The sequence below is a fragment of the Streptococcus sp. 27098_8_148 genome, assembly GCF_041432105.1.
GTDB classification, from domain to species: Bacteria; Bacillota; Bacilli; order Lactobacillales; family Streptococcaceae; genus Streptococcus; species Streptococcus parasanguinis_AE.
In genome coordinates this window covers 1-57671 of sequence record NZ_JAPVYY010000001.1, presented here as the reverse complement: position 1 = coordinate 57671, position 57671 = coordinate 1, and the positions used below count along the sequence as shown (strand labels likewise).

Below are 57671 nucleotides of genomic sequence, written 5' to 3'. Positions count from 1 at the left end.
TGTAATTTTATATGCCCGAAAACATATAAGTGTTTTGGGGCTATTGGAGTTATTTACCCAGTGATAGGAGTATTTATCACTGGGTATTTTTATGCCCTTTTTTGGGTGTTGATAGGAGGAAAATCACATGAAAATAATTAACTTAGGCATTCTGGCTCACGTTGACGCAGGAAAGACAACATTAACGGAGAGTTTATTGTATACCAGTGGTGCAATTGCAGAACCAGGGAGCGTAGATAAAGGCACAACAAGGACAGATACAATGAATTTGGAGCGTCAAAGGGGAATCACTATCCAGACAGCAGTGACATCTTTTCAGTGGGAGGATGTAAAAGTCAACATTATAGATACGCCAGGCCATATGGATTTTTTGGCGGAAGTATACCGTTCTTTATCCGTATTAGACGGAGCAGTATTATTAGTTTCTGCAAAGGATGGCATACAGGCACAGACCCGTATACTGTTTCATGCACTACAGACAATGAAGATTCCGACAATTTTTTTCATCAATAAAATTGACCAAGAGGGGATTGATTTGCCAATGGTATATCAAGAAATGAAAGCAAAGCTTTCTTCGGAAATTATAGTGAAGCAAAAGGTTGGGCAGCATCCCCATATAAATGTAACGGACAATGACGATATGGAACAGTGGGATGCGGTAATTATGGGAAACGATGAACTATTAGAGAAATATATGTCAGGGAAACCGTTTAAAATGTCAGAACTGGAACAGGAAGAAAACAGGAGATTCCAAAACGGAACGTTATTTCCCGTTTATCACGGAAGTGCTAAAAACAATCTGGGGATTCGGCAGCTTATAGAAGTGATTGCCAGTAAGTTTTATTCATCAACGCCTGAAGGTCAATCTGAACTATGCGGGCAGGTTTTTAAGATTGAATATTCAGAGAAAAGGCGGCGTTTTGTTTATGTGCGTATATATAGCGGAACATTGCATTTGAGGGATGTTATTAAAATATCTGAAAAAGAGAAAATAAAAATCACAGAGATGTGTGTTCCGACAAACGGTGAATTATATTCATCCGATACAGCCTGCTCTGGTGATATTGTAATTTTACCAAATGATGTTTTGCAGCTAAACAGTATTTTGGGGAACGAAATGCTGTTGCCGCAGAGAGCATTTATTGAAAATCCTCTCCCTATGCTCCAAACAACGATTGCAGTAAAGAAATCTGAACAGCGGGAAATATTGCTTGGGGCACTTACAGAAATTTCAGATGGCGACCCTCTTTTAAAATATTATGTGGATACTACAACGCATGAGATTATACTTTCTTTTTTGGGGAATGTGCAGATGGAAGTCATTTGTGCCATCCTTGAGGAAAAATACCATGTGGAGGCAGAAATAAAAGAGCCTACTGTTATATATATGGAAAGACCGCTTAGAAAAGCAGAATATACCATCCACATAGAAGTCCCGCCAAATCCTTTCTGGGCTTCTGTCGGGTTGTCCATAGAGCCGCTCCCTATTGGAAGCGGAGTGCAGTATGAAAGCAGAGTTTCACTTGGATATTTAAACCAATCGTTCCAAAATGCGGTTATGGAGGGGGTTCTTTATGGCTGCGAGCAGGGGCTGTATGGATGGAAAGTGACAGACTGTAAAATCTGTTTTGAATATGGATTGTATTATAGTCCTGTAAGTACCCCCGCAGACTTTCGGCTGCTTTCCCCTATCGTATTGGAGCAGGCTTTAAAAAAAGCAGGGACAGAACTATTAGAGCCATATCTCCACTTTGAAATTTATGCACCGCAGGAATATCTCTCACGGGCGTATCATGATGCCCCAAGGTATTGTGCAGATATTGTAAGTACTCAGGTAAAGAATGACGAGGTCATTCTGAAAGGAGAAATCCCTGCCAGATGTATTCAAGAATACAGGAACGATTTAACTTATTTCACAAATGGGCAGGGAGTCTGCTTGACAGAGTTAAAAGGATACCAGCCAGCTATTGGTAAATTTATTTGCCAACCCCGCCGCCCGAATAGCCGTATAGATAAGGTTCGGCATATGTTCCACAAGTTAGCTTAACAGCTTGCAAAAGTCATATAAAATGAGATTTGAAAGGATTAGAGACTAATTATGATGAAATGCGAATGGATATTGTGTCCTGTTTGTGGGAGCAAAACCCGTAATAAAATTAGGAAGGACACTGTTTTGGAGAATTATCCCCTTTATTGTCCAAAATGCAGACAAGAAAGCTTGATTAAAGTTGACAACTTGAAGATAACTGTCATCAAAGAGCCAGACGCTTAAGACGCAGAGCCGATGAAATTGTGGAACAATTCACGAATCATCGGCTCTTTTTGTTTCGTATTTGAAAGAACAAACTCACCAAATAAAAAAAACGATATTCGGGTGGGTTATTTTGTTATACCCTAAATTACCCTCTGAATTTGTTTTTAAATTTGGAGGGATTTTTTTATGTTCTTTTTTCGGGCGGTTATTCATCTGCTTATATAAAGCAAAGTTTATCTATACATAGCATATCAGGGACTGGCAGGAAGCCAGTTAAAAAAATCCCTGCCAGTGCAACGGTACTTCTCACCATGAAGGTAGAAGTACAATCTCCATACAACAGAATTAGTATTTCCCATAACCGTAGAGGTCACAGAGCCTTTGCGGTTTTTCTTTTGTCGTTTTTTATCGGAATACGCCGCAGGGCTGTTACTTGTTTTGGGTGTCGTTCCCCGCCTCTCCATCTGGATTTTTACATTTCATCGCAGGCTAAAGCCTGCTCAATTCAGATTGATTGGAGGAAAAAAGAATGGCATATAACAACGGACGTGAGGACAGGAAGTGGCGTATCTGGAAAGAAGCCGAGGAAAAAGTGTTGCGGGAACATGGAGTTGATGAAACTACCATTGAACAAATCCGTATAGACGACAGGGCAGACTTTAATTCCAACAGGCGGTTTTACCATTGGACAAGCGATTTCGGGGAATACCTTGAGGGAATGGCAGACAAAGAGCAATCATCCGAGATAAAGACCGTTACGGATTTATTAGATGAAATCGAGGATGAAAATCTGTATCAGGCATTGCTTACGGTGGACAGGCGTACTCTGCAAATCGTTCTGCTGAAAATGCAGGGCTATTCCACAAAAGAGATTGCCCCGCTTGTGCATTTAACGACGGGTGCTATCTATGCACGGTTAGACCATCTCAGAAAAAAGTTGCAGAAGATTTTATAGGCATCTAATACAGCACGCTTTCTTATGGGCTATTGGGTGGGGGATAAAATTCTCCCGCCCAATTTTAGAATAAGTGAATAAAATCCCTGTCCATAGGGAATACTAAAAAGTTTGTGCAAAATCTTGACAGCCATATTGCCGCTATGGTATTCTAAAATACTAATGGGGAAATTGGAAGATTGAAAATTAAATAAGTACATAGATATAAAATTGAAATGTTGGTCAATCGACAAGGCTGACATGGGTTTTGAATTTCAAAGCCGCTACATAACATTGCGAATCAGATTGAGAGGGAATCCTCTTGTCGTTCGTGGTGTGGTGCAGCGGCTTTTTCATTTATCCAAAAGTCAAAGGTAATCAAATCCAGAACGGAGGTGGAAGCACATAGGATTTTCTTTTCGGAGGGTAAGGGCAGGTATAAAGAATGTCGCTGCACAGAAAAGTTGCCCTGCGGAGATGTCCGCAGGGATAGCGAGCATCGGATTGTGTCAGCCACAATCCCAATCCACAGCCTAAAGGCGTGTGTACTAACTTAGGGGACAGGTCTACGCTCCGCTTCGGTCGGCGCTAAGCGGACGTCCACTGGACGTCCAGCGCCCCTAGCTACCCCGATAAAAGAAAAAATAAGACTGGAGGATTAAGAAAAATGAGTAGAGAAAAATCAGAAAAAGTATGCATTACTTTTAGATTGAGCGAAGAAGAACATGAAAAATTAAAGCAGTATTCATCCGCCTGCGGTCTGTCCGCAGCAGAATTTATGCGTCAGTTATGCAGGGGAAATGCCCCACAGCCAATGCCGCAAACCGAGTTTTGGGAACTGCTAGGCAAGCTCTATGAAGTGCATGATGCTTTCAGAAAATGCGTCCCTTTCTATCCTGCCGCCGCTGAAATCTGTAAGGAGATTGAGCAGTTAGTGATGGATTTGCAGCAGAGATTTACTATGCCACAACCGTTTGATATGGAAAAATATGCAGGGAAAGGGGTAGTCTGATATGGCGGCAACGAGCCTCTGGCACATCGAAGGACGGTTGAAAGACCTGATTTCTTATGTGGAAAATCCAGAAAAGACCGTGCCGAATAAGGAGATGCAGGACTTCTTTGACGTGTTCTCCTATGTGAAAAATCCAGAGAAAACGGACAATGGAGAGTTTGTTTCCGCCATCAACTGTTTAAAAGAAACAGCGTTACAGCAGATGATTCTGACGAAAAAGCAGTACCAGAAGACAGGCGGGTATATCGCTTGGCACGGCTACCAGAGCTTCAAGCCAGACGAGGTAACGCCCGAACAATGCCACGAAATCGGCTTGAAACTGGCAAGGGAGATGTGGGGCGACAAGTACCAGATAATCGTTGCCACCCACCTTGACAGGGGGCATCTCCACAACCACTTCTGCTTCAACTCCGTTTCCTATCTGGATGGGAGCAAATATAATTACTCAAAATCGGAGCAGAAACGGCTAAGGGAAACGTCAGACCGCTTGTGCAGAGAGTACGGATTATCGGTGATTGAGAACCCGAAGAAAGCCCCTTCAAGACCGCTGTATCTGGATGAAAAGAGCGGCAAGCCGACACGCTACAACGTCTATCTGGAAGATTTGGCGGAGGCAATCAGCGGCAGTCGGGATATTCCGCACATGATGAGATACCTTACCGACAAAGGCTACGAGGTTGATTTTTCGGGCGGGCATTGGAAGATGAAGCTGCCGCAGTATAAGCATTTTACAAGATTAGATACGCTTGATGAACGCTTAACGCCCGATTTTATCCGCTCACATTTAGGCACAAGGGCAAGGTACGGGAACTATAAAGCGAGGATTTCCTACTCTCCCCATATGCCAGAGGAATATAAAAAGGCTTGGAAACCGCACCAGAAAACCACGGGAATCTTAGCGTTGTATTATTACTGGTGCTATCAGTTGGGGATATTCCCGAAAGGCACGGACTACAAGCCGACAAGCCCGCTGATGAAAGAGGAGCTTCGGAAACTGGACGAGATTACCGCACAGGTACGCTATATGTCAGAGCATGACATCTCCACCCTCTCCGATTTGCACGCCGACAGGGAGAAAAACCAGACGGAAATGGACATGCTTACCGACTATCGGCGGCACTTGCAGAATAAGATACGGCGTGCTTCACCCGCCGAGAAAGAAACGCTCCGAGAAGAAAAAAACGGAGTGACGGAGCAGATAACAGAACTGCGAAAGCGGCTGAAATATGCGGATGGAATTGAAAAACGCTCTGCCCACATTGATGATTGTTTAAACCAAATCCACGATACGGCTGAAAAACAGCGTTCAAACCAGAACGGGAGGGCAGGCAAAACAGACCGCAGGAGGGAGGAATCATTGCGATGAGCAGAAAGTCCGAAGAAGAAATACAGGCAATCATGGAGGAATACAGGGACGCCCCTATGGTAAATCCCGATAAAGTATATCCCCCTCTGCCGCCCGTCCAAAACGTCACTCCCCTTGTCCGTGTTCCAGAGCAGATGAGCTTTACCGAGAAAATCGGCGGCACGGAATACACCGTCGACGCCCATTTCCGAAAGGACGGGCGGGATTTGCTTTCCAAGCTTACGGATATTTTTATGCGTGGCATGCAGGGATATGAATGTTATAATGACGGGGATTGGAGTGGCGATGACGGAGCATAGCAGACCGCAGAAGAATTACCGCTTTAAAGCGTTGAAGTTTGAGGACAGGTATGGTACACTGTACCTACACTTCACAATACCGTGTCTGCTGTCGGAAAGGAGAACCTTATGAAAAGACAGCAGGAAAAATTTACCGCCTTGTACTGCCGTTTAAGCCAGGACGACGGACGGGAAGGCGAGAGCAACAGCATTGTAAACCAGAAAGAATATCTGATGAAGTACGCAAAGGAACACGGTTTCCCTAACCCGAAATTCTATGTGGACGACGGCTATACGGGTACGAATTTTGACCGCCCAAGCTTTAAGGAAATGTCGGCGGATATTGAAAAAGGGCTTGTAAAGACAGTCATTGTCAAAGATTTGTCACGCTTCGGCAGGAATTATATTGAGGTCGGCTCTTACTCCGAAATCATCTATCCCGAAGCGGGCGTGAGGTTCATCGCCATCATGGACAACGTGGACACTGGCAGCCTTGAGAGCAATGAATTTGCCGCCTTTACCAACCTTTTTAACGAATGGTATCCCAAAAGCACGAGCAAAAAGGTAAAGGAAGTTAAGAAAGCGAAGGGGCTTGCAGGCGAACATCTGGGTGCGCCGCCTTATGGATATTTACGGAATCCAGATGACAAGACCCGATGGCTTGTGGACGGGGAAGCGGCGGCAGTCGTCCGCAGGATATTCTCCCTCTGCATGCAGGGAAAGGGCGTGTCTGCCATAGCCACAACCCTCTGGAAAGACAGGACGCTTACCCCGTCAGCCTACAAAGCGTCAAAGGGAATCGGCGTTGCAAAAGTGTCGGAAGACCCGTATTGCTGGGAAACATCTGCCGTAGCCGCCATTCTGGAAAACGTAGCATATATCGGCATAACGGAAAGCTTCAAATCCACAAGGCTTGGCTTTAAGAGCAAAAAACGCATCCCCACCGCAAAGGACAGGCGGGCGTATATCGAAAATGCCCATGCCCCCATCATTGACAGGGATATATGGGAAAAGGTACAGATAATACGGGAAAACAAACGCAGACCGAACAAAAGCGGGATTACGAGCATGTTTTCTGGACTGCTCTATTGTGCCGACTGCGGGGCAAAGTTAAGCCTTGCCACTGCCAACGGATACGCCCATTTCCGCTGTTCGCAGTACAAACGGACGAGCCGCACGCAGAACTGCACGCAGCATTATATCCGAGAGGACGCATTAAACCAGTTGGTTTTGAAACAGCTTCAGCATTTCCTGTCCTATTTACAGCAGTTTGAGCGGGTATTTATCCGACGGCAGATAGACACCACCCTTGCGGAACGCCGATACGAACTGTCCGCAAAGCAGAAACAGATAGAAAAAGACGAAAAGCGGATGGATGAGCTTGACCGCCTGTTCCGCAAAATCTACGAGGACAATGTCAGCGGAAAACTGAATGACGAACGCTTTTACAAGCTGTCAGACGGATATGAAGCGGAGCAGGGACAGTTAAAGCGTGAAATCGAAGCGTTGACCGCAGAGGTCAGCCAAGCCGATATGGAAGTGACCAATGTAGCAAAGCTGATAGCCGTCACGAAGAAATATACCCGCATTGACGAACTCACGCCCGAAATCCTAAACGCATTTGTGGATAAAATCGTAATCCATGAGCGTGAGAAAAAGGACGGGAAACGGACACAGCAAATCGACATTTACTATTCCTATGTCGGGATTGTGGATATTCCCACAGACGAGGAAATGCGGGAAATGGAGCGGGAATATATGCGGCGTACTACACGTCAAACCGCCTGAATAAAGGCGAAAGCAGGAGTAAATCTGTACTCCTGCCGATACATATCTATTTTTATCCCTATCTGGTTTAACTCATCACCAACAACTCGAAGAGACTCTATAAATTGTTTAATTTCCTTTTTAGAATTTTTTGACTTTAAGTAACCATTTACTAATTTTAAAAATTTTAACAACATGATTTCTAGCATATCATATGGGAAAAAAAGCTTTTCTAGCTCGAGTATAAACAATGGAACTTGAGTATCAATTTTTCTTAAAATCAATTCGCCAATTAAATTTATGTACGTTAATTTTAAAGAACTTAAATTGTGTTTAAGAAAATTATAATCTTTAGTCCTTTCCGCAAGCTGATCTCCAAAAAATAATAAATCTTCATCAGAAATTAAAGTCATGGTATTCCCAAATACATATAATTCAAACCATGTCCAAGATTCGATTGAAAATAGATAATCTACCAACACTTTTCTATCTTCTATATTTCTTTCATAGTTTTGATCTAATGAATGTATCGCATTTTCAATAATGAATGACTGAATTCTTTGATATCGATCCGTCTCTTCACTCTGTAATACTTCGGTTAATAGATACTCTAATCCTTTAATATCCTGTTTCAAAAATAAAGTGGATATCTTCTTACCTAAAATAATATCTTTAGGTAATTCATAATTATTTAATTTATGGCCAAACTCTTCAAAAGTCATGTGGATTGATTCTATCGCTATTAATAATTTATCAGCACTTAACATCGTTTGCCCATTTTCAAATTTAGACAATTGTGCTATGCTTAACCCTTTCCTAGCAACATCCTTTTGTTTTAAGCCTCTGGCAATTCTCAGTTCCTTATATAATTCACCCAATTGAATTTTTCGATCTATATGCATAACTTATAATCCATTTCAATCATTAGTAATTACGTTTATTTTACCATATTAATAAAGGAAATTATATATTTTAAATTATTTTACTAAGAAAAAATCTTAGCCAGTAAAAATGAAAAAAGAGAGTGGGACAGAAATCGGTAATTCGTTAGAATTCGATTTCGTCGTCCCACCTCCGCACAGTTGAGTAGGGCTGTAAAAGCTGATGAAATCAGCGTAGTAGAGCCCACTCAACCACTGCGTCTTGCTCGACAATCCAAAAATAATTGAGAGGCTAGGACTTTTGTCCCAGCCTCTTCGAACATATTCAAACTGTTTTTCCTATAAAATAAGATTAATAATTCTTCATAATAGAAATTATGCTATTTTTTGAATCATTTGGGAGTATATTGAAACTTTCCGCCGTGAGAAAAGTGCTTGAAACAATCTTGTTTCAAGCACTCGGGAGTTTTGAGAGTAAAACAGTTCGGGGAACTGTTTTAGCCTGAGCTCAGAAATTAAAAAGCGAAGGGGCTCAAAACGAATTGAATACGGGCCACAGATTGTGCCAAAAAGATAAGTTCTCCTAGAATCGAAAGATTCTGCGTCAAACATCCTATTTTGACTTTATCCGCAAACGCCCTTTGTATCTTAATTAGTCATGGAACTTCCTGGATTGCTGAAATCATCCACCGGATAATTTCACCTAACGCCCGTACTCACCTAAGGAAAGTTTCTAAATTTTCTTTATCATCAATCCGAAGAAAGGTTTAGCTAACTTTTCTTTTCAAACAATCTTTAGAAATCTTATCCACCAAGGTAGGCCTTGCGGACTTCTTCTGAGGCTAAGAGTTCTTTTCCTGTTCCGGAAAGAACGACTTTCCCTGTTTCCAAAACATAACCTCGGTCTGCGATAGCAAGAGCCTTGTTGGCATTTTGCTCGATCAAGAGAACCGTTGTCCCTTGTTTTTGGATATCTTGGATGATATCAAAGATTTCTTGGATAAAGATTGGAGCCAATCCCATAGAAGGTTCATCCAGAAGCAAGAGTTTTGGCGTTGACATGAGTGCACGACCCATTGCGAGCATTTGTTGTTCCCCACCAGATAGGGTTGCTGCATCTTGGTTCTTCCGTTCTTCCAAACGTGGGAAACGAGAAAAGACTTTCTTCAAGTTAGCTTGATTTTCTTCTCGATCTTTCTTCAAGAAAGCTCCCATCTCCAAGTTTTCCATAACAGTTAAGCCTGGAAAGACGTGGCGGCCTTCTGGAACTTGAGAGAGTCCTGCTGCTACAATCTTTTGAGCCGGAACCTTTTGAATCTCCTGACCTAAAAACTCGATTTTCCCAGCACTTGGACGCACCAAACCTGAAATCGTACGAAGAATAGATGTTTTCCCAGCACCGTTAGCACCGATAAGAGAAACAACTTCCCCTTCATTCACCTCGAAACTGACATCACGGACAGCCTGGATCATGCCATAGTGTACAGAAAGATTTTCAACTTTTAACATAGACATTAGGCTTCACCTCCTAGATAGGCTTCGATTACGCGTTTGTTGGTCTTGATTTCATCTGGCGTACCATGGGCAATCAAGCGACCATATTCCAATACATAAATCCGTTCCGTTACTTCCATAACCAAACTCATATCGTGCTCGATCAGCATGATCGTAATATTAAATTCTTTTTGAATGCGACGGATCAATTGGGTTAATTCTGCTGTTTCTTGAGGGTTCATCCCTGCAGCAGGTTCATCCAAGAAGAGGATTTTTGGCTCTGTCGCAAGGGCACGAACGATCTCCAAGTGACGTTGTTGTCCGTAAGCTAAATTTTTGGCCAAGGTATCTGCTTCTTTTTCCAAACCAAAAATCGCTAACAATTCAAGGGCTTTCGCTTTCAAAGCTTCTTCATTCTTGTAATAGCTTGGCAAGCGGAAAAGACTCGCAAAGACATGTGGCTTGTGGTGATTGGCAAAGGCAATCAAGACATTGTCCAAAACGCTCAAATCTTTAAAGAGACGAATATTTTGGAAAGTCCGTCCCAGACCACCAGCAGCGATTTTATAAGGTGCTTTACCATTTAGTAGCTGACCATCTAAGGTAATGGTCCCTTCACTTGGTTCATATACCCCTGTTAGGAGGTTGAAGAGGGTTGTTTTCCCGGCACCGTTGGGTCCGATCAACCCAACCAATTCCCCTTCATTGAGTTCCATGGTCACATCCCCAACGGCTGTCAAACCACCAAAGTTTTTTGTTAAATTTTTTACTTCAAGAAGTGCCATTAGTTAGCCTCCTTTTTTGAGAGTAGTTTTTTCAAGCTGAATTCCCATGTTCCAAGAAGACCACCTGGACGGAAGATCATCACGAGAATCAAAGCCAATGAGTAAATGATCATACGTACACTTGAGAAGTCTTGAAGCACCATGTTCAAGATCCCCAAGACGATGGCTGCTACAACTGTTCCTGACATGGATCCCAAACCACCAAACACGACAATGATCAAGACATTAATAGTATTGGTGAAAGAGTAATCTTTAGGAACAACAGAGCCGATAAAGCCGGCTTGGAGAGATCCAGCAATCGCCGCTGTGATCGCACCAAATACAAAGGCAATGACTTTGACTTTGGTCGTATTGATCCCAACAGATTCTGCTGCGATTTCATCTTCACGAACAGAAAGGGTAGAGCGTCCAATTGGACTGCGTAAGAAGTTAATCGTAAAGATCGTTGTAATGACAACAAAGAGGTAAACCAATTGCCAAGTTGTAAAGGCAGGCAAACCAAGGATCCCAGCAGCACCATTTGTTAGAGTACCACCATTGACGATCAAGATCCGGATGATTTCAGAAACCCCAAGTGTCGCAATCGCGAGGTAGTCCCCTTTCAACCGAAGGGTTGGAACCCCAACGATCAAGGCAACGACACCAGCAATCAACGCACCTAAAACCATCGCACCAAAGAAAGCACCATAGGTTGGTGATTTGGAACCGAGAATAGCTGCAGAGTAGGCACCAATCGCCATAAATCCGGCATGACCGAGTGAGAATTGACCTGAGAAACCAACAATGAGGTTCAAGCCAACTGCAAGGATAATATTAATTCCGATTTGTTCTAAAATTTGGATATAGAAGAGGTTGAGCACACCCGCTGCAACCAAGACTTGGATCAAGGCAAAACCTGCGACCAAAAGACCAAGCCAGACTAAATTCACTTTTAAATTTTGTTTCATGGCTTACACCTTCTCTTTCACATTTTTACCGAGGATACCTGCTGGACGGATGAGCAAGATCACAATCAAGATGGCATACACAATGGCATCACGGAAGTCTGAAAGACCGATCGCTGTAGCGAAGGTTTCCAACAAACCGATAACAAATCCACCTAGGGCAGCACCTGGAATGATTCCGATTCCTCCAAGAACGGCTGCGACAAAGGCTTTGATCCCTGGTGTCATCCCCATCAAAGGCTCGATCGAGTTGTAGTACAAACCGATCAAGACCCCACCAGCACCTGCCAAGGCTGAACCCAAAGCAAAGGTGAAGCTGATCGTACGGTTTACGTTAATCCCCATCAATTGAGCCGCATCACTATCGACAGATACAGCACGCATGGCTTTCCCCATCTTTGTCTTTTGGATAATAAATTGAAGAGCGACCATCAAGAAAACAGACACTCCCAAGATCATCAACTGAATGTTGGAGATGGAAATCGGACCGAAGTTGTAACGAACCGTGTGAATAACTTGAGGGAAGGAACGGGTATTGGCACCGACGAAGAAGACCATCCCATATTCAAGCAAGAAGGAGACACCGATGGCTGTGATCAAGGCAGCAATCCGAGTCGAATGACGAAGCGGACGATAAGCCAGGTATTCAATCACAACCCCTAAAATAGCTGTCCCAACCATGGCTAGAAGCAAGGCTACAAAGAAGTTCACTTTCCATGAATTCAATAAGAAATACCCCATAAAGGCACCTACCATGTAGATATCCCCATGGGCAAAGTTGATCAATTTGATAATTCCATACACCATGGTATAACCAAGGGCCAAGAGTGCATAGACACTTCCCAAGATTAGACCGTTCACTAATTGCTGGAGCATTTGAACCATCCTTTCTAACAATAAAGAGCGAGGCCAGGAATTTTTATTCTCCCAGCCTCTTGTACAAACAACAAATGATAATTATGGTTTAACAGACTCAACAGATTTGACTTTACCATCTTTCAAGCCAATCATAAGAGCTGATTTAACCGGGTTGTGGTTCTTGTCAATTGACATTGTACCAGTCACACCTTCCAAGTCTTTCAACTTCGCAAGGTTATCTTTCAATTCGACAGAGTTCTTAGCACCCTTAGATGCTTCGGCAACCATGTAAACTGAATCATAAGCCAAAGCAGCGAACATTGAAGGTTCTTCATTGTATTTCGCTTTGTATGCTTCTACGAATTTCTTGGCTTTATCAGTCATTTCACCTTCAGTAGAGAATCCAGCTACGTAGTAGATGTCTGTAGCTGCAGCAGGTGTTGCTTGTTCAACGAATTTAGCATCACTAAATCCATCCCCACCAATGATTGGTTGTTTGATTCCCATACCACGCGCTTGGTTTACGATCTTACCAGTTTCTGTGTAGTAACCTGGAAGAACAATCGCATCGAAGTCTTTATCTTTGATTTTTGTAAGGGCAGCTTGGAAGTCTGTATCCTTAGATTGGAAGGTTTCTGTTGCTACGATTTCACCTTTGTAAGATTTCTTGAAGGCTTCAGCAATCCCTTTCGCATAGTCAGATGAGTTATCGTAGTATAGAACGACTTTCTTCGCTTTCAAGTTATCAGTTGTGTATTTAGCAATGATTTTTCCTTGGAAGCTATCGATGAAGGTTGCACGGAAAAGGTAATCTTGACCTTTTGTCAAATCATCTTGAGTTGCTGATGGTGTAACCAATGGCACACCTGCTTTACCAGCATTGGCAACCGCTGCTGCAGTAGCACCTGAAGTTGCAGGTCCAACAAGAGCGTTCACTTTTGATTGAGTGACAAGGTTTGTAGTGACTGTAGCTGCTTCAGCTGTTTCAGACTTGTTATCTTTATCTGTGACAACGATCTTTTTGCCATCAGCTCCACCCTTAGCGTTGATTTCATCAACGGCCAATTGAGCACCTTTTTGTTCAGCGCTACCGTAGGCTGCTACTTCACCAGTTTTTTCAAAGTTAAAACCGACTTTTAGTTCCTTGCCGATTTCGTTACCAGTTGTGTTTGAACCTGAAGTAGAAACTTCACCACAAGCAGCAAGAAGAGCGACGCTTGCAATGGTTAAAAATGAAAGAGCAAATTTTTTCTTCATTTGTAATGATCTCCTTAAATGAATCTTAAATTAAATACATTAAGAATATACCGAATTATCTGACAATTGTCAATAAAAAAAGCACAATCCATCAAATGATTGCGTTTTCTAAACTTCTGTGACCACAGATGGGGTCTCCAATCGTTGCAAACTCCCCACAAAATCTGTATCTAAATCTTTGAGATGGCAAGGCAAGACCTTTTTGACATAACGTTCTTTTTTTAAGTCTTCCATGACTTGATCGGCCTTGTCACTGTCCACATACAATTGGACATAACGGCATTTCTTAGAATGGTACAAGACATCTCCGACAGATTGTAATTTTTTTCCGTCTCGATTGTAATACAATTTAACAATCAAGCCTGTTCTTTCTTGTTTCTCAAACATGGTCAATCCCTTTCTCGTTCTGTTACTAGTATATCAAATTTCAAGAAAAAGAACTACTCTTTTATGAGAGCAAAAAAGAGAGTGGGACAGAAAATGGTAATTCGTTAGAATTCGATTTCATCGTCCCACCTCCGCACAGTTGAGTAGGGCTGTAAAAGCTGATGAAATCAGCGTAGTAGAGCCCACTCAACCACTGCGTTTTGCTCGACAATCCAAAAATAATTGAGAGGCTAGGACTTTTGTCCCAGCCTCTTGACGGACCTTCCCATAGGATGGTTTAGTCCAATTTATTATTGGCCATGATTTCATCAATAAAGCCATATTCAAGTGTTTCTTGCGCGCTCATCCAATTGTCACGTTCAGCATCAGCATGCACTTTTTCAATGGATTGACCTGAATTTTCCGCAAGGATTTTTTCCAAGTTATTCCGTGTTTTGAGCAAGTGTTCTGCTGCAATCGCCATATCGGTTTGTTGGGTACCACCACCAGTACCACCCATTGGTTGGTGAATCATATACTCGGCGTTTGGCAACATGAAGCGTTTGCCCTTCGCGCCGCTTGAAGCGATAATTGTTCCCATAGAAGCTGCCATCCCCATGACAATGGTTTGGACATCTGACTTGATAAAGTTCATGGTATCTACAATGGCTAGACCTGCCGAGACAGAGCCACCTGGTGTATTGATATACATATAGATATCTTTTGTATTATCTTGGGCATCCAAGAAGAGCAATTGAGCGATAATGGAGTTAGCCATTTGGTCCTCAACTGGTCCTGTTACCATGATAATTCGATCTTTCAACAGACGGGAATAAATATCGTAAGAACGTTCTCCACGACTGGTTTGTTCAATAACTACTGGAATCATCTATTCTTCTCCTTTAGTATCCATTCATTCTCACAATTCGTGAGGTTCAAAGTATATGTGCTATTATAAACCAATGGTCAAAAAAGGTCAAATCTTAAGCACCTTTCGGACGAATCATGAATGGTTTCTTATTTGGTACCGAATAAACGGTCACCCGCATCTCCAAGACCAGGAACAATGTAGCCATGTTCATTCAAATGATCATCGAGGGCTGCTGTAAAGATATCAACATCTGGGTGAGCTTCTTGAAGAGCTTTCACCCCTTCTGGCGCTGATACTAGGCAGACAAATTTGATATGGCTAGCGCCACGTTTTTTCAAGGAATCAATCGCTAGAATAGCGGATCCACCCGTAGCAAGCATCGGGTCTACTACAAAGATACGACGTTGATCAATATCTTCTGGCAATTTCACCAAGTATTCAACTGGTTTCAAGGTTTCTTCATCACGGTACATCCCGATATGGCCAACCTTAGCAGCTGGTACCAAACTCAAGAGACCATCGACCATCCCAATCCCTGCACGAAGAATTGGGACAATAGCCAATTTCTTCCCTGCGATTTGCTTTTGAACGGTTTTAGTAATAGGAGTTTCAATTTCAACATCTTCAAGAGGCAATTCACGCAACACTTCGTAGCCCATCAACATAGCAATTTCATCTACCAATTCACGAAAGGCCTTCGTAGAGGTATCCGTGCGGCGGAGAATAGACAATTTGTGTTGAATCAGTGGATGTGTAATAACTTCTAATTTTCCCATTTTGAGATCCTTCTTTCTAAGCTGTTATTTTTCAAAAAAGAACTATGATAAAAGTGGAGTCAAGCTCTACTCTTTCTTTCAGTCCCTCTTTGATACTCACAGCACATGGAAATCTTCATTTCCAACTTTACATTCTTCTTATTATACCAAATTTTACAAAAAAAAGAGAGCCCTTACACTTAATTTTTTAAGTTCGGACTCACTCTTTCTATCAATCAATTACAACCATTCTTTGTATTTCTTAATATAGATACGTTTGACAACCGTCACACTCAGCATATAAAGGACGATAATAGCAAACAATAGAACAAAGTACAATCCATTTAGTTGGCTCAACTTCAAGATAGAAGCCAAAGGACTATATGGAAGGGAGGTTACAAAGAAGGCTGCTGCTAGGGTCGTCACCACGACTGAGAAGGCTGGACGACTTTGGATAAATGGCAGTTTTGGTGAACGCAACATATGGATAACCATGGTTTGAGACCACATGGATTCGATAAACCATCCAGTTTGGAACACCATGATAAAGGCTGCTGCATCTGCTGCTCCATGGTTGTAGCCATGACCTAAAATCATAGGAACAACAAGGAAGTAAAGAAGCATGTAGGTAATAATATCAAATACAGATGAAATGGGACCAATCCAGGCCATAAAACGCATGATAGAGTTTGCTTCCCAGATACGAGGTTTCTTGAGGAATTCCTTGTCGACATTGTCAAAAGGAAGGGCGATACAAGAAAGATCATAGATAAGATTGAGCACAATCAAATGAACGGGAGCCATTGGAAGGAAAGGCAAAAAGATGCTGGCAAAGAGCAGAGAAAAGATGTTCCCGAAGTTAGAAGAGACCGTCATCTTGATGTACTTGGTCATATTGGCATAGACCTTGCGGCCTTCGACCAAGCCTTTTTCAAGAACCATCAAGTCCTTATCTAGAAGGATGACATCTGCTGTTTCCTTGGCAATATCCACAGCGGTATCCACGGAGATCCCAACGTCTGAGACCTTCATGGATGGAGCATCGTTAATCCCATCTCCCATGTAACCCACCTTGTGGCCATTGTTCTTGAGACAGAGGATGATCCGCGCTTTTTGATCTGGTGATAATTTGGCAAAGACCGTTGTTGTTTCCACAACTTGTGCTAACTCTTGGTCTGTCATCGTATCGATTTCGCTTCCCAAAAGTATCCGCTCGACATCTAGTCCTACTTTTTCACAGACAGCTTGGGTGACCTTATCATTGTCGCCAGTTAAGATCTTAGTGGTAACCCCATATTCTGCAAGAGCTTTGATCGCTGGAGCTGCAGAAGGTTTTGGTGGATCAAGAAAGGCCAGGTAACCGGTTAGGATCATGTCTCCTTCATCTTCAACACTAAAGATTTCATTTTCGTCCAAGTCGGTTTTGTAGCTGACGCCCAAAACACGAAGACCTTGTTCATTTAATTGAGCGACCTCAGCGAGGACCTCTTGACGGACCTCGTCTGTTAATCGTTTGATATCACCCTTGTACTCAACATAAGTCGATACAGAAAGCATTTCTTCCAAGGCACCCTTGGTCACCATGCTGACCACACCGTCTTCGTCTTTAACAATGACACTCATGCGACGACGTTCAAAATCAAAGGGCAATTCATCTATCTTATGGAAGGTTTGATCTAGATCTCGGACGATCTCATGTTTCTTGGCTTCTTTATGGGTTCGATTGATAATCGCCCGGTCCATCAAATTTTTTAGCCCAGTTTGGAAATAGGAATTCAAGTAAGCCCGACGAAGAACTGATAGATCCAATTCGCCATGGATATCAAGCGGATACTCCAAAACGATTTCATCTTGGGTCAAGGTACCTGTCTTATCTGTACACAAAATATCAATAGCCCCAAGGTCTTGGATGGCATTGAGTTTTTTGATAACGACTTTTTCCTTGGCCATGATGATGGAGCCCTTAGCAAGACTCGCTGTAATAATCATCGGCAACATTTCAGGAGTCAAACCAACCCCAACGCTGAGGGCAAAGACACCCGCTTCTAACCAGTCACCATCTGTTAGGCCATTGATCACAAAGACAACGGGCACCATCACTAACATGAGCCGAATCAAGAGCCAAGAGATGGTATTCATTTCTCTCTCAAATGAGGTTGGTTCGTCATAGGTGTTGATGGTTTGCTCAATAGCGCCCATCATGGTTTCATCCCCCACGACCAAGACCAAGGCTGTCGCCCGTCCGGAGATGACATTGGTTCCCATGAAGGCCAAACTTTCACTCTCCAAGAGACTATCTAGATTTTGACTGTCAGCTTTTCTGAGACAAACCTTTTCAACAGCATCACTTTCCCCTGTGAGACCAGATTGTTGGACAAAGAAGTCACGAGAATCAATCAAGACCACATCTGCTGGAATCATATCGCCGGCACTCAGTTTGATCACATCCCCTACGACGATTTCATCGATCGGAATTTCTTGTTCCGATCCATCACGCAGAACGGTCGCTGTATTGACAATCATACGTGATAAGTTGCTAGCTGCTTTGTCACTCCGCAATTCTTGAATGAAGCGGATACCACCAGAGATCAAGACCAAGGTCACAATGATGATGGAGGTCGTTGGATCCTGTTCACCTGGTTTTGCTAGCCAGACATTGGTGATGAAGGAAACCAGCGCAATGACCAACAAAATCACTGTAAAAGGATTGATGATGGATTCGTAGATCTTTTTGATCATGGAATCTTCTTGACCTTTTGTGATGACATTTTCGCCATAAATATCGTGGTTTTCTTCTACTTGATCGTCAACTAGACCAAGGGCACTGGTTTTGTAGGTGGCAAAGGTGCTTTCAAGTGGTGCTTGAAGAGCAGCAATGAGTCTTTCTTTATTTGTTTGCATTGGTATCTCCTTTTTCAATCAGGAGCCAATCACTTTTGGAGTCCCTACGACACAAATCAGCGATTGGCTGGTTCGGTACGGTTCGGGATGATCGTCGATTTGTATCATAGCTCTCTCCTTTTTCTTTTCTTGGTAAGGCATAAAAAAGAGTCCTACCTTCGATCGGTAGGACTCATGAAACTCGTCATTAATTTTTCAATCAAAACTCTCAAAAAACTGACCGTCCAAGCTTTAGCTCCGCAAGGCAATGAAATGAGCTTAGTCTTGACCTTTGCGATCAGGACTGTTGACCAACGAGTAGTGTCTCCACTGCTTTGCGGTAGTCATCCGTATCCTTGTGGTAGCCTCACCTACCGTATTTCGAGTTTATTGTACTCCTTCACTTACAGAAAGTCAACACTTATTTGAGAAAAGTTTCCACCAAGCGTTTGGTGATTTCTTCAATGAGGGTGAAAGGGGCTGCTACATTGAGGCGAGCATGCAAGTTTCCTTCTTTTCCAAAATCTGTTCCACGGTTCAAAATCAATTTGGCTTGGTCATGAATTTTAGCATGCAGCTCATCATCGGTATAAGGATAGGCTGAAAAGTCCAACCAAAGAAGATAGGTTCCTTGGGGTTTCATGACACGGATTTTGGTCTTTGCATGCAATTCATCTACCACATAGTCGATGTGTTTTTCAAAGACTTGCTTGAGCTCTGTCAACCAAGGTTTACCATGGCGATAAGCCGCTTCTGTTGCAATATAGCCCAATCCTGAAATTTCATGTTGATTATTAGCCAATTGCCGTTGTTTAAAAGCCGTACGAAGCTTTGGATTTTCAATGACCACATAGGAATTTTTTGTTCCTGCAATATTGAAAGTCTTGGTTGCACTGGTTAAGATCAAGCTGAAATCTTTAAAGCTTGGATCAACTGTGTTAAAGCTGGTATGACGGTGGCCAAACAAGGCCAAATCTTGGTGGATCTCATCTGAAACGAGAAGGACACCATGTTTTTGACAGAGGTGGCCGATTTTTTCCAAGACTTCACGATCCCATACACGGCCTCCAGGATTGTGCGGATTACACAAAACATAGAGTTTCACCTCTTGCTCCACAATGTCTTTTTCCAGCTGATCAAAATCAATTTGGAAAAGACCATCCTTTTCAATTAATGAATTTTCGATCAATTTTCGACGATTGAGCTTGACACTTCGGGCAAATGGAGGATAGACCGGCGTATTGATTAAGACAGCATCCCCTTCCTTGGTGAAGGCTTGAATAGCTGTTGAAATGGCTGGAACAACACCTTCGATAAAGACGACAGCTTCCTTGTCAAAGGAATAGCCATGCTCTTCTTTTTCCCAATCAAGGATAGACTGGTAGAGGCTATCCGATGCATAGGTGTAGCCATAGACCATTTGGTCTGCATAGCCGATAACAGCTTCTCGTACTTCTGGAATGACATTAAAATCCATGTCCGCGATCCAAGCCGGAATGATTTCTGGATCTGTCTCAGTTTCTTTCCACTTGTAGGTATGGTGGGTCAAGCGATTCGGTAAAGTCGTGAAATCATATTTGGTCATCTTAAGCCTCCAATGCTTGTTTCAAATCTTCAATCAAATCATCCGCATCTTCGATTCCGATGGACAAACGAAGAAGATCATCTGTCAAACCATATGAATGGCGAACTTCTGCAGGAATGTCCGCATGGGTTTGAGTGGTAGGATAAGTGATCAAACTTTCAACTCCGCCAAGGCTTTCTGCAAAGGTAAAGACTTGAAGGGAATTCAACAAGTTGGGAATTTTTTTCTCATCTTGAATTTTAAAGGAGACCATTCCACCTTTTCCAGTGTAGAGGACTTCTTTGACCTGAGGGGAGGTTTTCAAAAACTCGACTACCTTGCGGGCATTCTCAGTGGAGCGCTCCATCCGGATAGAGAGTGTCTTGAGACCACGGATCAACAGATAGCTGTCAAATGGGGAAAGAACAGCACCTGTCGTGTTCAAATTGTAAAAGAGTTTGTCATACAAGTCTGCCTCATTTGTCACGACAACACCAGCCAAGACATCGTTGTGACCAGCTAGGTACTTGGTTGCTGAATGAAGAACAATATCTGCTCCCTCTTCAATTGGGCGTTGATAGATAGGGCTATAGAAGGTATTGTCCACCACTACTTTAGCACCTTTTGCATGGGCCAATTTGGCTAAATGAGCAATATCAAATTCCAACATCAATGGATTGGTTGGTGTTTCAATATAGAGGACATCCACCGGATCATGATCTAGATGGTGGATCAGTTCTTCTTCCGTATTGGCATAGGTGAAAGAGAAACGACCTTCTTGCTCTTGTTGGTTAAACCAGCGGAAAGAACCGCCATAAAGGTCACGAACGGCTAAGACTTTTGAACCAACTGGGAAAATGCTAAAAGCAAGCACGATGGCTGACATTCCAGAGCTTGTCGCCAAAGCATAGTCTGCACTTTCGATAGCTGCCAAAGTCTTCTCAGCTGTTGCGCGTGTTGGATTTTTCGTACGGGTATAGTCAAAACCTGTAGACTGACCAAATTCTGGGTGTTGGTAAGTCGTAGAGAAATGCAAAGGAGTTGTCAAAGCTCCCGTTGCTTTATCCGACTTGATTCCTGCCTGTGCCAAGATCGTATTGATATTGCGTTTTTTACTCATATTACCCTCCGATAAACATTCAATCTAACTGATTACTATTTTATCACTATTATGAGGAGAGCGGTTTTCCCATTTTCAAGACCTAGCTATAGTTTCAAACTATAAGAAAAGGCTGGGCACTTTTTACCCAACCTCTGATTTATTTAATCCGAAATTTTTGTCTGAGACGTGCAGCTTGACCTCCGATAAAGCGGTCAAAATACCGTAGCCATAATCCTAAGGCTCCATAGATAACAACTCCTAATCCGCCAATGACGATGATATAAATCATGCTGGATACACGGCCATTTGGTGGGAAAATCCAGCCCAAAATCAAACCAGCGATCAAGACTCCAAGTAGCATCACCACAGTCAGGATAGAACCAAGCAAGGTCCGCTTGAAGACAATGGTGCGATTAAACTGAGTAATGGTTTGGATCTCCCGATACATGAGGACGATTGGCACCATTAAGGCAATGGTCGTTGACAAAAGCGGACCATAAGAACGAAAGACCAAAATAAATGGAATTTGGAGGACCAATTTCACCACTACCCCATAGAGGAAGTATCGAATGGCCTTGCGATTTTGAAAGAGGGCTTGAATCATTGGCGATAAGACCGTGTAAAGACCGAGAATTACGGTCTGCAACATCGCTACGATAAAGAGTCCTAAGGCCAAGCCATCGGGTTGCCCATAAAATACCGTATAAAGTGGTTTTGCGACTGCTACTGCACCAAAGGTGGCTGGAAGCAAGAAAGCGAGCAACATGGTCAAGTTATCCTGTACGAGCTTCCCAGCCGCTTTTAGATCCCCCTTCACATAATTCTCTGTCAAAAGAGGAATCCCAACTCCCCCAATCGAAGTCGCTACTGCGATCAAGATCATGGTAATTTTGTTTGGATTAGCAGAGAAATAACTAAACATGACCAAGAGCTGCTTTTGACTATAGTCTGTAAACCAAGACATGACATTGATAAAGGTCATCTGGTCAACAATTTGGAAGAGCTGAATCGCGGAACCTGTGATAATAAAAGGAATGGCCTCACGAATCGTATCGATCAAGAGAGCCCGAGTGTCAATCCCTTCACTTCCCTCTTGCTTTCTAAAAATAGAAGAGAGCAAACCTGTCTTTGCAAGGTAATAAAAGAGCACCAGAAGGCTCGCTCCCATCCCGATAAAGGCCGCAAAGGTCGACTGCGTCACAGCCTGCACGTAATCACCTGAGCCAATCTTCATAATGAAGAAGGTCGTGAGCAACATCCAGATGACCCGGATGACTTGTTCAGCGATCTGGCTAATGGCGTAAGGCTTCATGTTGTTAAAACCTTGGAAAAATCCCCGGATGACACTCATGGAAGGAAAGATCAAGACAGCCCAAGAAAGGCTCTGCATGATCGGAATCAACTCTTTTCCCCCACCTGAAAGGCTAGCAAAGACAGGAGATAAAAGATACATGAGAATGGCAAATCCAAGGCCTAGAATTCCCATGAATTTCAAGAATCCTCGAATCAAAGCAAAGCTATGATCGGCTTGGTCCCGAGTATTGTACTTGGCTACTTGCTTGGCAACGGCTACGGGTACTCCGGCTGTCGAAATCAAGAGAAACCAAGCATAGATATTGTAGCCCATTGTAAAAAGACCATTGGCTTGTGGCCCATATTTTCCCATCCAAATATACCAAGGAATAATATAAGCGGCTCCTAGCAAACGGCTGATAAAGTTGCTGGCTGTCATCCAGGCAGTCCCGCGTAGCATCTGGGCTTGCTGGTCATTTTGTTCGTGACTCATTGGTGTCCTCTTTCGTTTCTTCTTCTCTTCATTATAAACTTTTCCATGACACTTGTAAAATAGGGACTTTAGGTTTACAATAGTTTTATGATTACAATTGAACAAACCCTCAACATTTTAAAACATGACCAAAATTTCCGAGAAATTCTAGTAAATGGTGAATACTACTACCATCTAGAAGGAACAAGTTTTGATGCTATTAGCTATGATAGCCGGAAGGTTTCTGCTAGCACCCTCTTTTTTGTCAAAGGGGCCAACTTCAAAAAAGAATACCTGGAACAGGCTATTTCTAATGGACTCGGCTTTTATGTCTCTGAAAAAGATTATGAAGTTGGTATTCCTGCTATCCTCGTCAATGATATCAAACAGGCCATGAGCTTAATTGCCATGGAGTTTTATGGGCACCCTGAGAAACAATTAAAACTATTGGCCTTCACAGGGACTAAGGGAAAGACAACCGCGGCCTATTTTGCTTACCATATTTTGGAACAAAGTCACCGACCAGCTATGCTGTCTACCATGAATACGACACTGGATGGTAAAAACTTCTTTAAATCGACCCTGACAACGCCAGAGAGTTTGGATCTTTTTGCCATGATGGCTCAGGCAGTAGCCAATGATCGGACCCACCTGATTATGGAAGTTTCCAGTCAAGCTTATCTGGTGAAACGGGTTTACGGTCTGACTTTTGACGTTGGTGTTTTTCTCAACATCAGTCCTGACCATATTGGCCCGATTGAACACCCAACTTTTGAGGATTATTTCTACCACAAACGTCTCCTCATGAAGAACAGCCAAGCCGTTGTCATCAATAGTGATATGGATCATTTCCAAGTTTTAGCGGACCAAGTCGCGAACCAAGACCACGATTTTTATGGAAGCCAGTCTGAGAATCAAATTGAAAACTCTAAGGCCTTCAGCTTCTCAGCCACTGGTAAATTAGCTGGAAACTATGAAATCCAACTGATTGGACATTTCAACCAAGAAAATGCTGTAGCAGCAGGTCTTGCCTGCCTTCGCCTAGGTGCGAGCCTCGAGGATATCCAAAAAGGGATTGCTAAGACGCGCGTTCCAGGCCGAATGGAAGTCTTGACTCAGAAAAACGGCGCTAAGGTCTTCATCGACTACGCCCATAATGGAGATAGCTTGAAAAAACTGCTCTCAGTTGTCGAAACCCATCAAACAGGGACGATTTCACTGGTCCTTGGATCAACTGGTAATAAAGGAGAGAGCCGCCGCAAAGACTTTGGTTTACTCTTAGAAGACCATCCTGAGATCCAAGTCTTCCTCACAGCGGATGATCCCAACTATGAAGATCCTTTGGCTATCGCTGAAGAGATTAGTAGTTTTATCACGCGCCCTGTCGAGAAAATCGCAGATCGCGAACAAGCCATTCAAGTGGCTATGGCAACAACCAGCAAGCCTGAAGATGCCGTCATTATCGCCGGAAAAGGAGCGGATTGCTACCAAATCGTCAATGGCGTAAAAGAAGAGTATCCAGGTGACGCCGCCATTGCTGAACGTTATCTATAATCAAACGAAACAAGGCTAGGAAATTTTCCTAGCCTTGTTTATTATTTGATAAACATCAGTCTTTCCTTGTCCAAGTCCACTGCTAATTCATATTTGCCTTCAGCATTTTTGCGGATATAGCCTAAGACTTCTAAACTATCGACAAAGATGTCCTTGCGCTTTTGCTGGACTACTTCTTTTTTGAGGAACTTGAGCAAAAAGCTGGTCATATACTTGAGAGCATACTCAGGATTGACATCTCCCAAGATAGCATAGAGCTTTTCTTGCTCCTCCGTCAATGGGTATTGGTGAGCTACCTTATAAAAGTAATTGGAAAGGGTCTGTGCATGTCGCGCAAAGTCCGTCTCCTCCACCAAAATCGCTTCATTGGTACTATTGCGGAGTTCCGTTTGGAAGACCTTGGCTTTTAATTCTTGATAAACTGCACTGTCCTCTCGGACAAAGACCTCCTGATCCAAGTCAACAAGATCAGCTGACTCCAAGAAGGGCAGGTTGAGGGTGTAGCGTTTATTTTCTCGAAGTATGAAGCCCGCTTTGATATATTCCTCCATCAGCTTATCCACTGGTTGATCCGGAAATTGGGCCTTGATTTGCCGCAGGATCACATCGTCGTGCTGATCCAAAAAGTTGATCAAGTCCTTGAAAAATGGCTGACGTGTCAAACGTGTGGGATTAATGATTGTAATCATCCAAATACCTTTCTTTAAACTGTAGCTGTAGTGATTGGGCTAACTGACTAGGATTGGTCCCGGGCTGATCTAAAGGAACCGCTAGACCGAGCCCTCTGTAGTAATCTTCCCAAAACGGACTAATCTCCTGTTCCTCATCTCCGAACTTCATGGGAATGGTTTCAAAAATAGGGAGTAGTTCTGCGATGAACTGGGAACAGTAATAACCATCTCCATCCGGATAAAAGGAAGCATTGTAGGGAGCCCCTAAAAGGTTTTCTGCTCGCTTTTTGACTTCTTCGTGATCAATCTGCACATAGCGATAAAGGTCATATGCTTTCCCGTCTTCAAAGAAATCTTCGGGTGACTGGGAAAGAACACCACCTTCCACCGTGGCATGATAAATGGAGCCGTCCAAAAAGATGGCCACATGGCTATAATGACCAGTAGATGTCTGGATAGCCTGCCCCATTTCTGTATTTTCACTGACAAAAATCAAATCGCCCGTCTCTAACATGATCTTCTCCTAGCAAAAAAGGAGCCGAAACTCCTTTTAACGATGGTTTTCCCCATTTATCATTAAGCATTAAAGCTTTCTGTCAATTGTGGTACCACTTGTTTCTTACGTGAAACAGCACCTGGAAGGAAAGCGTGGTTGTTTTCAAGTTTGAAGTTGAAAGCTGCTTCTACCTTGTCCATGTTGGCACCAAGGGCCAAAATTTCTGAGTTTGAGTTGACGATGTCTGTAATCATCAAAACAAAGTCAGAGTATCCGTTAGCTGCATTTGCTGCTTGGATGGCTGCTTCGATTTCAGCTTGGCGTTCCAAGACTTCCGCAATATCAACTGTGTTCACTTGAGCCACACGAACATTGTTTCCGTTCAATTCAAAAGTCTTGGCATCGATGTCGATCAATTCTTCTGCTGATTTGCTTGCCAAGTTGGTACCAGCCTTGAGCATGGCAAGACCGTATTCTTCTAAGTTGACACCAGCCAATTCAGCCAATTCAGGCGCAATCACCTTATCAGATGGGTGTGTTGTTGGAGATTTCAAAAGAAGAGTATCTGAAATCAAACCTGAAAGCATCAAACCTGCCAATTCTTTTGGCACTGCTACACCGTGTTCTTTGAACATGCGGTAAACGATAGAAGATGCTGATCCAACTGGTTCCAAACGCATGTAAAGTGGGCTAGCAGTTTCGAAGTTAGCCACACGGTGGTGATCCACCACACCATATACTTCTACTTCAGCGATATCTGAAACAGATTGTTGGAATTCATTGTGGTCCGTCAAGATGACTTGCTCTGCACCTTCTGCTTTAGCAGATGTGATGACGCGTGGTGCTTCCACACCAAAATAGTCCAATACGAAAGCTGTTTCTTCATTTGGAGTTCCAAGAGCCACTGCTTCTGTATCCAAACCATAAGCTTCTTTTGCAAGATAAGCAAAAGCTACAGATGAGCCGATAGCATCTGAGTCAGGATTTTGGTGACCAAAAACGAGAATTTTTGACATGTTTCTACCTCTTTATTTCATTTATAGATTCACTCTATTTTAGCACGTTTTGCCATTTAAAGAAAGGGAATAGTTGTGCATTTCAATAGAAAAGACAGCTGGAGTGACCAACTGTCTATACGTTTTATCCTTTGACCCGTTTCAGGTAATCTTGGTAACTTTCTGTTTCCATCAAATCTTTTGCATTTTGGACCCGTTCTTTTGTCGGTGGTTTCACACCCTCCAATTTGTACGGAATTCCCAATTCACGCCATTTGAATTCCCCCATAGTATGGTAAGGAAGGATCTCAAATTTATCGACATTTTTAAGGGTTTTAACAAATTTTCCAAGCTCGATCAAATCATCATCTCGGTCTGTAAGCCCAGGCACCAAGACGTGGCGAATCCAAACGGGTTTTCCAATATCAGACAAGTACTTGGCACAGGCTAAAATCGTTTTATTGGTATGGCTGGTCACAATTTTGTGCCGTTCATCATTGATTTCCTTGATATCCAGAAGTACCAAGTCAGTCACTGCCATCAAGCGGTCAAATTTTTCCAAATAACGAGGCGTATTCCGGAAAGGAAGAGCACAGGTATCCAAAGTACAATGAATGCCCAACTCTTGAGCCTTGGTAAAAAGTGCAATCAAAAAGTCAATCTGCAAGAGGGCTTCTCCACCACTGACAGTGATTCCCCCTTTTTCGCCCCAAAATCCACGATAACGGAGGGCTTCTTCTAAGACATCATCCACCGTCCGCTCACGGGACTTGTTGGTTTCCATTGCCCAAGTATCTGGATTGTGGCAGTATTGACACCGCATTTGACAGCCTTGAAGGAAGACAATAAAGCGGATCCCAGGCCCGTCTACTGCACCAAAACTTTCTGTTGAGTGTACCATTCCTGTTACTTTTCCATAGTCAACTGTTTCATTTTCCATTGAGGAACCTCTTCTCTTGAAAACGTTTTATGATTTTATTATAACACGATTCCATCTATTTTAAAGAGTTTAAGCTTCTTTTTGAAAAGAAACTGTTCTTTTCAGTAGTTTTCATTGTCCTAGTACAGTTTCCAATATGGGACTATCTGTCCTGTATTTTAGGAGAAAAAAGGAGCCAGCGACTCCTTTTTTAGATCTTTCTTATAAAACACGTTAGTGAGTCATCCTTTTCTTCTTGTACCAGACAAGACTCATCGTAGCTATTGCCACTCCAAAAAGAGCTAGATAGCTTGTTTCTTGTCCAGTAGATGGAAGGATTTTCCGCTTGCCTGGTGTCTTGGTTTCTGTTGTGGCCTCTTCCTTGTCGTCTTGCTTCTCATCTTCGTTCTTGCCCTTCTCTTTGCTTTCAGATGTTGAACTCTTTTGTTCATTGGCTTGGGTCTGATGAGAGACAAGTTGAGATCCTGTATTCGATGAAGAAGAGCTGGTTTGATCCGTTGGTTGTCCTGTATTTCCTTGTTGATCATCCGTCGGCATTCCTGGAGTTTGTGCTCCACTAAAGTCGATTTGGACTAAGACAGGATCATGGTCTGATGCACGACCATGTTCCTTCATAAAGGAAGCATTGATATGGACTGGTTCAAACCTTGCTTTAGCTGCCATGTTGTTTGAGATAAAAATGTTATCCAAAACTTGATTGCTTCCACGGTAGAAATAAGAATAGCGATCGCCTACATCATGTTGAGCCATTAAGTTGGTTAGTTCACTACCCGCAAGGATCTGTGCCGTGGTTGAGAAATCGTAGTCATTAAAATCACCCGTCAAAACAAAGGTGGTCTTCGGATTTTGCTTCAAGCCTTCTTGGACGAATTGATGGATGACACTGGCTTGTGCTTCACGAGTTGGCAAGGTATGTTCCACTGCTGGTTGGCTTGCCCCATAAATAGCATCATCTCCAATTTTTGATTTCAAGTGATTGGCAATCACCACAACTGGTTGACCTTTGAATTCAAATTCAACGGCTAAGGACTTGCGAGTATGATCAAACGATGGGTCATTAGGGGCAATCCGAGCTGGATTTTTAACCAGGTGTCCCTTGTCAAATTGCGCTGCCTCGTTGCTAGTTGCTGCCTCTTTTTTGGCTAAGCTCACGCGTTCTGGATTGTAGAGGATTCCCAAACGAATATTGGAACCAGGCTTTCCTCCGTCAGCGCCATCTACTGGAGCAACCTCCGTATACTCATAGCTCTTACCCCCCAATTCCTTGATCCGATTGGCTAGTTTGCGTCCACTTTCAACACCTCTGGTCGTTCCGTCATCCACACTACCATTATTGTCCTGCACTTCGATCAAAGTAATGATGTCTGGATTGTGAATTTCATGGATAAAGGAATTGGCAATCAGCGTCACCTTATCCTCTGGGGTTTCATTTTTGGCATTGTTGGCCGAGAAATTTTCAATATTGTAGGAAGCGATGGTCAGCTTGTCCTCACTTGGTTGCGTTTGAGCTGCTTGACGCTGCAAGCCACCATCTTGGACCGTCAACTGTTGAGTGGGCTCTAACTTATAAAAGCTATTCCGATACGTTACCACTCCTGTCACATCTTCTACAAAGTAATCCTTTGCTTTTGCGACAAACTGATTCCCAACATAAATCGGGATCGTCACTGTATTTTGCGCATGTGGCCGTAGATTCAGACCTCCAATATTGTTTAAAGGAAGGCCTGTGAAATCTTCTCCCAATACATAGATATCTCCTTTGTACTGGGGACCAAGGACATGCGGTTTCTTCACCACTGTGAGCATTCCTTCCAGGCTTTCCCAATAATCGAGGGCATCGGTTTCTGGAGCATAAGCAGTCGGATTAGGCTTCACATCTGCTGGCATGCCCGCAGTGATATTCACAGCTTCTGGAAGAGGGGCTGACCCATCTTTGGTGATCCAAGTGTCAACCAACATGGTCACCGTTAAACTATTCGTCGGTTCCTTAAAGGTCTTCCCGGCTCCCAAAGTGACTTCCTCCATATAGCCTTCCTTGACGGTACCGGTGATTTTCACCTTATCGCCGACTTTCACCTTGTATTTGGAAACAACATAAATCCCATCTGAAGTACGGCTATTGCCATCCGATTCAATATCTTGGGCATAAAAACCATAGCGGTCTGTCTTAGTCACCACTGCATTTTTGATGGCTACCTTTTGGCCTTCCAGTGGAGAGCGTTGCGCTTCCCCTTGAATGTCCCCGATCTTAACCGTTTTCTCCTCAGCAGCGTCTGAGGAACTGCTAGATGTCTCTTCTTTATCACTCGAAGCTCTCGTCGTTGCTTCTGTAGTTGTTGTAGCAGAAGTCGAATCATTTGTAGTTGCCTCCTCGCTACTAGTGTTCGTCACAAGCTCTGGCTCTGAAGTTGAAGCTGTGGTCTCGTCTGCAACTACCGTGAGGGCACTACTGAAGACCCCCAACTGACTAGCCAATAAGGTGGCTAGTCCCAGCAAGCGAATCTTTTTACCGTTATTTTTCATGCTTTTCTCCATCCCTAAAAAATTTTCCTCTTTTATTATAAGGGAATAATTTTGCATTTTCAAGCGCTTTCAAAAATGTTATTCAAAAAAACAGACAAGCGAGTCCAAATCATGAAAAAATACCAACAAATCTACCAAATTTTAAAAGAGCAAATACTAGAAGAAAAATATCTAGTCGGGGATTTTCTGCCTAGTGAGAACGACTTAAAAGAGCACTACCAGGTCAGTCGCGATACCATCCGTAAAGCCCTCAAGCTCTTGCAGGAAGAAGGCTTTATCGAGACTGTTCAAGGAATGGGGTCGCAAGTTTCTAGACAAGCTCACTTTGACTTCCCCGTTTCCCAATTAACCAGCTATCAAGAAATCGTCAAAGCTTCTGGTCTTCGCTCAGAAACCAATGTCATTCGTTTGGAACAAATCAGTATCGATGAAAAAGGAGCTAAAAAGACAGGTTTCCCTCTTCACCGTTTGGTTTGGAAAGTAACCCGGCAACGGGTGGTGGATGGTGTCGCTTCTGTCTTAGATATTGATTACCTAGACAGAGAGCTGATCCCTGGCCTGACCAAGGAAATTGCCCAGCACTCTATCTACCACTATATAGAAGAAGACTTGAAATTGCAGATTGGCTATGCCAAAAAAGAAATCTTGATTTCACCAATCGATAATCGTGACAAAATCTTACTGGATCTTGGAAAAGACAAACACGTGGTAACTGTCCGTTCCCAAGTTCACCTAGCAGACGGACGCCAATTCCAATTCACCGAAAGCCGACACAAATTAGACAAGTTTCATTTTGTCGACTATGCAGAGCGGAGGAAATAAAAAGGAGGCTGGGACAAAAGTCCTAGCCTCTCAGTTATCTTTGGATTGTCGAGCAAGACGCAGTGGTTGAGTGGGCTCTACTACGCTGATTTCATCAGCTTTTACAGCCCTACTCAACTGTGCGGAGGTGGGACGACGAAATCGAATTCTAACGAATGACCGATTTCTGTCCCACTCTCTTTTATTTTATCCTAATACCAATTCATCACTAACCAGGGTTTCACCACTGTTTTGTTGGAAGAGGCGCATCAAATCTTCAACCGTTAGGTTTTTCTTTTCTTCTCCTTTGACGTCGACAACGATCTTGCCTTGGTAGAGCATGATCAAGCGGTTGCCGTATTCGATAGCATGGTTCATATCATGCGTAATCATCAAGGTTGTCAAATCATGGCTTTCCACGATCTTTTGTGTCAATTCCATGACCATTTCACTGGTCTTGGGATCAAGCGCTGCGGTATGTTCATCCAGAAGCAAGAGTTTGGGTTTAACCAAGGCTGCCATGACCAAAGTCAAAGCTTGACGTTGCCCACCAGATAGATATTGAGTATCGACTTTGAGACGGTTCTCTAAACCAATGTTCAATTCCTTCAAGGCTTCACGGAAACATTCGCGATCCTTCTCCCGAACTCCCCAGCCCAACCCACGAGATTTTCCACGACGTTGGGCAATGGCCATATTTTCTTCAATGGTCAAACGAGAAGCTGTCCCCATTTTAGGATCTTGGAAGACACGCGCAATATCTTTCGCACGCTTCCGAACACTCGTATTTTTGATGGAGTTACCCTCTAGCAAGATATCCCCTTCATCCACGACTAGATTTCCTGCCAAGATGTTCATCAAGGTTGATTTCCCAGCTCCATTTCCACCGATGACCGAAATGAAGTCCCCTTCTTCTACTTGGAGATCCAATCCTTTTAAGACGTGGTTTTCATTAACCGTTCCTGCTTCAAATGTCTTATGAATGCCTTCAATTGATAATAATGTTGCCATACTTTTCTCCTACTTATTTCCTAACTTCAATCCGCGAACACGAAGCCGTTTTTGCGCCTCAGGAGCGAACAAGACAATTGCGAGCAAGATCGCATTGAAGAGACGAACCATATTTTGATCGAGATTTGGGATCTCGTATATATTTAAGATAATCAAACGATAAACAATGGCTCCAACCCCGATTGAAAGCAAGCGCCAACCAATGGTCAATTCGTGGATCAAAACCTCAGCGATAATCACCGCACTCAAGCCAACCACGATCGTCCCTGTCCCAGAAGTCACATCTGAGAAACCATCATTTTGAGCAAACATAGCGCCACAAAGGGCAATCAAGCCATTTGAAATCATGTAGCCCAACATCTTCATGTTGTCCACATTGACCCCATTAGCCTCACTCATCGGAATGTTATCACCTGTCGAGCGCAGAACCAAGCCAAGTTGCGTCTTCATTAAGAGGGTCAACAAGATACATACGATGATCAAGCAGGAAATACTAATCAAAAAGACAGCTTCTTCATTAGAAAGTCCAAATTTCATGACACTCTTGAAAATGGTACCTGCATCTCCAATAGAAAGGTTAGGAACCCCTCCCATAATTTTGATATTGATAGAGTAGAGCCCCGTCAAAGTGACAATCCCTGTCAAGAGGGCTGGAATTTTCATTTTTGTATGGAGAACCCCAGAAACCAAGCCTGCAATCATCCCTGCTAAAAAGCCCAACAAGGTTGCAACCCAAGGGTTTCTTCCCGCTTGAATTTGTGAGGCTACAACTGCTGCCCCAAGTGGAAAGGCTCCTTCTGCCGTCATATCGGCAATATCTAAAATTCGAAATGTTAAGTAAACACCGATCGCCATGATCGACCACAATAAACCTTCTGATAAACTTGATAAAACGAAATTCATCTCAAACCTCCTATTTTTCTACCTTCAACGAGCTAATATCAATTCCAAGCTCTTTAGCCATCTCTTTATTGGTATGCAATTCTAATTTTTCAGGTGTTTCAACTGCGACTTTTCCAGTTTTCTCACCCTTCATGATGCGAACAGCCATCCGAGCAGCTTGTCTTCCCAATTCCTCATAATCGGTACCAAAGTTGTACAAACCACCAGTAGCCACCATCTCAGCAGACCCACCAAAAACTGGCACCTTATGGCTGATAGAAACCTGTTTGACAGTGTCCATTGTAGAAGAGATAATATTGTCCGTCGGAACAAAGACGATATCTGCCTCTGACATGATACTGTCTGCTGCAGCTTTCACATTGTTACTATCAAGAATTGTTTTTTCAACCACTTGATAGCCTTTAGCTTCTAAGATCTTCTTCGCATTGTCTTTTTGGACGACGGAGTTAGGCTCACTTTGCGTATAGAGAATCCCAACTGTTTTCGCCGTTGGAAGCACTTGCTTAATCATGTCTACCTGTGTAGCGATCGCATCTTCTGACTGGTCACTTGTCCCTGTGATATTGCCACCTGGTTCTTTCAAGTTTTTCACCAATTTCGCTGCCAAAGGATCTGTGACAGCTGAGAAGACAATAGGTGTTGATTTAGTGGTATTAGCCAAACTTTGTGCAGAAGGGGTTGCAATCGCAAAGACTAGATCACTTTCTTCTGCCAATTGTTTAGAAATATTTTTCAGATTTCGTTGCTCCCCTTGAGCATTTTGGAAATCGATCTGAATATTTTTCCCATCTACATAACCCTCTTTCTTCAACTCCTCGATAAAGCCTTTTCGTGTCGCATCGAGCGACTTATGGGTGATGTACTGGGAAATCCCAATTCGAAAGACATTGTCTTTTTTAGTATCCTTTAGATTGTGTAAGGTCACCAATGATGTTAACAGAAGTCCTACAACCAGGACAGGTGCTAGCAATTTTTTCACTACTTTCATTTATTGACTCCTTTTCTGCAAAATAAACAAAAAATCCGCTTAGATGATACTCTAAACGGATGCTTGAAATTCTCCAACAAGTTACAAAACCTCGGTCCATTTAGATACTAGCTCTATGGACCATCATCAAAAATCTTAGCCACATAGATACAAACAAATTGCTTGGGTTGTTTGCATCCATGAGATCATGTCTACAAACACTATCTAAAGTAGCTAAAGTAAAATTTTTGAGTTGAAATGGCTTGTTGCTTCATGTTTATTTTCTGCTTTCTTTTTTTATGGGTATTATCTTACCTTAATTTTTTTTGGCTGTCAAGACTATTTCAGAAATTTTTGAAATTTTTTGAAAATTCAACTGGTCCTGACAAGAAAAAAACAGAGGCTGGAACACGTCCAGGCCTCTATTTTTTAATCTTCTTTTGATTTAGTTTCTTCATCTTCCTCGACGATTTCAGAAATTTCAACTTTCACCTTGGTCACACGACCATTTTTTACTTTGTCGTTTGTCAAAATGAGGTGTTTCTTTTGACTATCGACTTCACAGCTGAGTCGCTCTTTCAAGGTTGGAATTCGCCCAACCTCTGTCAGATAATACCCTGCAATGGTATCCACATCATCACTTTGCAACTCAACATCAAAATATTCGTTAAAGTCATTTAGTGACATGGCTCCTTGTACGACATAGGTATTGTCCGCAATTTCAAAGACATCAATTTCTGCTTTGTCAGTCTCATCGTCAATTTCACCGACTATTTCTTCCAAAAGGTCTTCAAGAGTAACCAAACCAGACATCCCACCATATTCATCAAGCAGAATAGCCATTTGATTTTGGGTATTGCGCAATTCCTTCAAAAGATCATCCACAAAAATGGTCTCTGGAACAAACAAAGGTTCTTGTAAAATCTTTCTTAAGACAATATTATCAAAGCCATTGATAAATCCTTCGTTCAAGAGACGTTTGGTATGGATGAGACCGATGACATTGTCCTTGTCATCATCATAGACAGGAATCCGTGAAAAGTTTTGCTTAAGGATACTTTCAATGATTTCTTTGGTATCATCATTGATATCAACCATGAAGGCATCTGTCCGTGGCACCATGACTTCACGCGCTACCATTTCATCTAATGAAAAGATCCCTTGGAGCATCTCAATCTCGTCCGCATCTAGTGTTGCTTCACTATTGGTCAGCATATACTCGATTTCATCCCGCGTCATCTTTTCATCCGGATCATCGAATTCCATTGGCGTGATACGGCTCAAAAGGTTGGTCGACGCTGAAAGCAACCAAACAAAGGGGCTAACAATTTTTCCTAATAAAATGACAATCGGAGCTGTTCGAACAGCTAACTCATCTTTCAGGTTCATGGCGATTCGTTTCGGATAGAGTTCACCAAATACGATCGAAATATAAGTCAAAAACGCTAGAGATAAAAAGCTTCCAGCTGCAATAGCCGTTTTAGTATTGCCCATCCATCCAGCAATGACATGTCCAAGGCTATCCGCAAGACTCGCCCCAGATAAGATGGTAATCAAGGTGATCCCCACCTGAATAGTGGATAAGAAATGGTTCGGTTGCTCCAATACGCTAAGAAGACGAATGTATTTTTTATCTCCTTCTTCAGCCTTTTGCTCTACACGAGAGCGATTCAACGATACCATTGACATTTCAGTCGCCGAGAAAAAGGCGTTCAATAATGTCAAAACAATCAATAAAATAAATTCCAGTAAAATTTCCTGACTGCCAGGGTCTTCCATGGATAATTTCCTCCAGTATATAATATTGTATATTATACCACAAAATAGGAGAGCCTGCATTCTTCTATAAAATTTTCTTTTTTTACCATCAAAAAATCAGGACCAAGTCCTGATTTTAGTGTTCTGCACTGGTAAAATCATAAAAGAAGGCATTGAGTTTTTCAACTAGCTCAAGCGATGAGAGACTACTTGTACAAATAAATGGTTTTTTCTTTAATTCAGGCATCATAAAGTTGGCTACCACCACATCTGCATCCGAAGCTTCGATATCGTTTACGGTTAGATTGTACTTGATCATCTGCGTAAATTCAAAGTTATCCGTACAGTAGAAATCTAGGAAATCAATCATGGATTTGGCATGGTGATCGTCAAAACGACTGATAATCAAGACCTTAATAGACTTCCGACGGCGCAATAACTGTGGTAAGAGACGTTCCCAGTGAGTGTAGACCGTGTAGATCATGTGCTTGATGATCTCATCATTCAGATCATGCTTCATGGTCTTCATATAAGTGATGATATGCTCCCTCAAATCATCATAGAAGGCTGGGAAGATGCTCATGAAATCTTCGTTGGTATTGGTCTTGGTATCAAATAAGAGAAACTCAGAGAATAATTCCTTCCGATCGAGATGAGACGTGTTATGGACATGCATCAACATCTCATCAAGATTTTCAATGTCTAAATCATAGGTATAGCATAGATCCTTGAACATATCTCTGATGAGCGTCGTTGATTCTTTGGCATAAGAATCTGTTTCTGCAGCTTCGATCAAGCTTTCTGGGCTGAAATAGAAATTTTCTTGAATGAAGATGATGAAGAATTGCTCCAGCACTTTTTCATTCAACTCGACACCCAACTGCAAGCTAAAGTAGCGCAACATCTCCTCGACATTGGTCACCCCTTGATACTGGTCCTTATACACATCATAGTTCGTTGGCATGTCAATAAAATAGCCTTGCTTAATCCGTGACAAGTAGACTGTCAAGAGAACTTTATAAGACCTGAGTACAGAGAAGGTCAATGGATAGCCATAGAGCTTGAAGAAGAAGGTGATCAAATCGGTCACAGCCTCTTCCTTAAATTCTGGGAAAGGCCACTCCATATAGTAATAACGCTCTGCAAAATATTGGGCATAAAAGAAACGAACGTCAATCTCATCTCCGACAAGGTTCAAGGGTTTCAAATCAATCTTTACATTGTATTTGGTTTGAAGCTTCTGATTAATCGTCCGAATCAAGCGGTAGAAAGATTGGTAACTCAAATCAAACTTTCTGCAAATATATTCATTGGAAACATCCTTGTTGAAAAAGAGATATTCAATCAAAGCAAAGGCTTGTGATTCTTTAAAAAAGTGATGGTAAATCACCTCAAGCCCAACCGAATCCTCATAACTGATCTTGATCCCATTGGTAGATGATTCAATTAAAAAGTCATCAAATGTACTACGAAGATTAGACAAATCTTCTTTTAACGAACGTTCTGTACAATCCAAACGCTTGGCCAACTCTTTCAAGTGGAACCATCTTTTTTCCTTAATCAAGATTTCCAATAATTGCAATTGCCGTCTTTGTTTTTTCGATAAGAGCAGTCTCATCTTTTCCTACCTTTTCATATTTTCTTTCAAAATCACTTATATTTTAACACATTTCATAGCACTTGTTGACTTTTTTCCAGCATTTTTTCAAAAAACTGTACAAAAAAGACTCCAAGGCCCATATAGGCGCTAGAGTCTATGATTTATTAATGATACCAAATTCTTCTTTTTTCTTCTGCTCCTTAGCAGCACGGTGGTTATCATAAAGATTTACCAAGAATTTTACAATTTCTTTTCCAATCGAATAGACTGGAATCGCAACGACCATCCCGATAATGCCGTAAATATTACTTGAGAGCAATAAGAGAACCATAATGGTAATCGGGTGAACCTTCATCACGCCTCCAACGATACGCGGATAAAGAATATTCCCATCGATCTGCTGGATAATCAACATGTAAATGACTGCTTTGATCATCATATCCATATCTGTGAAGGCATAGGTGATGATCATCGGAATCAACCCGATGGTTGGTCCTACATATGGAATGAGATTGGCCAATCCAGAAAAAATGGCAAAGACCAAAGCATACTTCAATCCAATAAAACTATAGCCAATGTAGGCTAGGGTTCCAATGATAAAGGCATCGATCGAAATCCCACTAATATAGCGAGAGACCGTTTCATTCAAACTAATCAAGAGGCTTGAAATGTGGAGTTTGTCATTGCGTAAAATGGTCCGCTCCAACATCGGTAATAACTTCTTCCCATCGACCAAGAAATAAACTAAGAAGACAGGGGTCATGATCAAGATAAAGACCGTATTAACAATGGTGTTAACCACACTTCCTAAACTGTTGGTCACACTATTCAAGAGATTTTGTAGGATATCCATATAAGAGAGATTCAACTGCTGAATCGTCGACTGGATATTCACATTCTGGAACAAAGGATTGGTCGAGAGTTTTCGAACCAAACTTTGAACTTCCCAGTAAAGTCCTTGAGTTGAATTGATCAAACTGGTTAACTGATTGATTAAGATGGGGAGCAGATAAAAGATCCCTAAGCCAATGATCCCAAACAACAGAACTAAGGTGATCAAAATACCAAACACACGCTTGATTTTTAAGTGTTTTTCCAACAATTCAACAATCGGATTGGTAATGTAATATAAAAAACCTGCAATTAAAAATGGTAAGAGGATGGTATTCAGAACAGATACAAATGGAGAAATTAAAGTCCCCATTGATTTCCAAATATAGAAAATCACCGTCAATAATAAGATCTCACATGTCCAGAATAACAATTTACTATTTCGAAACATTCCTTACCTCCTGTTTTCTATTCTACCATATTTTATGATAGAATAAAGGAGATTTTAATCAAAAGGATGAAGTTATGAATAATTTGATTGAACTACAAGACGTCAATTTGATCCGCAATGGAAAAGCCCTTTTAAAAGAGATTAACTGGCAAGTAAAAGAAAATGAATGTTGGGCGATTTTAGGCTTAAATGGAGCAGGAAAATCGACCCTCCTCAAACTGCTCATGTCTGAATACTGGGCTAGTTCTGGCCAGGTAACGGTCCTTGGAACCCGCTTTGGAGAAGGGGGTATTCCTGAGTTACGTAAGCGTATTGGGATCGTTAGCTCCTTTATTTCAGAAAGACTGCCAGAACATCTTTTGACAGAGCAAATTGTCCTAACTGGTCAATACAAGAGCAGTATTTTATATGCTGCATACGGGGAGGAAGAACTGAACTGGGCACGGGATATGCTAACTTCAATTGGGGCTAGCTCTTTGATCGGCCGCAAATACCGTGAGCTCTCCCAGGGAGAAAAGCAGACCGTTCTCATTGCACGAAGCCTCATGGACCAGCCAGATCTGATCATTTTTGACGAAGCTTCTAGTGGATTGGATCTCTTTGCCAGAGAAAAGCTCCTCCGTCAGATCCATCATATCAAACAACTGGATCACGCGCCTACCATGATCTACGTCACCCATCATGCCGAGGAAATTACAACAGACATGACCCATGTCCTCTTACTCAAACATGGCCAAGTGGTCGAGCAAGGACCAAAGGAAAAGATCCTAACTCCCCATGTCCTTAGCCAATTTTATGAAGCACCAGTATCCCTTATTGATCTTGGTGATGAGCGACTCTTTGTCAAACCAGAAATCGCACACTGAAAAGAAAATGAATAAAGCAAAAAGTGCCAAGATTCTCATCTTAGCACTTCGAGAGTATAGACAAACAGTTCTTCTTTACAAATCTAATAAATTCTATAAGAATAAAAAAATTTATTCGTTAGAATTATTCAATCGTCTACTGAAACTTTCCGCCGTGAGAAAAGTGCCTGAAACTATTAAGTTTCAGGCACTCGGAATTATTGAGACCTTAGGCTCAATAATTAGTCATGGAACTTCGTAGAAGTTCGCTGACGTCCGTACTCACTTAAGGAAAGTTTTTAAGATAACTTTGTCCTCAATCTGAAAAGTGCTAAGATTTTATCTTAGCACTTTTACTTTTATCTATTCCGTGCATACTCGATCAAATCGTATGGAAGCGTATTGGCACTTTCTCTTAGGGAATAGCTTTCTAATTCATTGACATTTTGTCGCATACGGCGCGCTTGCTTAGCGGTAATCAGGTGTTGCGCTTCATATTCAAAAATAATCTTACGCTCCAAATAATAGCCTCTCAACATTTCATCGATATTATTTGGTTTCACGCGATTAATAACCCGCTCCACAAAGGCCCCACTGGTAATAATAGCTGTTTCTCTCAGACGAGATTCTTGGAGGAAAGAGATCAAACTGCTCCGATAAATCCCCTTGAGGTCTTCCAAACTTTCGATGATGATTTCCGTATTGGCCAGATAAAGGGCCGCAATCTGGTCATAATCAATGGCCTCTAACTTGCTTTCCTCTCGGGTCCACCAGTTTCGCAAGCCAGACCCAAAAGTTAAGATCTCATGAACTAATAAACGCAAGAGACGGAAAGACACCAAGAGGTAATAGGTTAAGCGAGACGAAAGATTGCGATTGACACGTTGCTCCATATTGCGAAGATAGCGTTGGTAGACGCGGTAGCCTCGCTCTCGAATCTTCCCTTCTTCATAAGCCTGTTCCAAGCCGTCACTTTCAATACTCAAAATCAGGAGCTTCAACTGTTCCCAGTCCCTTTGAATGAGCCTGTTTTCTTGGCCTAGAATCAAGTTTTCTATGCGGCCATGGTAGTTATCAATCGCCGCATACAAGGGACCCTTGTGCTTGCTATTCTTTAGGTCTGCTTCTAATTCCATGACGACATCATTTAAAATCGCGATCTGCATCAGGTAGTCATTGGTTTCTTCCTTTTCTTCTGATAATTTTGGAAGTACCACTAAGCCTGCAATAAAGCTGACAAGGGTCACTCCTGCCACTAAAAAGAGTAGGATAGGGTATTCTTTTTCGATCTTGGTTGGAATCAAAAGAATCGTCGCAATCGAAACCGTTCCCTTCACACCCGAAAAGGTCAGCAATAAGGCATCTTTTAGATAATTTCTTAACGATTTTTTTAGTCGAACCGTTCGGAACCAATAAAAGAGGTAAACCATGACAAAACGAATCAAAAAGAGCAAGGCTGTCAACAGAAAGACAGAAAGAACTAAAAGAAGATTATTGTAAATGGGACTACTTAAGATGGGCTTGGAGATCATTTCCAATTCCATTCCTAAGATGACAAAGACCGACCCATTTAAGATAAAGTTGACCGTATTCCAGACAGTATGACTCACAGTATCTACCCGCGCTTCAAGGAGGGTAATGTGCTTAAAGCGACTGGCTTTTAGGATCCCTGACACAACTACTGCAATGATACCAGAGACATGGAGTTCTTCTGCTAGGAAGAAGGTCAACAGTGGGAGACTCAGTTCTAATAACAATTCACTGGCAATATCACTGGCGCGAACACTCAAGAGCAAGGTTTGCAACCACCGGTTCACAAAGGCCGTTAAGATCCCCACTGCAAATCCTCCAATGATGGAGATTCCTAAGGAAATCCCTGCCTCTCCAAGAGAGAAACTTCCGGTCGCAAGAGCTGCCAAGGCCACTCGAAAGGCAACTAGACCTGAGGCATCATTTAGTAACCCTTCGCCTTTTAAGATATTCGAAACCCGCTTTGGAAAGCTAAAGCGCTCAGACAGGGAGGCAAAGGCTACTAAGTCGGTAGGCCCAAGGGCTGCCCCAACTGCCATACAGGCTGCTAAAGGAAGGCTCAGCCACAAGGAGTGAGCTGCCCAGCCCAAACTAATGGTGGAGATAAAAATCACTGGGAAAATCAAATAGAGGATGATCCGCCAGTGCTTTAAGACGGAAGTAATATCTGCTTCTTCTGCTTCTCGAAATAAGAGAGGGCCAATGACCAGCGCCAGAAAGAGCTCGGTATCCAGATGAAAATTTTCTTCTGGCACAAAGAGGGCCCAACCAATCCCTAGTAAAATTTGAATCAAGGGTAGAGGAAGACTTGGCACAAGTTTATTGGTGGCATTTGAGACGATCAAAATCATCGAAAAGATCACTGCATAAAGGAGTAGTTCCATATCACTCCCTCCTTAGCGTTCTTGGCAGCAGGTCTCAAATTGCTGTTTTAACTCCGCAATCTTTTGGTCTGTCTTGGTTACATCCTTGTGCTCAATCTTCTTTTGGCACCGTTCCATCTCAAGCGAAACCAATTTCTTTTTTATTTTGAGCATCTTTTTGGTCATATGAGCTTCATCATAAAAACCTATTGCACGCTCGTGGATGGTTGATTCGACAAAATGATGTCTCAATCCTTCGATTTTATTCTTTAAATATTCTTTATCCATGACGGTAGCTTTCTAATTTTTCGATCATGACCAAAAACGGTGGCTGATTCACTTGATTCAGTGTCCGGTAGATGGTCGCTGTATAGTCTTTTTGAGGAAGCTGACTAACAAAGTCCAGCACTGCATCACGCTCGATGTCTCCTCCCTCATGACCATAATAGATCATAATAGCCATTCGCCCACCTTTTTCTAGGCGAGCACAGATTTTCTCCATCGCTTCAATCGTGGTAGCAGGAAGAGTAATGACCGACTTATCTGCAGATGGCAGATACCCCAGATTAAAAATAGCTGCTTTGAGGGTCTCCACATATTGGTCCACATGCTGGTGGCCATCCAAAATCAACCGGACATGTTGAAGACCCAACTTTTCCAATCGTTCTCGGGTATTTACAAGTGCTTGTTCTTGAATATCAAAGGCATAGACCTGGCCTGCAAGTTGGGCTAAAAAGGCCGTATCATGTCCATTTCCCATGGTCGCATCCACCACCACATCTTCTTTGGTGATGACTTCTGCTAAAAATTGATGGGCCATTTCAAGTGGTCGAAGCATCAGCAGTCTCCTTTTCTTCTAGCTTACATCCTTGGGTACTTCCACGCCGACGCATTTCAGTTTCAATGGCGTTTAGGACTTCCCATTTGTTGAGGCTCCACATAGGGCCAATCAACATATCCCTTGGCGCGTCCCCTGTAATCCGGTGGATGACAATGTGTTTGGGGATGATCTCCAACTGGTCACAGATGACCTTGACATACTCCTCCTGGCTCATGAGTTGAAGTCGTCCTTCATGATAGTCCCGTTGCATCCGTGTATTGGTCATCAAATGCAAGAGGTGTAACTTGATGCCATCAATTTCATTATCGGTCACACAACGGCGAACATTTTCCACCATCATCTCATGCGTCTCCCCAGGAAGGCCATTGATCAAATGGGATACGATCTCTGCCTTGGGGACCCGTTTGCGAATACGCTTGACTGTTTCAACATAGAGATCATAACTATGGGCCCGATTGATCAATTCAGAAGTCGCTTCATAAGTCGTCTGAAGCCCCAACTCGATCGTCACATGCATGCGCTCTGTCAGCTCTGCTAGGTAGGCTAAGGTCTCATCTGGTAAACAGTCCGGACGCGTACCAATGTTGATTCCTACCACTCCTGGTTCATTGATGGCCTGTTCATACCGCTCTCGAATGACTTCCACTTTATCGTGGGTATTGGTGAAATTTTGAAAATAGACCAGGTACTTCTTCACATCTGGCCATTTCCGATGCATAAAATCAATCTCTTTGTAAAACTGTTCTCGAATCGGAGCTTCTGGGGCCACAATGGCATCTCCTGAACCCGAGACCGTACAAAAAGTACAGCCACCATGGGCGACTGTTCCGTCTCGATTGGGACAATCAAAGCCTGCATCAATAGGGACTTTAAAAGTCTTTTCTCCAAATAGGGTTCGATAATAATCATTCAAGGTATTGTAGGATTTCATACCCTTCATTATAGCAAAAAAAGAGTCGAACTCAAAACGCGAGTTCAACTCCTAGTTGTTAGATGCTTATTTTTGCTTACCTGTAAAGCGCCATTGAAATCGCAAGCGATCATACAAGGGATACTCAAACTGTAAGACAGCGAGACCCAAAATCATACTGCCGAGAACGTCTGATGGGTAGTGGACCCCGACATAAACGCGGGAAACCACAATGGTCACGATTCCCAGAACCAGCAAGCCTTGAAGGCAATAGCGGGCTGTTTTATTTTTTACATGTTGGCTGATGATGATGATCAAACTTCCCAAAACAAGAGTAGACGCCAGTGAATGACCACTCGGGAAAGAAAAGCCTTTTTCCTCTACTAGATAAAGAATACTTGGTCTCGGTCTCTGGTAGATATTCTTTAGAAGAAGAACCAAAAGAGCAGTCAATACCAGATTGCTCCCAAGGAAGAGGGCCTCACTGTACCACTTCTTATAGGCAAAAACCGCCAGCAGAAGCCCCACCCAGATGACAATGATCTTGGTATCCATGACATGGGTCACCTTGGTAAAGAAGGCCGTCAGTGTTGCAGGCAGATCGCCTCGAATAGCAGATTGAATCGTGCTATCAAAGCCTGTTAATTGTTGCGGGTAAAAGCGAATCACATACCCAAGAATGACAAAAATGAGAAGGGCGAAGCTTGCCCTCGCCCAATGTTGTTGTTTATTTTTCATATTTTTTCAAAATCGGTTGCAATAAGGTATAGATCAACCCAAATGCGATGGCCCAAATCACTCCTTCGATCAGGTTAAACGGTGCAACCATTGCGGCTAAATAGTGGACAAGCCCTAGTGTTTTCGAAATATCATAGTTCATAAAACGAGCATACAAAGGGATTGCATAGACATAGTTCACCAATACCATCGTGATACTCAAGCTGATCGTTCCAACAATCATTGCCAGAACAAATCGACCATGGGTCCGTTCCTTGTTCCAAATCCATGCAAAAGCAAGGACAAAAACAAGAACTCCAATGATATTGATTGGTAATCCGATCAAGGTTTCAAGCCCCTTATTATTAAGGGCTAACTTAAGAACAGATCGGATCAAGGTTACCCAAACGGCACTTTTAAAATCCAATAGGACCAAGGCCAACAAAATGGCGATGATACTCAAATCAATTTTGAAGAAATCTATCAAGAAAGAAAATTGATAGAACATCAAAATAAAAGATAAAGCGGATAAAACAGCCACTAGGGTCAGTTTACGTGTATTTGTCATAACAGGTTCCTCCAATTTTTTAAAAATTAGAGAAGCTGGAAAGACGTCTACCCCATCATTCTACTCTAAACTATTTAAACAAAGCTTAAACTAGAAACTATTCTAGTTACTTTAGCTGGTCTCCATCGAAACATGCCGTTAGTCAGTCTTAGACCCTAACGTTCCATTTCCATGCATCAGCTCTAAACAGATCAGAATAGCTGTCAGTCTATTCGTCTCTCGTCTTCTCCCATCCAGACTATACTGTCGGTTGTGGAGTCACACCACATCAGCTTGCGCTCGCGGACTTCTTTTAGAGTATGGAAAAGAACATTTCCTAGTAAAAGTCACCGCCGGTCGGGAATTACACCCTGCCCTGAAGACCCTTTTATGATAACAAAAAAAACTTGCCTAGGCAAGTTTTTGTAACGTCATGGATTACATCGTTCGGGTTTTAATTTTCGTTCTTATTTGAGCTTGTCGTGCTCATAACGATGGCTCAACTCCAGCCCCTTAAAACCTTGCTGGCGGAGTGCCTCATAGACAATCATGCAGACAGTATTGGAGACATTTAAACTACGGACATGCTCATCATTCATCGGAATGCGAATGGCCTTCTCCTCGTGCTGGCGCATAAAATCTTCCGGCAAACCTTTATCCTCGCGTCCAAACAAGAAATAATGGGACTTCCCATCCTGATAAGAAACATCCGAATAGGTCTGATTTGCAAACTTAGACACCAAGTGCACCTGACCGTCACGCGCTGCTTCCATAAACTCTTCTAAGCTATCATAGAAACGGACATCCAGCTTGTCCCAGTAATCGAGTCCTGCTCGCTTCATCTTGCGATCATCGATCGGAAAAGCCATGGGACGAATAATATGTAAGGGGGAATTGGTTGCCGCACAAGTCCGTGCAATATTGCCCGTATTTTGCGGAATCTGAGGTTGGAACAAGACGATGTGGTTTTGAGCCGCTGACTCTTGGTAGTCTAGTTCTTCAATATTCATACTCGATCTCTTTCTGATAAAAAAATAGCCACACTGCCCGGAGTCAAGCTCAGCAAACAGCGTGGTTACAGCTTCATTAACTTAACTCACAACAGGTTTGAGGTAAATCAACGAAGGTACCTCTTAAGTATATCACTTTTGAAGCTCCTGTCAATAGTTTTTTTAGATTTTTTTAAGAAACTATATCAAAGTTTTCGATTCCTCCTCATTCTTCTATTTTAACAATTTTTCCCACTTGTTATTAGCTTGGTATAATTCCTCCAGAAAGTCCTTAAAATAGATGAATTTTTCTTGAAAATAGAGTATGATAGAAGCATACTCTGGAGGTAATCTATGAAAATTATTGTTGTTGGTGGAGGAAAGGTCGGAACGGCCCTTTGTCGTTCTCTCGTTGCTGAAAACCACGATGTTATTTTGATCGAAAAAGACGAATCCGTTCTCAACCATATTACCAAACGGTTTGATATCATTGGGATTTTAGGAAATGGCGCAAACTTCAAGATCTTGGAGCAAGCAGATGTTGAAGACTGCGATATCTTCATTTCCATGACCGAGTACGACGAAGTGAACATGGTTTCTGCTGTTTTAGCTAAAAAAATGGGAGCCAAAGAAACCATCGTTCGGGTGCGAAATCCGGAATATTCCAATTCCTACTTCAAGGAAAAAAATATCTTGGGCTTCTCCCTGGTTGTCAATCCTGAATTGCTGACAGCTCGTTATATTGCTAATATCATTGACTTCCCAAATGCCCTTTCTGTGGAGCATTTTGCAAACGGCCGTGTTGCCTTGATGGAATTTAAGATCAAGCCAGATAGCAATCTCTGCAATATGAGCCTATCCCAATTCCGAAAGAAATACGGAAATGTCATTGTTTGTGCGATCGAGCGTGGCAATGAACTCACGATTCCAAATGGAGACTTTGTTTTGCAACCTCAAGACAAGATTTTCGTGACAGGAAATAGGATCGAGATCGTTCTCTTCCACAACAATGTCCGACCTCAAGTCATTAAGAGCATGATGATGATTGGTGCCGGAAAAATTGCCTACTATCTACTCAATATTCTCCAGGATGTGCGTCGCAAAATCGATCTCAAGGTCATCGAAGTCAATCGCGAACGAGCTGAATTCTTTAGCCAAGAATTCCCTGACCTCTATGTCGTCCATGGAGACGGAACCGCTAAAGACATTCTTTTAGAAGAGAGTGCCAATAACTTTGATGCTGTGGCTACTTTGACAGGGGTCGATGAAGAAAACATCATCACCTCCATGTTCTTGGATTCTGTCGGAGTCAAAAAGAACATTACCAAAGTCAACCGAACCAGTCTGTTGGAGATCATTGGCGATCAGGATATGACCAGTATTGTCACTCCAAAACGCATCGCTGTAGACACCATTATGCACTTTATTCGCGGGCGCTACAATGCACAGTTCTCAAACCTAGAAGCCTTGCACCATGTCGCAAACGGCCGGATTGAAACCTTGCAGTTCCAAATTAAGGAAGACAACAAACTAACCCAATATCCCCTCTCTGAATTGAAATTGAAGAAGGGCGTTTTGATCGCTGCCATTATTCGAGACGGCAAAGCTATTTTCCCAAATGGAGATGACCGTTTGATGGTAGGGGATCGGATTATCGTGACCACCTTGATTCAAAATGTCACTAAAATCTACGATCTACTTGAGAGGTAAGCCTGATGAATAGAAGCATGATTCGTTACCTCTTATCCAAACTCCTCTTAATCGAGGCAGGTCTCCTAATCGTTCCCCTAGTGGTCGCTGCAATCTATCGGGAACCTGCCAAAGTCTTTGTCTCTATTGGAGCAACCATGGCCATCCTACTTGCGTTTGGCCTCCTTGGTAGTTTTCACAAACCAAAGGATTTTCACATCTATGCTAAGGAAGGAGTCCTGATTGTAGCACTTTGTTGGATCCTATGGTCCTTCTTTGGTGCCCTTCCCTTTGTCTTTTCGGGCCAAATTCCAAACATTATCGATGCCTTCTTTGAAGTCAGCTCCGGCTTTACAACAACAGGGGCAACGATTTTAGACGATGTGGGTGTCCTCAGCCACTCTCTCCTCTTTTGGCGTAGTTTTACCCACTTGATAGGGGGGATGGGAGTATTGGTCTTCGCCCTTGCAATTATGGACAATAACAAGAACAGCCACCTGGAAGTCATGAAGGCAGAGGTTCCTGGTCCAGTGTTTGGCAAGGTCGTTTCCAAATTAAAAAACACGGCTCAAATTCTCTACTTCTTGTACTTGGGTTTGTTCTTCCTCTTTGTGGTTCTTTATTTCCTTGCTGGCATGCCCCTGTATGATAGTTTTGTCATCGCCATGGGGACAGCTGGTACTGGGGGCTTTACTGTCTTTAACGATGGGATTGCCCACTACAATAGTAGTTTGATCACCTATTTGGTCAGTATCGGGGTCTTGGTCTTTGGGGTTAACTTTAACCTCTACTACTTCCTCATGATCCGAAAATTCAAGGCCTTCTTTAAAGATGAGGAATTGCGGACCTACATCACTATTGTAATCCTATCTAGCGTATTGATTGCCTACAATTGCCTTCATCTCTATGCTAATGTTGCGAAGAGCTTTGAGATTTCCTTCTTCCAAGTGTCCAATATCATCACCACCACCGGTTTTGGTTATGGAACGACGGAAAAATGGCCTCTCTTTTCTCAGTTCATCCTCTTGATGCTGATGGTCATCGGTGGTTCTGCTGGATCGACCGCTGGGGGGCTTAAAGTCATTCGGTGCTTGACCTTATGGCGAATCGCAAAAAATCAGGTTCTTTCGACCTTGTCTCCGAATCGCGTTCTAACCTTGCATGTCAATGATACGGTATTGGATAAGGATACACAGCATCAGATCCTCAAGTACTTTACAATATACAGTTTTATCACAATCGGCTTGCTCTTTGTAGTCAGTCTAGACAATAATAACTTCATGACGGTTGTCAGCGCTGTCTTTAGTTGTTTCAACAACATTGGACCTATGATTGGAACAGGTCAAACCTTCTCCATCTTTAGTCCGATTTCAAAACTGTTACTTTCCTTAGCCATGATTGCCGGACGGCTTGAAATCTATCCAATGATTCTTCTCTTCCTCCCTAAAACGTGGTCTAAACGCTGATAGACAACTCTTGTACAAAATCAACGAGAGTGGGACAGAAATCGGTCATTCGTTAGAATTCGATTTCGTCGTCCCACCTCCGCACAGTTGAGTAGGGCTGTAAAAGCTGATGAAATCAGCGTAGTAGAGCCCACTCAACCACTGCGTCTTGCTCGACAATCCAAAAATAATTGAGAGGCTAGGACTTTTGTCCCAGCCTCGTTTCTGTTTATTTGCGATCGGCCTATTTTGATTCTTCATTTCGCTTCAGACTAAAATGGTCTGGCAAGGGGTCTGGTCCTGCTTTGGTTCCAGGATGGCAACGTAGAATCCTGGCAATCCCCATCAAGACACCTTTCACACCAAAACGTTCAATCGCTTGGATCATATAATTGGAACAGGTCGGTTGAAAGCGACAAGAAGGCGGAAATATGGGAGAGATCCATTTTTGATAGCCTCTGACCATAGTAATCAGGATTTTTTTCATGCTTTTTTAGATTTAGTCACTGCTAGATTGTGCAACTGGCTGATTTCTTTTTTGTTCAAGCGACGGTATTCACCCGGACGAAGTCCTGAGACATCTAGGTTTCCAAACTGGGTTCGAGAGAGTTTGTCCACTAAAAGTCCTACAGCTTCAAACATCTTTTTGACCTGGTGGTTGCGCCCTTCATGAATGGTCAACTGAACCACTGAACGGTTCTTTTCAACATCCACTTTTAAGATCTCGTAAGTCGCTGGCTTGGTTTTCTTTCCATCAATGGTCACCCCTCGCGTCAAGGGACGCAAGTTTTCCTTATTGGCAATCCCTTTGACACGCGCCACATAGACCTTATCAATTTCATTGCGCGGGTGAATCATCTCATCTGTAAAATCACCATCATTGGTCAAAATCAAGACACCAGATGTATCCCAGTCCAAACGTCCCACTGGGTAGATGCGCTCTGGTACTTGAGATAAAAGGTCAACGACTGTTGTCCGCCCTTTATCATCTGATACACTAGAGATGACGCCACGTGGCTTATTTAAAAGATAATAGACCTTTTCTTCGTTATAGATTGGAGTCCCTTCTACTTCAACCTGATCACCGGTTTTAATGATAGTCGCTAATTCACGCACAACTTGGCCATTGACCGTCACCAAGCCTTGCTTGATCAGTTCTTCGGCCTTGCGACGACTAGCCACGCCTGCATGGGCAATATATTTGTTAATTCTCATCTAGTTCCTCTGTTCTCTCTGAAAATAATTGACCTTCTTCTGGATCGATGTCCACTTCCTCAACCTTTGGCAATTCCTCCAAATGATTGATCCCCATATAATCCAAAAAATACTCCGTCGTGACATACAAATTAGGACGCCCGAGGACTTCTTTTTTTCCGTCTTCGCGGATCAGATCAAATGACAGTAGTTTGGTAATAGCACCACTGGAATTGACACCTCGAATATCATCGACCTCCACGCGGGTGATCGGTTGCTTATAAGCAATAATTGACAAGGTTTCAAGGGCAGCCCGAGACAAACTTTGGTTCATAGGCGTTCTAGAATAGTCTCGTAAAACCGAAGCGTAGTCTGCCTTTGTCACCAATTTATAACGGGAAGCTGTCTCCATCAAACACAGACTCGTACCTGTATCCTCCTGGTATTTTTGGGCCAATTTTTCTAAACTTTGCACCACACCTGTTGGGGGTAAAGAGAGAAGATCTGCGATTTGTCTGGCAGTAATTCCCTCTTCACCCGCTACAAATAAGAGTGCTTCAATTTCAGCTAATTTGCTCATGTTCAATCCTATTTAAGTAAATTTCTCCGAAAGCCGTATCCTGTACCACTGTGACCTCTTGGATCTTGATCAATTCAAGGGTTGCAAGAAATAGGGTAATGACCTCTTGGAGATCCGCTGCTTCTAGAAACAAGTCCTGTAAGAGAACTTGTGAGCGATCGTGGAATCGGTGACGCAGCTGGTCCATCAGATCCTCAATCTTGTATTCATCCTTGACAATGGTTGTATGGTTCTGGCGGAATTCTTCTTTTTTCTTCGTCAATAGTTTTGAGAAAGCCAAGAAGAGATCCACCGTGGTGCGATCATGAAGTAATTCGGTATCGTCATAGACCAATTCCATCTTTGGTTTCGAATAATAGAGGGCGCGCTCCTCGTGCTGCGAGGCCATCAACTCTCCTAATTGCTTGTAAGTACGGTACTCTTCCAATTGAGAAAGGAGGTCCTGCTCTAGATCCTCTGCTTCATCCATCTCCTCTGCGACCTTAGGAAGAAGTCTACGACTCTTGATCAGGGTTAGTTGACTAGCCATCAGCATGTATTCCCCTGCTACCTCTAGTTTCATAGCCTGGAGAGTCGCCAGATAAGCCAGGTACTGTTCAATCACCTCAATCAAGGGGACCTCATAGATATCCATCTGGTATTTAGAGACCAAGTGGAGCAAGAGGTCCAAAGGCCCTTCAAAATCTTTTATTTTAATATCCATTATTTATATTTTTCTAATGTCACCATGGTTTTTAGGCCCAATTCACGCGCAATACTAAAGAGATCCACACCGAGTTCACGTTGTTTCAAAATATACTGCTCACGAATTGATTGGGCCGAAAGGTCTTGGTTGCCTTTTTCGATCAAGAAGGCTTCTAACTGTCGGAATCCCCACTGACGGGAGTAAGATTTTCCTTTATTATCAAAGAGATAGACACCATCGAGGAAGAGTTGCAACTCATCCAGTAAAGGCTCTGGAACTTTTAAAACCCGTTTTTGGCCATCTTTGCCCACTCGAATGACATGAAAGTCCAGCTGAATATCTTCGACCTTGACTTGGAGGATCTCACTTGGCAATAAGCCCATCTCCAGAATCAATAAGGCCATCAAGCGTCCCTGTGGGTTAGTTGATTCTTCCCAAAAATGGGTCAGATCCAACAATTCACGATCATGGATCTTGGCCGGTTGAATTTTAGGCAAGACCAAACGATGGTATTCAGAAATAAAGCGTTCTTGATACAAATAATATAAAAATTGGTTAACAGCGGATAATTTTCGTTTTTGAACCGCCGGTTTAAAATCTTTAATCGAAGCTTGGTAAATTCTCAAATTCGTCGGCGTCACTTTTCCATGAATTGATTCAATAAATTGGTCCAAATCATAGAAATAGGCTGACTGAGAATTTTCACTTAGTTCTTTTTGATCAATAAAACTTGCAATAAATTCTTTCATTTTGGAATCATCTCGTATTCATTTGAAAAATTATGCATCAGCGAATTGATGGCTTTGAGGATAGATTTCCGAGTAATAATCCCTTGGAAATAACCTTCTTCATCCACCACTGATAAGAAGGAGTCATCCACCAACTTGTGAAGGACTTCTGTCAAATTGAAGTCTAAGCCGATGACCCCGACCTCCTTCTTTGCAACGTCTACGATATCCATCGAAGCAAAAGTCTCCTCAGGAATCTCGTGTTTCAATTGATAAGATAGAATATCCGTTAGGGAGATCGTCCCCACAAACTTGCGTTCATCCGTCACTACCGGGATGCGACTATAGCTAATCTGGCTCAACAGCAAGACCGCATGGTCTACATTGTGGGTATCAATCAAGACCGCTAAATTTTTGGCAGGAGTTAAGAACGTCTCTTCCTGCGCCAGCAAGAAACGTTCAAATTCCTTTGCTATCATCTGCTAAACTCCTTTGTCAATTCAGGGTACAATTCATGATCTCGCGTATAATACTCTACCTTGAAGTTCGAATCGGTAATCTCTATCTTGGCATACAAACACTCGCGAATCAGACCACGAGGTTGGCTAACGGATCCAGGATTCACAAAGAGGGTTCTTCCTTCCTTCCAAGCATCTGGGATATGAAGGTGGCCGTATAGACAGATATCTGCTTCCTCCTCTTGGGCCCACAAATCCAATTTTTGAAAACTAAAATTGATCTGGAAAAGATGTCCGTGGGTCTGGATGATCCGTGTTGGCCCTAGTTGGGTCACCAAGCGTTCCGGATAGCCATCATAAAAATCCATATTTCCTTGGACAACGTGGATCCCTTTCCAGACAGGATCATCACTTTTTAGTTCAGAATCCCCATTGTGAAAGATCCCATCGACCTGGCCTAGGTATTTTTCTTTAATAGCTTCAACAATGGAGCGGTCTCCATGTGAGTCACTCATAACGATGATTGTTTGCTTTGCCATGATGGAAATACCTCCAATAACTTTTTAACAGCTAAAGCACGATGTGATTGTGTATTTTTTTCTTCTAGCGTTAATTCAGCAGCAACACGGCCCGTTTCCCCAACTAAGAAGAGAGGGTCATAGCCAAAGCCGTGTTCCCCTTTGGGCTCAAAATTAATATACCCTGGCCAATCTGCCTCCACCACTAGGCTTTCCTTGCCTGGTCTTGCAACCACCAAGGTCGTATGGAACCGAGCTGAACGATCTTTCAAGTCAAAAACCATGGCCAATTCGTGCAACAATTTCGCATTGTTTTCCGCATCTGTCGCACCAACTCCCGCAAAGCGAGCTGACCAAACTCCTGGTAAGCCTCCCAAGATATCTACCTTCAAACCTGAATCATCTGCTAAGACTGTTTTCCCAGTTAGCTCTGCAATCGTTTCAGCTTTTAGGCGGGCATTCTCTTCAAAGGTCAGACCTGTCTCTTCGACTTCTGGAAGCTCTGGGTATTGATTGAGATTTTCCACTTCAAAGCCCAGCTTTTCAAACATATTACGGAATTCTTTGGTTTTTCCCTCATTTCGAGTCGCAATAAGAATCGTATCTTTGACCTTGTCTTGACCCAAGAAGGCTTCCAAATCCACCCCATCACTTGGCAAATGCAAATAGAGCAATTTCCCTTTTTCAACCAAGAGCAAGGCTCCTTGACGCTGTACTATTTCAAAAGCTCTTCCCTTGACTTCATTCAAGATTTCGGTCAAAAAGGTCAGAAAACGAAAGGCTGAACCATAGCGCATCACCGATAGATTGAGAGGGAATCCTTCAGGATCCTTGGCAAAGAGAAGTTCCAGCTGATCTAACAGAGTGGAAGCTTCCGCAGGCACTTGACTAAATTGGTTGTAGTCTGCATCTTCTCCCCATTGGGCAATATACCATTCTTGGGGATCTTTGTATTCAAATAGTTTGTCACTCATAAATTTACATGCTCCACATTCACTGAACGTTCTAGCCATTTTTCGGCAATCGCTGCAAAGCTATTGGCATTTGCAGTTGTATAAAAGCGGTGGGTCTGCTCTAAGAGTTCGCGACTCTTATTGAGCTCAAAATAGTTTAATAAAACGGAGATATCCCGAACACACTCTGCCCCACTATCAATCAATTTGACATCCGGTCCCATAACATTTTGAATGATCGGTTTTAAAAGGGGATAATGGGTGCATCCCAAGACTAAGGTATCAACCTTTCCAACTAGTGGTTTTAGGGTTTCGTAAACCACCTTTTTGGTCACACTGGATGCCAACTCGTTTGATTCCACTAAAGGAACAAACTTGGGACAAGCTAAACTGCTGACTTCCATGTCTGGTGCTAGACTTTGAATCTTCTCTTTATAAATTCCAGAAGAAACCGTCATCGGTGTCCCAATGACCCCAATTTTTTGATGGGTCGTCGATTTAATGGCTGCAGAAGCTCCGGGTAAGATCACTCCCAAAACAGGAATATCGAGTTTCTCCTTGACTTCTTCCCAAACCACTGCAGTCGCTGTATTACAGGCTAAGACAATCATCTTGACATTTTTGGTCAGAAGGAAGTTCACCATCTGCCAAGTATACTCGCGAATTTGGTCTGCTGGTCTAGGACCATAAGGTGCACGCGCTGAATCTCCAATATAGACGACATCTTCGTGAGGAAGCTGACGGAGCAATTCGCGGACAACAGTCAGGCCCCCTACTCCAGAATCTAAAAAACCAATCGGTCGGTTATCCATATCTCTTCCTTCCAAAAGGAGGGACTAAGAAATTCCTCCAAGCCCCTCTCATTTATTATCGTGAGATTGCCCCACTCTTATTTTTTCTTGTTTTTCGCCATTGCTGATTTTTGTTGGCTCACAATTTGGCGATAGACTTGTTGAACTTTTGCTTCGCTTGGGCGTTGGCCACTCGCTCCTAAAAGCGTACGAACTGCTTCAACATTCAAACGTGGGTTTGATGCAAATTCTTTTTCAAATTGACGACGAAGCAAGAACATTCCTGCAACCATCCCACCAAAGAAAGCTAAAATAATCAACAAAATTCCTAAAAAGAGATTCATATAATTTTCTCCGATCCATTATTTTTACATAACTATCATTATATCAGACAATCGCTTATTTTTCAATGTCAAAGCCGTAGAGTGTCGCAAGATAATCTTCTGGTTTTTCTGCTCGACGAATCAAACGGGCCTGCCCATCTTCTTGAAGCAAAACTTCTGCTGAACGCAACTTAGCATTGTACTGATAGCCCATTGAAAATCCATGGGCTCCGGTGTCATGGATCACAAGTAAATCTCCAATCTCCGTCACGGGTAATTCACGTTGTTTCGCAAATTTATCGTTATTTTCACAGAGACTTCCCACGACATCGACCACTTCAGTCGGTTCCTCTGGACGATCCATATTGGTGATATGGTGATAAGCACCGTACATAGCCGGTCTAAGAAGATTCACAGCTGAAGCATCGACACCCACATAGGTCCGGTAGGTTTTCTTTTTATGCGTCACTCTGGTTACCAAGAGGCCGTGTGAAGCCAGCATAAAGCGACCAAGCTCGGTATAGATTTTCACATGACCAAGTCCTGCTGGTTTGAGAATCTCATCAAAAACGCGATGCACACCTTCCCCAATAATGTCAATATCATTTGGTTCTTGTTCTGGCTTGTAATTGACCCCAACTCCACCAGAGAGGTTGATGAAGCCCAAGTGGACACCTGTTTTCTCGACGACTTCTACTGCCAATTCAAAAAGTTGACGCGCTAACTCTGGATAGTAGTCGTTGGATACAGTATTAGAAGCCAATAAAGCGTGAATACCAAACTCTTCCACACCTAGTTCTTTCAACTCAATAAAGGCTTGAATCAATTGCTCCTTGGTCATTCCAAACTTGGCTTCTTCAGGATTGTCCATAATATCGGTTCCCAGTTCAAAAACTCCACCAGGATTATAGCGGCAAGAAATAACCTTGGGGATGCTGGTCACAGACTTCAAGAAAGCAATGTCTTCATAGGCGTCCAGATTGATCGTTGCCCCTAATTCTCTAGCATAGACAAATTCATCAGCTGGCGTGTTGTTAGAAGAAAACATGATTTCTTTTCCACTAAAGCCCAGTTTATCTGCCATCAACAATTCGACATAGCTGGCCGTGTCAACTCCACAGCCCTCTTCTTGCAAAATTTTTAGGATCGATGGGTTAGGAGTCGCCTTGATGGCAAAATATTCCTTAAATCCTTCATTCCAAGCAAAAGCTTGATGGAGGGCACGCGCTGTTTCACGAATTCCTGCTTCGTCATAGAGATGGAAAGGGGTCGGAAATTTTTGGGTCAGGCTTTCTAATTGTTCACGGGTTACAAAAGGTGTTTTCATAAGCGCTCATTTCTATACTTTAGTCACTATTAGTATAGCACAAGTCGGAAGACAAAAAAAGCCGAGGCAACTGCCCCAGCTCAATTGCTCTTTGATTAGTCGTTTCTTCCGAAGATACGAAGAAGGCTGATAAAGAGGTTGATAGAGTCAAGATAAAGTTCCAAAGCCATCGCTACTGCCCAACCTGTAGCAGGTTGACCATTTGTTTGATCATAGACATAGCGAATCTTTTGGTTATCCCAAGCTGTCAATCCTGCAAAGAGGAAGACAGAGATAATACTCAAGATATAGTCCATTCCAGAACTTCTCAAGAACATGTTCACAACAGAAGCGATGATCACACCGATCAAGACTCCCATCAAGGCACGTCCCATACCAGACAGGTCTTTTTTCACGACGCGTCCGATAGCTCCCATGACAATAAACATCAAGGCACTGACCAAGAAAGCCTTATAGACAGTTGCTTGCATGTAGCGAGCAATGATAAAGCTCAAGGTAAAGCCATTCAAAGCTGAGTAGATCAAGAAGATCGGAAGAGCAGACGGGCTATTTTTAACAGCCTTCCCACTTGCAACAAAGACCAAGATCAATTCTACAACCACTGCTGCATAGTAAACCATTGGTGCTGTTGTCAAGATTTGAACGAAGAAATCTTGAAAGACCGTCATCATAAGACCAGACACAAGGGCTGAAATCCCAACACCGATCCCAACTAATGAGTAGACTTTGTTATAAAAAGCATTCAATCCACTTTGTTCTTGGATTACTGAATCATTATACATATAAACAAGTTCCTTTCAAATTTGTTTACTATGATTTTAACATTTTTCGATGAAAAAATCTCCTTTTGGCCATCTTTTTACGCCAAGGTTCTGAAGCTTCCTTAACAGCCCAGTATTTATCCACCATCGTCACTACGAAGGATTCTTTGTAGCGAGGCGGGGCAAGGGTAGCACCCCACATATGTTTAATAATGATGTCTTCTTCCTTGGCATTGAGATCTGTGATCTTTCGTGCATTTCTCACGGCAATGCGGGGATGGATCCAGGCGTGACTTTTCGTAAACTTGGTCTCGCGCCAATCATAGTAAAAGAGGTCATGCAG

Annotated in this window: 55 protein-coding genes, 1 pseudogene and 2 riboswitches; of the genes and pseudogenes, 12 read left to right on the top strand and 44 right to left on the bottom strand. The window is 42.6% G+C overall.

The features are described from left to right. The first annotated feature begins 127 nt into the window (after positions 1–127). The 7 genes from tet(O) (at position 128) to O3646_RS00250 (ending at position 7632) form a co-directional block, all read left to right on the top strand. Positions 128–2047, top strand: a complete 1920-nt coding sequence (gene tet(O), locus O3646_RS00280; RefSeq protein WP_155124703.1) for a tetracycline resistance ribosomal protection protein Tet(O) — start codon at positions 128–130, stop codon at positions 2045–2047. A gap of 51 nt (positions 2048–2098) precedes the next feature. After that, a complete protein-coding gene (locus tag O3646_RS00275) occupies positions 2099–2272 on the top strand; it encodes a cysteine-rich KTR domain-containing protein (RefSeq protein WP_011528024.1) in 174 nt (57 codons plus the stop codon). Positions 2273–2783: 511 nt separating this feature from the next. Beyond that, positions 2784–3209 carry an RNA polymerase subunit sigma-70 gene (locus tag O3646_RS00270; RefSeq protein WP_071132115.1) on the top strand — a complete coding sequence of 142 codons (426 nt, stop codon included), beginning with the start codon at positions 2784–2786 and terminating at the stop codon, positions 3207–3209. A gap of 646 nt (positions 3210–3855) precedes the next feature. Beyond that, entirely contained in the window at positions 3856–4200 is a 345-nt protein-coding gene (locus O3646_RS00265) for a hypothetical protein (protein WP_071132116.1), read from the top strand. Between the two features lies 1 nt (position 4201). Continuing rightward, positions 4202–5566: a relaxase/mobilization nuclease domain-containing protein gene (locus O3646_RS00260; RefSeq protein ID WP_071132117.1), complete on the top strand. Its 1365-nt coding sequence runs from the start codon at positions 4202–4204 to the stop codon at positions 5564–5566. Next, positions 5563–5865, top strand: coding sequence for a hypothetical protein (locus O3646_RS00255; protein WP_071132118.1), 303 nt, complete (start codon positions 5563–5565; stop codon positions 5863–5865). The genes O3646_RS00260 and O3646_RS00255 overlap by 4 nt, the downstream gene beginning before the upstream one ends. A 108-nt stretch (positions 5866–5973) precedes the next feature. Further along, positions 5974–7632 carry a recombinase family protein gene (locus O3646_RS00250; protein WP_071132119.1) on the top strand — a complete coding sequence of 553 codons (1659 nt, stop codon included), beginning with the start codon at positions 5974–5976 and terminating at the stop codon, positions 7630–7632. On the opposite strand, the gene O3646_RS00245 is transcribed toward O3646_RS00250, so the two are convergent. The 13 genes from O3646_RS00245 to O3646_RS00185 all read right to left on the bottom strand — a co-directional run bounded on the left by O3646_RS00245 (position 7620) and on the right by O3646_RS00185 (position 23154). Continuing rightward, positions 7620–8513, bottom strand: a complete 894-nt coding sequence (locus O3646_RS00245) for an Rgg/GadR/MutR family transcriptional regulator (RefSeq protein ID WP_155124702.1) — start codon at positions 8511–8513, stop codon at positions 7620–7622. The two genes, O3646_RS00250 and O3646_RS00245, sit on opposite strands and share 13 nt — an antisense overlap. 783 nt (positions 8514–9296) lie before the next feature. Beyond that, positions 9297–10007: an ABC transporter ATP-binding protein gene (locus O3646_RS00240; RefSeq protein WP_003008277.1), complete on the bottom strand. Its 711-nt coding sequence runs from the start codon at positions 10005–10007 to the stop codon at positions 9297–9299. Continuing rightward, a complete protein-coding gene (locus O3646_RS00235; RefSeq protein ID WP_003005595.1) occupies positions 10007–10771 on the bottom strand; it encodes an ABC transporter ATP-binding protein in 765 nt (254 codons plus the stop codon). Before O3646_RS00235 ends, O3646_RS00240 begins: the two co-directional genes overlap by 1 nt. Continuing rightward, positions 10771–11718: a branched-chain amino acid ABC transporter permease gene (locus tag O3646_RS00230; protein ID WP_003008278.1), complete on the bottom strand. Its 948-nt coding sequence runs from the start codon at positions 11716–11718 to the stop codon at positions 10771–10773. The genes O3646_RS00235 and O3646_RS00230 overlap by 1 nt, the downstream gene beginning before the upstream one ends. Positions 11719–11721: 3 nt before the next feature. Beyond that, positions 11722–12591, bottom strand: a complete 870-nt coding sequence (locus O3646_RS00225) for a branched-chain amino acid ABC transporter permease (protein WP_049515409.1) — start codon at positions 12589–12591, stop codon at positions 11722–11724. Between the two features lie 81 nt (positions 12592–12672). Next, the gene (locus O3646_RS00220; protein WP_023918808.1) at positions 12673–13830 is read right to left on the bottom strand and encodes an ABC transporter substrate-binding protein; all 1158 of its coding nucleotides are present in this window, start codon (positions 13828–13830) and stop codon (positions 12673–12675) included. Positions 13831–13938: 108 nt separating this feature from the next. Continuing rightward, positions 13939–14217 carry a DUF2129 domain-containing protein gene (locus tag O3646_RS00215; protein WP_023918810.1) on the bottom strand — a complete coding sequence of 93 codons (279 nt, stop codon included), beginning with the start codon at positions 14215–14217 and terminating at the stop codon, positions 13939–13941. A gap of 277 nt (positions 14218–14494) precedes the next feature. Next, on the bottom strand, positions 14495–15085 hold the full coding sequence (locus tag O3646_RS00210) for an ATP-dependent Clp protease proteolytic subunit (protein WP_003008286.1): 591 nt from the start codon (positions 15083–15085) through the stop codon (positions 14495–14497). 128 nt (positions 15086–15213) lie between these two features. After that, entirely contained in the window at positions 15214–15843 is a 630-nt protein-coding gene (gene upp, locus O3646_RS00205) for a uracil phosphoribosyltransferase (protein ID WP_003005574.1), read from the bottom strand. 219 nt (positions 15844–16062) lie between these two features. After that, positions 16063–18723 (bottom strand): magnesium-translocating P-type ATPase, encoded by a 2661-nt coding sequence (mgtA, locus tag O3646_RS00200; RefSeq protein ID WP_371610342.1) that lies wholly within the window; start codon positions 18721–18723, stop codon positions 16063–16065. A 207-nt stretch (positions 18724–18930) separates the two neighbouring features. After that, a riboswitch (M-box (ykoK) riboswitch) is annotated at positions 18931–19088 on the bottom strand. 35 nt (positions 19089–19123) lie between these two features. Beyond that, positions 19124–20287 carry a MalY/PatB family protein gene (locus O3646_RS00195; RefSeq protein ID WP_195424120.1) on the bottom strand — a complete coding sequence of 388 codons (1164 nt, stop codon included), beginning with the start codon at positions 20285–20287 and terminating at the stop codon, positions 19124–19126. Between the two features lies 1 nt (position 20288). After that, positions 20289–21386: a cystathionine gamma-synthase gene (locus O3646_RS00190; protein WP_049471747.1), complete on the bottom strand. Its 1098-nt coding sequence runs from the start codon at positions 21384–21386 to the stop codon at positions 20289–20291. 139 nt (positions 21387–21525) lie between these two features. Next, positions 21526–23154 (bottom strand): polysaccharide biosynthesis protein, encoded by a 1629-nt coding sequence (locus O3646_RS00185; protein ID WP_031574286.1) that lies wholly within the window; start codon positions 23152–23154, stop codon positions 21526–21528. Positions 23155–23241: 87 nt separating this feature from the next. On the opposite strand from O3646_RS00185, the gene O3646_RS00180 reads away from it, so the two are divergent. Next, positions 23242–24687, top strand: a complete 1446-nt coding sequence (locus tag O3646_RS00180) for a UDP-N-acetylmuramoyl-L-alanyl-D-glutamate--L-lysine ligase (protein ID WP_371610341.1) — start codon at positions 23242–23244, stop codon at positions 24685–24687. A 41-nt stretch (positions 24688–24728) separates the two neighbouring features. Here the strand turns inward: O3646_RS00180 and O3646_RS00175 are convergent, their stop codons facing one another. From O3646_RS00175 to O3646_RS00155, 5 genes are all read right to left on the bottom strand, one after another. After that, on the bottom strand, positions 24729–25376 hold the full coding sequence (locus O3646_RS00175; RefSeq protein WP_371610340.1) for a DUF1803 domain-containing protein: 648 nt from the start codon (positions 25374–25376) through the stop codon (positions 24729–24731). Continuing rightward, positions 25360–25872 (bottom strand): YiiX/YebB-like N1pC/P60 family cysteine hydrolase, encoded by a 513-nt coding sequence (locus O3646_RS00170; RefSeq protein WP_195424111.1) that lies wholly within the window; start codon positions 25870–25872, stop codon positions 25360–25362. The genes O3646_RS00175 and O3646_RS00170 overlap by 17 nt, the downstream gene beginning before the upstream one ends. A 62-nt stretch (positions 25873–25934) precedes the next feature. Continuing rightward, positions 25935–26870, bottom strand: a complete 936-nt coding sequence (locus O3646_RS00165; RefSeq protein ID WP_003005572.1) for a manganese-dependent inorganic pyrophosphatase — start codon at positions 26868–26870, stop codon at positions 25935–25937. A gap of 124 nt (positions 26871–26994) precedes the next feature. Next, complete coding sequence (gene pflA / locus O3646_RS00160; RefSeq protein WP_003005017.1) at positions 26995–27789, bottom strand: pyruvate formate-lyase-activating protein; 795 nt, start codon at positions 27787–27789, stop codon at positions 26995–26997. Positions 27790–28002: 213 nt separating this feature from the next. Next, positions 28003–30312, bottom strand: a complete 2310-nt coding sequence (locus O3646_RS00155) for an endonuclease/exonuclease/phosphatase family protein (RefSeq protein ID WP_371610339.1) — start codon at positions 30310–30312, stop codon at positions 28003–28005. A gap of 111 nt (positions 30313–30423) precedes the next feature. Here O3646_RS00155 and treR point away from each other — a divergent pair, with 111 nt between their 5' ends. Beyond that, positions 30424–31134, top strand: coding sequence for a trehalose operon repressor (gene treR, locus O3646_RS00150; RefSeq protein ID WP_371610338.1), 711 nt, complete (start codon positions 30424–30426; stop codon positions 31132–31134). Between the two features lie 186 nt (positions 31135–31320). On the opposite strand, the gene O3646_RS00145 is transcribed toward treR, so the two are convergent. From O3646_RS00145 to O3646_RS00120, 6 genes are all read right to left on the bottom strand, one after another. Next, on the bottom strand, positions 31321–32124 hold the full coding sequence (locus O3646_RS00145; RefSeq protein WP_195424107.1) for an ABC transporter ATP-binding protein: 804 nt from the start codon (positions 32122–32124) through the stop codon (positions 31321–31323). A gap of 9 nt (positions 32125–32133) precedes the next feature. Continuing rightward, a complete protein-coding gene (locus tag O3646_RS00140) occupies positions 32134–33027 on the bottom strand; it encodes an ABC transporter permease (protein WP_195424105.1) in 894 nt (297 codons plus the stop codon). Positions 33028–33037: 10 nt separating this feature from the next. Continuing rightward, positions 33038–34015 carry an ABC transporter substrate-binding protein gene (locus tag O3646_RS00135; RefSeq protein ID WP_195424103.1) on the bottom strand — a complete coding sequence of 326 codons (978 nt, stop codon included), beginning with the start codon at positions 34013–34015 and terminating at the stop codon, positions 33038–33040. 408 nt (positions 34016–34423) lie between these two features. Continuing rightward, positions 34424–35773, bottom strand: coding sequence for a hemolysin family protein (locus tag O3646_RS00130; protein ID WP_031574335.1), 1350 nt, complete (start codon positions 35771–35773; stop codon positions 34424–34426). 115 nt (positions 35774–35888) lie between these two features. Further along, entirely contained in the window at positions 35889–37370 is a 1482-nt protein-coding gene (locus O3646_RS00125; RefSeq protein WP_371610337.1) for a M protein trans-acting positive regulator PRD domain-containing protein, read from the bottom strand. A 136-nt stretch (positions 37371–37506) separates the two neighbouring features. Next, a complete protein-coding gene (locus tag O3646_RS00120; RefSeq protein ID WP_003008322.1) occupies positions 37507–38634 on the bottom strand; it encodes an AI-2E family transporter in 1128 nt (375 codons plus the stop codon). 74 nt (positions 38635–38708) lie between these two features. Between O3646_RS00120 and O3646_RS00115 the strand changes: the two genes are divergently transcribed. Next, positions 38709–39500: an ABC transporter ATP-binding protein gene (locus O3646_RS00115; protein ID WP_024054785.1), complete on the top strand. Its 792-nt coding sequence runs from the start codon at positions 38709–38711 to the stop codon at positions 39498–39500. A gap of 338 nt (positions 39501–39838) precedes the next feature. Here O3646_RS00115 and O3646_RS00110 read toward each other — a convergent pair whose 3' ends face one another. From O3646_RS00110 to trmL, 7 genes are all read right to left on the bottom strand, one after another. Continuing rightward, positions 39839–41893: a cation:proton antiporter gene (locus O3646_RS00110; protein ID WP_371610336.1), complete on the bottom strand. Its 2055-nt coding sequence runs from the start codon at positions 41891–41893 to the stop codon at positions 39839–39841. A 12-nt stretch (positions 41894–41905) separates the two neighbouring features. Then, positions 41906–42160 carry a hypothetical protein gene (locus tag O3646_RS00105; RefSeq protein WP_023918874.1) on the bottom strand — a complete coding sequence of 85 codons (255 nt, stop codon included), beginning with the start codon at positions 42158–42160 and terminating at the stop codon, positions 41906–41908. Beyond that, positions 42153–42710: a class I SAM-dependent methyltransferase gene (locus tag O3646_RS00100; protein ID WP_125826897.1), complete on the bottom strand. Its 558-nt coding sequence runs from the start codon at positions 42708–42710 to the stop codon at positions 42153–42155. The genes O3646_RS00105 and O3646_RS00100 overlap by 8 nt, the downstream gene beginning before the upstream one ends. After that, entirely contained in the window at positions 42694–43653 is a 960-nt protein-coding gene (locus tag O3646_RS00095) for a TIGR01212 family radical SAM protein (protein ID WP_195623401.1), read from the bottom strand. The genes O3646_RS00100 and O3646_RS00095 overlap by 17 nt, the downstream gene beginning before the upstream one ends. 57 nt (positions 43654–43710) lie before the next feature. Further along, positions 43711–44361 (bottom strand): phosphatase PAP2 family protein, encoded by a 651-nt coding sequence (locus O3646_RS00090; RefSeq protein WP_315376666.1) that lies wholly within the window; start codon positions 44359–44361, stop codon positions 43711–43713. After that, positions 44351–44923 carry an ECF transporter S component gene (locus O3646_RS00085; RefSeq protein WP_338120632.1) on the bottom strand — a complete coding sequence of 191 codons (573 nt, stop codon included), beginning with the start codon at positions 44921–44923 and terminating at the stop codon, positions 44351–44353. Before O3646_RS00085 ends, O3646_RS00090 begins: the two co-directional genes overlap by 11 nt. 202 nt (positions 44924–45125) lie before the next feature. Continuing rightward, positions 45126–45275, bottom strand: a riboswitch (FMN riboswitch). Between the two features lie 79 nt (positions 45276–45354). Then, positions 45355–45897: a tRNA (uridine(34)/cytosine(34)/5-carboxymethylaminomethyluridine(34)-2'-O)-methyltransferase TrmL gene (gene trmL / locus O3646_RS00080; protein ID WP_003008338.1), complete on the bottom strand. Its 543-nt coding sequence runs from the start codon at positions 45895–45897 to the stop codon at positions 45355–45357. A gap of 333 nt (positions 45898–46230) precedes the next feature. Between trmL and trkA the strand changes: the two genes are divergently transcribed. Beyond that, positions 46231–47586 carry a Trk system potassium transporter TrkA gene (gene trkA, locus O3646_RS00075; protein WP_201036733.1) on the top strand — a complete coding sequence of 452 codons (1356 nt, stop codon included), beginning with the start codon at positions 46231–46233 and terminating at the stop codon, positions 47584–47586. A gap of 5 nt (positions 47587–47591) precedes the next feature. Further along, positions 47592–49031 (top strand): TrkH family potassium uptake protein, encoded by a 1440-nt coding sequence (locus O3646_RS00070; protein WP_371610335.1) that lies wholly within the window; start codon positions 47592–47594, stop codon positions 49029–49031. Between the two features lie 223 nt (positions 49032–49254). On the opposite strand, the gene yidD is transcribed toward O3646_RS00070, so the two are convergent. The 13 genes and pseudogenes from yidD to O3646_RS00005 form a co-directional block, all read right to left on the bottom strand. Beyond that, complete coding sequence (yidD, locus tag O3646_RS00065) at positions 49255–49497, bottom strand: membrane protein insertion efficiency factor YidD (RefSeq protein WP_371610334.1); 243 nt, start codon at positions 49495–49497, stop codon at positions 49255–49257. After that, positions 49494–50225: a pseudouridine synthase gene (locus O3646_RS00060; RefSeq protein ID WP_003005375.1), complete on the bottom strand. Its 732-nt coding sequence runs from the start codon at positions 50223–50225 to the stop codon at positions 49494–49496. Before O3646_RS00060 ends, yidD begins: the two co-directional genes overlap by 4 nt. Continuing rightward, entirely contained in the window at positions 50215–50784 is a 570-nt protein-coding gene (gene scpB / locus O3646_RS00055; RefSeq protein ID WP_070587004.1) for an SMC-Scp complex subunit ScpB, read from the bottom strand. Before scpB ends, O3646_RS00060 begins: the two co-directional genes overlap by 11 nt. Then, on the bottom strand, positions 50768–51487 hold the full coding sequence (locus tag O3646_RS00050) for a segregation/condensation protein A (protein WP_049472072.1): 720 nt from the start codon (positions 51485–51487) through the stop codon (positions 50768–50770). Before O3646_RS00050 ends, scpB begins: the two co-directional genes overlap by 17 nt. Next, positions 51487–52218 (bottom strand): site-specific tyrosine recombinase XerD, encoded by a 732-nt coding sequence (gene xerD / locus O3646_RS00045; protein ID WP_070466407.1) that lies wholly within the window; start codon positions 52216–52218, stop codon positions 51487–51489. The genes O3646_RS00050 and xerD overlap by 1 nt, the downstream gene beginning before the upstream one ends. Next, the gene (cbpB, locus tag O3646_RS00040; RefSeq protein ID WP_003008353.1) at positions 52215–52676 is read right to left on the bottom strand and encodes a cyclic-di-AMP-binding protein CbpB; all 462 of its coding nucleotides are present in this window, start codon (positions 52674–52676) and stop codon (positions 52215–52217) included. The genes xerD and cbpB overlap by 4 nt, the downstream gene beginning before the upstream one ends. Beyond that, positions 52673–53194 carry a metallophosphoesterase gene (locus tag O3646_RS00035; RefSeq protein WP_049474019.1) on the bottom strand — a complete coding sequence of 174 codons (522 nt, stop codon included), beginning with the start codon at positions 53192–53194 and terminating at the stop codon, positions 52673–52675. Before O3646_RS00035 ends, cbpB begins: the two co-directional genes overlap by 4 nt. Next, complete coding sequence (locus O3646_RS00030) at positions 53167–54147, bottom strand: nucleoside-triphosphate diphosphatase (RefSeq protein ID WP_371610333.1); 981 nt, start codon at positions 54145–54147, stop codon at positions 53167–53169. Before O3646_RS00030 ends, O3646_RS00035 begins: the two co-directional genes overlap by 28 nt. Beyond that, positions 54144–54938 carry a glutamate racemase gene (gene racE, locus O3646_RS00025; protein ID WP_003008361.1) on the bottom strand — a complete coding sequence of 265 codons (795 nt, stop codon included), beginning with the start codon at positions 54936–54938 and terminating at the stop codon, positions 54144–54146. The genes O3646_RS00030 and racE overlap by 4 nt, the downstream gene beginning before the upstream one ends. 77 nt (positions 54939–55015) lie before the next feature. Then, positions 55016–55261: a YneF family protein gene (locus tag O3646_RS00020; RefSeq protein ID WP_195189419.1), complete on the bottom strand. Its 246-nt coding sequence runs from the start codon at positions 55259–55261 to the stop codon at positions 55016–55018. A gap of 55 nt (positions 55262–55316) precedes the next feature. Continuing rightward, complete coding sequence (locus tag O3646_RS00015; RefSeq protein ID WP_371610332.1) at positions 55317–56567, bottom strand: diaminopimelate decarboxylase; 1251 nt, start codon at positions 56565–56567, stop codon at positions 55317–55319. A gap of 95 nt (positions 56568–56662) precedes the next feature. Then, entirely contained in the window at positions 56663–57349 is a 687-nt protein-coding gene (locus tag O3646_RS00010; RefSeq protein WP_155172411.1) for a Bax inhibitor-1/YccA family protein, read from the bottom strand. Positions 57350–57377: 28 nt separating this feature from the next. Then, positions 57378–57671: pseudogene (locus tag O3646_RS00005) on the bottom strand (HAD family hydrolase); the annotation flags it as partial.

Bases quoted from the DNA above. Each gene is read 5' to 3' on its own strand.
- O3646_RS00240 (WP_003008277.1), bottom strand. From the start codon at position 10,007: ATGTCTATGTTAAAAGTTGAAAATCTTTCTGTACACTATGGCATGATC.
- upp (WP_003005574.1), bottom strand. From the start codon at position 15,843: ATGGGAAAATTAGAAGTTATTACACATCCACTGATTCAACACAAATTG.
- O3646_RS00095 (WP_195623401.1), bottom strand. From the start codon at position 43,653: ATGAAGGGTATGAAATCCTACAATACCTTGAATGATTATTATCGAACC.
- O3646_RS00030 (WP_371610333.1), bottom strand. From the start codon at position 54,147: ATGAGTGACAAACTATTTGAATACAAAGATCCCCAAGAATGGTATATT.
- scpB (WP_070587004.1), bottom strand. From the start codon at position 50,784: ATGAGCAAATTAGCTGAAATTGAAGCACTCTTATTTGTAGCGGGTGAA.
- O3646_RS00195 (WP_195424120.1), bottom strand. From the start codon at position 20,287: ATGACCAAATATGATTTCACGACTTTACCGAATCGCTTGACCCACCAT.
- O3646_RS00255 (WP_071132118.1), top strand. From the start codon at position 5,563: ATGAGCAGAAAGTCCGAAGAAGAAATACAGGCAATCATGGAGGAATAC.
- O3646_RS00185 (WP_031574286.1), bottom strand. From the start codon at position 23,154: ATGAGTCACGAACAAAATGACCAGCAAGCCCAGATGCTACGCGGGACT.
- O3646_RS00130 (WP_031574335.1), bottom strand. From the start codon at position 35,773: ATGGAAGACCCTGGCAGTCAGGAAATTTTACTGGAATTTATTTTATTG.
- O3646_RS00230 (WP_003008278.1), bottom strand. From the start codon at position 11,718: ATGAAACAAAATTTAAAAGTGAATTTAGTCTGGCTTGGTCTTTTGGTC.
- O3646_RS00090 (WP_315376666.1), bottom strand. From the start codon at position 44,361: ATGAAAAATAAACAACAACATTGGGCGAGGGCAAGCTTCGCCCTTCTC.
- O3646_RS00210 (WP_003008286.1), bottom strand. From the start codon at position 15,085: ATGATTCCAGTAGTTATTGAACAAACCAGTCGTGGAGAACGTTCTTAC.
- trkA (WP_201036733.1), top strand. From the start codon at position 46,231: ATGAAAATTATTGTTGTTGGTGGAGGAAAGGTCGGAACGGCCCTTTGT.
- O3646_RS00245 (WP_155124702.1), bottom strand. From the start codon at position 8,513: ATGCATATAGATCGAAAAATTCAATTGGGTGAATTATATAAGGAACTG.
- O3646_RS00115 (WP_024054785.1), top strand. From the start codon at position 38,709: ATGAATAATTTGATTGAACTACAAGACGTCAATTTGATCCGCAATGGA.
- O3646_RS00070 (WP_371610335.1), top strand. From the start codon at position 47,592: ATGAATAGAAGCATGATTCGTTACCTCTTATCCAAACTCCTCTTAATC.
- O3646_RS00100 (WP_125826897.1), bottom strand. From the start codon at position 42,710: ATGCTTCGACCACTTGAAATGGCCCATCAATTTTTAGCAGAAGTCATC.
- O3646_RS00250 (WP_071132119.1), top strand. From the start codon at position 5,974: ATGAAAAGACAGCAGGAAAAATTTACCGCCTTGTACTGCCGTTTAAGC.
- O3646_RS00235 (WP_003005595.1), bottom strand. From the start codon at position 10,771: ATGGCACTTCTTGAAGTAAAAAATTTAACAAAAAACTTTGGTGGTTTG.
- cbpB (WP_003008353.1), bottom strand. From the start codon at position 52,676: ATGATAGCAAAGGAATTTGAACGTTTCTTGCTGGCGCAGGAAGAGACG.
- O3646_RS00050 (WP_049472072.1), bottom strand. From the start codon at position 51,487: ATGGATATTAAAATAAAAGATTTTGAAGGGCCTTTGGACCTCTTGCTC.
- O3646_RS00270 (WP_071132115.1), top strand. From the start codon at position 2,784: ATGGCATATAACAACGGACGTGAGGACAGGAAGTGGCGTATCTGGAAA.
- O3646_RS00265 (WP_071132116.1), top strand. From the start codon at position 3,856: ATGAGTAGAGAAAAATCAGAAAAAGTATGCATTACTTTTAGATTGAGC.
- O3646_RS00145 (WP_195424107.1), bottom strand. From the start codon at position 32,124: ATGGCAACATTATTATCAATTGAAGGCATTCATAAGACATTTGAAGCA.
- mgtA (WP_371610342.1), bottom strand. From the start codon at position 18,723: ATGCAAACAAATAAAGAAAGACTCATTGCTGCTCTTCAAGCACCACTT.
- O3646_RS00225 (WP_049515409.1), bottom strand. From the start codon at position 12,591: ATGCTCCAGCAATTAGTGAACGGTCTAATCTTGGGAAGTGTCTATGCA.
- racE (WP_003008361.1), bottom strand. From the start codon at position 54,938: ATGGATAACCGACCGATTGGTTTTTTAGATTCTGGAGTAGGGGGCCTG.
- O3646_RS00110 (WP_371610336.1), bottom strand. From the start codon at position 41,893: ATGGAACTACTCCTTTATGCAGTGATCTTTTCGATGATTTTGATCGTC.
- O3646_RS00015 (WP_371610332.1), bottom strand. From the start codon at position 56,567: ATGAAAACACCTTTTGTAACCCGTGAACAATTAGAAAGCCTGACCCAA.
- O3646_RS00140 (WP_195424105.1), bottom strand. From the start codon at position 33,027: ATGAATTTCGTTTTATCAAGTTTATCAGAAGGTTTATTGTGGTCGATC.
- O3646_RS00190 (WP_049471747.1), bottom strand. From the start codon at position 21,386: ATGAGTAAAAAACGCAATATCAATACGATCTTGGCACAGGCAGGAATC.
- treR (WP_371610338.1), top strand. From the start codon at position 30,424: ATGAAAAAATACCAACAAATCTACCAAATTTTAAAAGAGCAAATACTA.
- O3646_RS00105 (WP_023918874.1), bottom strand. From the start codon at position 42,160: ATGGATAAAGAATATTTAAAGAATAAAATCGAAGGATTGAGACATCAT.
- O3646_RS00275 (WP_011528024.1), top strand. From the start codon at position 2,099: ATGATGAAATGCGAATGGATATTGTGTCCTGTTTGTGGGAGCAAAACC.
- O3646_RS00165 (WP_003005572.1), bottom strand. From the start codon at position 26,870: ATGTCAAAAATTCTCGTTTTTGGTCACCAAAATCCTGACTCAGATGCT.
- O3646_RS00125 (WP_371610337.1), bottom strand. From the start codon at position 37,370: ATGAGACTGCTCTTATCGAAAAAACAAAGACGGCAATTGCAATTATTG.
- O3646_RS00135 (WP_195424103.1), bottom strand. From the start codon at position 34,015: ATGAAAGTAGTGAAAAAATTGCTAGCACCTGTCCTGGTTGTAGGACTT.
- yidD (WP_371610334.1), bottom strand. From the start codon at position 49,497: ATGAAAAAAATCCTGATTACTATGGTCAGAGGCTATCAAAAATGGATC.
- trmL (WP_003008338.1), bottom strand. From the start codon at position 45,897: ATGAATATTGAAGAACTAGACTACCAAGAGTCAGCGGCTCAAAACCAC.
- O3646_RS00010 (WP_155172411.1), bottom strand. From the start codon at position 57,349: ATGTATAATGATTCAGTAATCCAAGAACAAAGTGGATTGAATGCTTTT.
- O3646_RS00060 (WP_003005375.1), bottom strand. From the start codon at position 50,225: ATGAGAATTAACAAATATATTGCCCATGCAGGCGTGGCTAGTCGTCGC.
- O3646_RS00175 (WP_371610340.1), bottom strand. From the start codon at position 25,376: ATGATTACAATCATTAATCCCACACGTTTGACACGTCAGCCATTTTTC.
- O3646_RS00155 (WP_371610339.1), bottom strand. From the start codon at position 30,312: ATGAAAAATAACGGTAAAAAGATTCGCTTGCTGGGACTAGCCACCTTA.
- xerD (WP_070466407.1), bottom strand. From the start codon at position 52,218: ATGAAAGAATTTATTGCAAGTTTTATTGATCAAAAAGAACTAAGTGAA.
- pflA (WP_003005017.1), bottom strand. From the start codon at position 27,789: ATGGAAAATGAAACAGTTGACTATGGAAAAGTAACAGGAATGGTACAC.
- O3646_RS00170 (WP_195424111.1), bottom strand. From the start codon at position 25,872: ATGTTAGAGACGGGCGATTTGATTTTTGTCAGTGAAAATACAGAAATG.
- O3646_RS00035 (WP_049474019.1), bottom strand. From the start codon at position 53,194: ATGGCAAAGCAAACAATCATCGTTATGAGTGACTCACATGGAGACCGC.
- O3646_RS00220 (WP_023918808.1), bottom strand. From the start codon at position 13,830: ATGAAGAAAAAATTTGCTCTTTCATTTTTAACCATTGCAAGCGTCGCT.
- O3646_RS00180 (WP_371610341.1), top strand. From the start codon at position 23,242: ATGATTACAATTGAACAAACCCTCAACATTTTAAAACATGACCAAAAT.
- O3646_RS00120 (WP_003008322.1), bottom strand. From the start codon at position 38,634: ATGTTTCGAAATAGTAAATTGTTATTCTGGACATGTGAGATCTTATTA.
- O3646_RS00260 (WP_071132117.1), top strand. From the start codon at position 4,202: ATGGCGGCAACGAGCCTCTGGCACATCGAAGGACGGTTGAAAGACCTG.
- O3646_RS00020 (WP_195189419.1), bottom strand. From the start codon at position 55,261: ATGAATCTCTTTTTAGGAATTTTGTTGATTATTTTAGCTTTCTTTGGT.
- O3646_RS00215 (WP_023918810.1), bottom strand. From the start codon at position 14,217: ATGTTTGAGAAACAAGAAAGAACAGGCTTGATTGTTAAATTGTATTAC.